Source organism: Duganella sp. GW821-FHT07F09 (assembly GCF_059418705.1).
On sequence record NZ_JBWKQJ010000004.1, the window covers coordinates 1 to 57,671 of the forward strand.

A 57,671-nucleotide genomic window follows, 5' to 3' on the forward strand; every position below is an offset into this window, starting at 1 on the left:
TTTAGGATTGAAAGTTAACAGGTACCCACTCTGTTTACAAGCAATATTTGAGGGGAAGGCTCAGGACCTGACCCCGGAGTAAAAATGAATCACACTGTTAATCTTTGGCCGCTGCTCGGCGTGGCCGTTATCATTCTTGGTTTCGCGCTGCGCGCGCATCCCGTGCTGGTGGTGATCGCCGCCTGCGCCGTCACCGGCCTGGCCGCGTCGATGGACGTCGAACATTTGCTGGCGGTGCTGGGCGCGGCCTTCATCAAGACCCGCAACCTGCCGCTGATCCTGCTGCTGCCGCTGGCGGCCATCGGTCTGCTGGAGCGCTACGGCTTGAAGGAGCATGCGCAGGCGTCCATCGCGCGCATCAAGTCGGCCACCACCGGGCGCCTGTTGATCGTCTATCTGGCGATCCGCGAAATCAGCGCCGCCTTCGGCCTGACCAGCATCGGCGGCCATCCGAACATGGTGCGCCCGCTGATCGCGCCGATGGCCGAGGGCGCGGCCGAGAACCGCTATCCGGTGCTGACCGACGCGCTGCGCCACCGCATCCGCGCCATGTCCGCCGCCACCGACAACGTCGGCCTGTTCTTCGGCGAGGACGTGTTCGTGGCCTTCGGCGCCATCGTGCTGATGCAAACCATCCTGCGCGGCGAGGGCATCGAGGTCGATCCGCTGCACATCGCGATGTGGGGCATTCCGACGGCGGTGACGGCCTTCATCATCCACTCGTGGCGGCTGCACCGGCTCGACGCCCACATCGCCCGCGCAATGATGGCGAGCGTGAAGGGCGGCCAGGCATGATTTCCGGCTCCCTGGTCAAACTCGACTTCTTCTATCTGGTGCTGGGCGCGATGCTGTTGATGATCGCGGTGATGGCGCTGCGCGACGCCCACAATCCCAAGCGCTATTCCAGCGCGCTGTTCTGGGCTTTGTACGCGGTGGTGTATCTGGCCGGCGACTGGCTGTCGCCGGTGGCGGCGGGCGCGCTGATGGTGGTGATGGCGCTGATCGCCGGTTTCGGCGGCGTCACGCTGGGACGCTACGGCGAGCGCTCGCCCGAGCAGCGCGGCGACAGCGCGCAGCGGCTGGGCCACAAGCTGCTGATTCCCGCGCTGATCATTCCAATCACGACGATGATCGGTTCGACCTTGCTGAAGGACGTAAAATTCGACGGCCTGTTCCTGCTCGATCCGAAGAACACGACCCTGGTCAGCCTCGGTTGCGGTTCGCTGTTCGCGGTCGCCACCGCGTGCTGGCTGACGCGCGCCACGCCGCTGCAGGCGATGCGCGAGTCGCGCCGGCTGGTCGATCATCTGGGCTGGGCGGTGGTGCTGCCGCACATGCTGGCGGTGCTCGGGCTGTTGTTCACGGAGGCGGGCATGGGCAAGGCCGTGGCGCACGTGGTCACGTCGTACATCAACATGGATGTGAAGCTGGTGGCGGTGACGGTGTACTGCATCGGCATGGCGCTGTTCACCATCATCATGGGCAACGGCTTCGCCGCCTTCCCGGTGATCGCCGGCGGCGTCGGCATCCCGGTGCTGGTCGGCGTGTACCACGCTAACCCTGCGGTAATGGCGGCCATCGGCATGTTCAGCGCCTATTGCGGCACCTTGATGACGCCGATGGCGGCCAACTTCAACATCGTTCCGGCGGCGTTGCTGGAGCTGCCCGACAAGAACGCCGTGGTCAAAATCCAGGTGGCGACGGCGCTGCCCTTATTGCTTGCTAATATTGCATTGCTGTATTTTCTGCTGAACATGTAAACGACAATCATTTGGGTTAGAGTAGCAGCCTGGTAGTTGAGTGTGGAGTCTAAGCGGATGAAAAAGATCATATTGTTGACGGGTTTCGAGCCCTTCAACCAGGAGACGATCAACCCCTCGTGGGAGGCGGTACGTGCCCTGCAGGGCTGGCATGAAGGCGATTTTGTCGTGCATGCGCGCCAGCTGCCGTGCGTGTTCGGACAGGCGAAGAAGGCGATGCACCAGGCGGTGGAGGAACTGCAGCCGAGCATCGTGATCGCGGTCGGCCAGGCCGGCGGCCGCGTCGACCTGTCGATCGAGCGCATCGCCATCAACATCGACGACGCGCCCATCGCGGACAACCAGATGCGCCAGATCGTCGACCAGCCCATCGTCACCGGCGGTCCCGCCGCTTACTTTTCCACGTTGCCGATCAAGGCGATCGTGCAGGCGCTGCGTGATGCCGGCCTGCCGTCGTCTGTGTCGCAAAGCGCCGGCACCTTTGTCTGCAACCACGTGTTCTACGGCTTGATGCACCAGGCCAGCGAGTGGGGCACGACGATGCGCGCCGGCTTTATCCACATTCCTTATCTGCCGCAGCAGGCGGCCCGCCATCCCGGCTCGGCCAGCATGCGACTCGACGACATGGTCGAGGGCCTGCGCATCGCCATCCGCACCACGCTCGCGCACACCGTCGATGTGCGCGAGGCGGGCGGCGTGACGCATTAGGCTTTCTTCTAAATCACGTAGGGCGGATTAGCGCGCAGCGCGTAATCGGCCAGGCGCCGCCGACGGCTCGTCGATGGCCGATTACGGCGTTCCGCCTAATCCGCCCTACGTGAATCCCGATCAATTTGGCTTCGATGGGTTAAGAATATTCAGGAACGCGCGCACCACCGGCGCGTCGTCCAGGGTGGTGTAGGTGATGTACAGATTGGCCGACGGCGGGTTGCTGCGGATCGGCAGGAACACCACTCCCGGCCAGCCTATGCGGCTGGTGGTCTCGGGCAGCAGCGCCACGCCCAGGCCCGCGCCCACCATCGCCAGCAAGGTTTGCGGCTCGGACGCCTCCTGGAAAATCGTCGGCTGGAAGCCGGCCTTCACACAGCACTGGATCAGATAGCGCGGGAACGACGACTTGTCCAGCGCCAGCGTCAGCATCGGTTCGTCGGCGATGTCCATCAACTCGATCGACTCCTGCTTGGCCAGCGGGTGGTGCTCGTTGATGGCCACGCACACGTCCTCGCGGAAGCACAGCTCCTGGCGCAGGTTGTCCTGCTTCAGATCGTCCTCGTCGAGCTTGGGCTCGCGCCAGAATCCGACGTCCACCTGTTTGGCGCGCAGCGCCTCGTACTGCAAGGTCGGCCCCAGTTCGTGCAGGGTCCACGTCACGCGCGGGAACTTGGTCTGGAACTCCTCCAGCAAACTGGGGATCGGCCCCCACATCGCCGAGCCGACGATGCCCACCCGCAGGCGTCCCACTTCGCCACGGTCGATCTGGCGGATGGTGTCGATCGTCATGCGCATCTTCGCCAGCAGCTCGGACGCTTCGCTCATGAGCGCCTTGCCGGCCACCGTCAGTTCGAAGGTGCGGGTGGTGCGGGCGAACAGCTTGACACCCAGCTCGCTCTCCAGTTTCATGATCTGCTGGCTCAGTGGCGGCTGCGAGATGTGCAGGCGTTCGGCGGCGCGGCTAAAGCTCTTTTCCTCGGCGACGGCCAGGAAGTACCTCAGTTGTTTCAGATCGATGGACATGGCGGGCCTGGTGTCGGTGGTCTCGGTTAGTGCGGCTGCATGGCGCAGGCCAGCGCGGCGCCGCAGCGGGCGTTGTTCTTCACCAGCGCGATGTTGGTGGCCAGGCTGCGGCCCTCGGTCAGCTGCTTGATGCGGCCAAGCAGGAACGGCGTGACGTTCTTGCCGGCGACGCCTTGCGCGTCCGCCTCGCCCAGCGCCTGGATGGTGATGGCGTCGATCTCGGCCTTCGGCATCGCCTCCGCTTCCGGCACCGGGTTGCTGACGACGATGCCGCCGGCGAGGCCCAGTTGCCACTTGGTCTGGATGAAGGCCGCCTGTTCGGCAGGTGTGTCCAGCTGGAAGTCGGCGTTGAAGCCGCTCTCGCGCGTGAAGAAGGCGGGGAAGCCGCGTTGGCCGACGCTGACCACCGGCACGCCATGCGTCTCCAGGTATTCCAGCGTCAGGCCGATGTCGAGGATCGATTTGACGCCGGCGCACACCACCGCCACCGAGGTGCGCGCCAGTTCCTGCAGGTCGGCCGAGATATCGAAGCTGGTTTCCGCGCCCCGGTGCACGCCGCCGATGCCGCCGGTGACGAACACCTGGATGCCCGCCAGCGCGGCGCAGATCATCGTCGCCGCGACGGTGGTGGCGCCCAGTTTCGATTGCGCCAGCACGTACGCCAGGTCGCGGCGGCTGACCTTCATCGCGTCGGGCGAGGTGCCCAGCAATTCGAGCTGCTCCTCCGACAGGCCGATGCAGATTTTGCCGCCCATGACGGCGATGGTGGCCGGCACCGCGCCGCCGTCGCGGATGATTTGTTCGACTTCGCGCGCCATCTGCACGTTTTGCGGATACGGCATGCCGTGCGAGATGATGGTCGATTCCAGCGCGACGATCGGTTTGCCGGCGGCGCGGGCGGCGGCCACTTCGGGCGAGAACAGGAGGAATTGGTGCATGGGTCAGTCCTTATGGGGGAAGAGGGGAGGCTCGAAGTCGGGAACATGCGCGGCGAAATACCCGGCGTGGCCAGGGGGAATCGGCGTCGGATAAAAATCCTGGATTTCGTCGAGGACGTCGGCGGCCAGCATGGGCGAGACGGTGTCGTGGCTTTCCAGCGTCATCGCGGCGACCTTCAGGCCTCGGCGGCAGGCCAGCGTCAGATCCTGGCTGCCCTGGTACAGCGACCAGCAGACGGCGGCCGAGAAGGCGTCGCCGGCGCCGGTGACGTCGACCACGTCCACCTCGTGCGCGGCCAGCCATGCCAGCTCGCCGTCGCGGGTGTGGAACACGCCCTCTCCGCCGCAGGTGACGATGATATCCCGGGCGCCGCGCGCCAGCACGGCGCGGCAGGCCAGGCGCACGTCGGCCTCGGTCGGCAGCGCGCGGTCGGCCAGCGTTTCGAGTTCGCCGCGATTAAGTATCAGCAGGCGCAGGCCGGTCAGGTCGGCCGGCAGGCGCGCCATCTTCGGCTGCGACACGGCCACCAGGATCAGGGGCACGTTGTCGGCGCGCGCGCTCTCGAGCAGCGCGCTGACGCTGGCGGCCGGCAGGTTCAGGTCCGCCACCGTCATCGACGCGGCGGCGCGCTGCGGCAGCCGGCTGCCCAGGAATTCTGGCGTCATGCGGTCGTACAGCGCCATGTCGGCCAGCGCCACCACCAGTTCGCCGCGCTCGTCGAGGATGGCGGTGTAGGTGCCGGTGGAGGTGTCGGCCAGGTTCAGCGAGCCGCGCATGTCGATGCCGGCGTTTTCCGCGTGGTCGCGCAGCGCGCGGCCGGCGCCGTCGTCGCCCAGGGCGGTCAGCAGCGCGGTCGGCAAATTCAGGCGCGCCAGGTTCTCGGCGATGTTGCGGGCCACACCGCCGTAGACTTCCTCGGCGGTGGCCGGGTTGGAGGTCCCCAGCTGCATGGCGGCGATGCTGCGCAGCTTGCGGTCCAGGTTGGCCGCGCCGATGCACAGCACGGGGCGCTTGTCGGGCAGCACATAGGCGCGGCCCAGCAGGCGGCGCTCGCGGATCAGGCTGGCGATGTGCCCGGCCACGGCCGAGCGCGACAGACGCAGGCCGACCGCCAGGTCCTGCTGGGAGATGAAGGGGTTGGCGCGGATCAGCTCGTAGAGCTGTTCTTTTTTTGAAATATCGTTCACGGTCGGCCTTAAAACATTTGTCCGATATAATAGACATTTGTTTGTTGGCGGTCAACAAGCCTGTGGCAGGCCTGGCCGGCTCAGTTCATCCGCATGAATAATACCGCCGATTTATAGGGTTTATGTATAAATGTGGAAGAAAAATGGTATTTGCCATACATATAGAGAATGATGCATAGTGTCAGTATCCGCAGTAAAACTTCAATCGGCCAGCCTTCGGCCCGCAGCGCGTCATCTATAAAAACAGAGGATAACCATGTCTAATAATTCCCCATTCCAGGCCGCCGAAATCATCCGCGCGCGCATTCCTGCGAACTTCAAGTCGCGCGTCGCCATGATCCTGGGTTCCGGCCTGGGCGTGCTGGCCGAGCAGATGACCGACGCGGTCACCATCAGCTTCAACGAACTGCCTGGCTTCCCGATCAGCACCGTGCACGGTCACGCCGGTGAACTGGTGATCGGCACCTTGTCCGGCGTGGCGGTGGTGTGCATGAAGGGCCGCGGCCACGTCTACGAGGGCTATGGCCTGGGCGTGATGACCAGCGCCGTGCGCACCATGAAGCTGCTGGGCTGCGAGATGCTGTTCGTGACCAACGCCGCCGGTTCGCTGCGCACCGAAGTCGACGCCGGCGCGCTGGTCGCGCTGACCGACCATATCAACTTCATGCCCGGCACGCCGATGATGGGTCCCAACGACGAGCGTTTCGGTCCGCGCTTCTTCAGCATGGCCAACGCCTACGACGCCGACCTGCGCGCGCTGCTGAAGGCTTCGGCCGAAGAGAAGAAGGTCACCTTGCACGAAGGGGTGTACATCGCCTACGCCGGCCCGAACTTCGAAACCCCGGCCGAAATCCGCGCCTTCAAGACGTTGGGCGCCGATGTCGTCGGCATGTCGGTGGTGCCGGAGGTGGTCTCGGCCCGTCACTGCGGCCTGAAAGTGGTGGGCGTGTCCGCCATCACCAACCTGGCCGAAGGCCTGTCGCCGTTCCCGCTGTCGCACGAGCAGACCCTGAAGTACGCGGCCATCGCCGCGACGTCGCTGATTGAAGTCATCCTCGGCTTCCTGGCCAACGTGGCCAAAACACCGCAGGCGTAAGAACCCGAAAGGGCGGCTAGTCCGCCCTTTTTTGCTTTTTGGAGCACACTATGAAACGCGCATTTATCCTGCTGCTGGACTCCTTCGGTCTGGGCGCCACGCCCGACGCAGCCAAATACAACGACGTCGGCGCCAACACCTTCGGCCACATCGCCGCCTGGGCCGCCAAGAGCGGCAAGCCGATGTCGCTGCCGACGATGGAAAAACTGGGCCTGGCCGCCGCCGCCCATGCCGCCAGCGGCGAATGGGCCGAGGGCTTCGCGCAGCGCGACGGTTTCACCGCCGCCTACGGAGCCGCGCGCGAGCGCTCGACCGGCAAGGACACGCAGTCCGGCCACTGGGAAATCGCCGGCGTGCCGGTGGAATTCGACTGGGGCTACTTCCCGAAGACGGTGCCATCGTTCCCGGCCGAGCTGACCAAAAAACTGCAGGAGCTGACCGGCGTGCCGGGCTTCCTGGGCGACTGTCATGCCTCCGGCACGGAGATCATCAACAAGCATGGCGATGAACATGTCGCCACCGGCAAGCCGATTATCTACACCTCGGCCGACTCGGTGCTGCAGATCGCCGCGCACGAGGAGTCGTTCGGCCTGGAGCGCCTGTACGAAGTGTGCGAGATCGCCTTCAAACTGGTCGAGCCGTACAACATCGGCCGCGTGATCGCGCGCCCGTTCACGGGCGCCAACGGCAACTACACCCGCACCACCAACCGCCACGACTACGCCGTCGCGCCGCCGGCGCCGACCCTGCTGGATCACGTGAAGAACGATGGCGGCGAAGTCATCGCCCTCGGCAAGATCAGCGACATCTTCGCCACCCAGGGCGTATCGCGCCTGGTCAAGGGCAAGGACAACATGGCGCTGTTCGACGCGCTGATGAAGGTGGAAAAGGAAGCAGGCGACAAGTCGCTGACGTTCGTGAACTTCGTCGACTTCGACCAGGCCTTCGGCCACCGCCGCGACGTCACCGGCTACTCGAACGCGCTGCACGAGATGGACGCCCGCCTGCCGGAGTTCATCGCCCAGCTGAAGGAGGGCGACCTGGTGGTCATCACCGCCGATCATGGCTGCGACCCGACCTGGCCGGGCTCCGACCACACCCGCGAGCACATTCCGATGATTTTCTTCGGTCCGGGCGTGAAGGCGCGGCAGCTACCGATTTCCGAAACCTTCTCCGACATCGGCCAAACCCTGGCCCACCACCTCGGCGTGAAACCACTTTCCCACGGAAGCAATCTGTTATGAGCGTAATTACTGATTTCAAGCGTAATGAAGCGGTCCCGCTGGACTTGGGCTGGATCAACCATATCCACGTCAACAAGAGCGCGGCCGACCGCCGCGCCGCCAGCCTGGCCAACCGCCGCACCGTCAAGAAGGAGTACCAGGCCGCGTGGCTGGTCAAGGCCATCGGCCTGATCGACCTGACCACCTTGTCCGGCGACGATACCCCGGGCCGCGTCGAGCGCTTGTGCATGAAGGCCATGCGGCCGCTGCGCGCGGACCTGGTCGAGGCCCTTGGCCTGCAGGACGTCAAGCTGGCCACCGGTGCCGTCTGCGTGTACCACGAGATGATCAAACCGGCGGTGCAGGTGCTGCAAGGCCGCTTGCCGATCGCCGCCGTGTCGACCGGCTTCCCGGCCGGGCTGACCAGCATGGAAACCAAGGTGCGCGAGATCGAATTGTCGGTCGCCGCAGGCGCCAGCGAGATCGATATCGTCATCACCCGCCAGCATGTGTTGACGGGTAACTGGCAGGCGCTGTACGACGAGATGGTGGCTTACCGCCAGGCTTGCGGCGAGGCGCACGTCAAGGCGATCCTGGCGACCGGTGAACTGGTCACGCTGGAAAACGTCGCCAAGGCGTCGTGGGTCTGCATGATGGCCGGCGCGGACTTCATCAAGACCTCGACCGGCAAGGAGCCGGTCAACGCGACGATTCCCGTCTCGCTGACGATGGTGCGCGCGATCCGCGACTATTACGAGCAGACCGGCTTCAAGATCGGCTACAAGCCCGCTGGCGGCGTCGGCACGGCCAAGGCCGCGCTGCAGTATCTGACGTTGATGAAGGAGGAGCTGGGCAACGAGTGGCTGGAGCCGCACCTGTTCCGCATCGGCGCATCCAGCCTGCTGACCGACATCGAGCGTCAGCTTGAGCATTACGTGACCGGGAATTACTCGGCCGCTCACCGCCACGCACAACCCTAATACGGACCACGTCATGCCATCTATTAAAGAGATCCTCAATACCATGGAATACGGCCCAGCACCCGAAAGCCAAAAAGAAGCGCAAGCGTGGCTGGAGCAGCACGGCCGCACCTTCGGTCTGTTCATCGACAACGCGTGGAGCGAGCCGGGTGAATTGTTCGCTTCGACCAATCCGGCGGACGCCGGCAAGCTGGCCGACCTGACGCAAGCCACCGGCGCCGACGTCGACCGCGCCGTCGAAGCGGCGCGCCGCGCGCAGCCGGGCTGGCAGGCCTTGGGTGGCCACGGCCGCGCCAAGGTGATGTACTCGCTGGCCCGTCTGCTGCAAAAGCACGCGCGCCTGTTCGCGGTGCTGGAGACGCTGGACAACGGCAAGACCATCCGCGAAACGCGCGATGTCGACCTGCCGCTGGCCGCGCGCCACTTCTACTATCACGCCGGCTGGGCGCAGTTGCAGGCCGAGGAATTCGCCGACTACCGCGCCGTCGGCGTGGTCGGCCAGATCGTGCCGTGGAATTTCCCGCTGCTGATGCTGTCGTGGAAAATCGCCCCGGCCATGGCCGCCGGTAACACCATCGTCTTCAAACCGGCCGAGTTCACGTCGCTGACGGCGATGCTGTTCGCCGAGATTTGCGTGCAGGCCGGCGTGCCTGCCGGCGTGGTCAACATCGTCACCGGCGATGGCCGCGTGGGCGAGGCGATCGTCAACCATGCGGGCATCGACAAAATCGCCTTCACCGGTTCGACCGAAGTGGGTCGCCTGATCCGCGTCGCCACCGCCGGCAGCGGCAAGAAGCTGTCGCTGGAATTGGGCGGCAAATCACCGTTCATCGTCTTCGACGACGCCGATCTGGACGCCGCCGTCGAAGGCCTGGTCGATTCGATCTGGTTCAACCAGGGGCAGGTTTGCTGCGCGGGTTCGCGCCTGCTGGTACAGGAATCGGTCCAGGATAAATTCCTCGGCAAGCTGCGTGCCCGTATGGACAAGCTGACCCTCGGTTCGCCGCTGGACAAGTCGATCGACATCGGCGCGCTGGTCGATCCGGTGCAGCAGCAACGTATCGCCGGCCTGGTGGAATCAGCCCGCGCCGAAGGTTGCGACGTGTACCAGCCCGCATGCGAGATTCCGGCCAACGGTTCGTGGTATCCGCCGACCCTGATCACCGGCGCGTCGACCTCCGCCGCCGTGGCGCAGGCCGAGATCTTCGGCCCGGTGCTGGTGGCGATGAGCTTCCGCACTCCGCCGGAAGCGGTGCAACTGGCGAACAACACCGTCTACGGCCTGGCCGCTTGCGTGTGGACCGAGAACATCTCGCTGGCGCTGGATGTCGCGCCGCAAATCAAGGCCGGTGTGGTGTGGATTAACACCGCCAACCAGTTCGACGCCGCTTGTGGCTTCGGCGGCTACCGCGAATCGGGCTTCGGCCGCGAGGGCGGCCGCGAAGGCATGTACGAGTACATGACCGCGCTGTCGGAGGATGCGCGTCCGGCCGCGCCGCTGGTCGAAGAGAAGCAGAAGGCCAAGGCCGCAGCGCCGGCCGCCGGCACATTCGCCATCGATCGCACCGCCAAGATGTACATCGGCGGCAAGCAGGCGCGCCCTGACGGCGCCTACAGCCGTCCGGTGCATGGCGCCGACGGCGCCTTCATCGCCGAAGTGGGCGAGGGCAGCCGCAAGGACATCCGCAACGCGGTGGAAGCGGCGCACAAGGCCGGGGGCTGGGCAAAGGCGACCTCGCACAACCGCGCGCAGGTGTTGTACTACATCGCAGAGAACCTGGCCGCGCGCGGCGAGGAGTTCGCCGCGCGTATCGCCGCGATGACCGGCACCAAGAACGCCGAGAAGGAAGTGCAGGCGTCCATCGAGCGGCTGTTCTACTACGCGGCATGGGCCGACAAGTACGACGGCTTGGCACACCAGCCGCCGATGCACGGCGTGACCGTGGCGTTGAACGAGCCGGTTGGCGTGATCGGCATCGTGTGCCCGAACGAGGCGCCTTTGTTGGGCTTCATCTCGCTGGTGGCGCCTGCCATCGCGCTGGGTAACCGCGTGGTTGTGGTGCCGTCGGAAGCGCATCCGCTGTCGGCCACCGATTTGTATCAAGTGCTCGATACGTCGGATCTGCCGGATGGCGTGATCAATATCGTCACCGGTTCGGCAGACGAGTTGGCGCGCACCTTGGCGACGCATTCGGATATCGACGCGGTGTGGCGTCACGACGGTTCGGCCGAGGGTTGCGCCGAGGTCGAGCGCCTGTCTGCCGGTTCGCTGAAGCGCACCTGGGTGGGCGGCGCCAAGGGGCGCGACTGGTATAGTACGGCCCAAAGCGGCGGTCGCGCGGTACTGGCGCACGCCTCGCAAGTCAAGAATGTTTGGATACCTTACGGCGTCTAATCGGGCCGGCGGCGGTGCATGCATGGCGGATTACGCTTCGCTAATCCGCCCTACGTGGATCCGTGGCCAGGCCACCGGCGGTTGATTAAAACGCGCATACACGTAGGGCGGATTAGGCGGAACGCCGTAATCCGCCATTTGCGAGCCGCCGACGTCCTTCTTAATACCCAATAATCAACGCGGAGAATCGCATGTTTTTACCTCAAGAGATCATACGCAAAAAGCGTGACGGCGGCGTCCTGAGCGCCGAAGAGATCCAGTTCTTCGTCGGTGGCATCACGAGCAATCGCGTGACCGAAGGCCAGATCGCGGCGCTGGCCATGGCCGTGTTCTTCAACGATATGACCATGGACGAACGCGTGGCCTTCACCCTGGCCATGCGCGACTCCGGCGAAGTGCTGGACTGGCGCTCGCTGGACCTGCCTGGCCCCGTGGTCGACAAGCATTCCACCGGTGGCGTCGGCGACGTCGTCTCGCTGCTGCTCGGCCCCATGATCGCCGCGTGCGGCGGCTTCGTGCCGATGATCTCCGGGCGTGGCCTGGGCCACACCGGCGGCACGCTCGACAAGTTCGATTCGATCCCAGGCTACACCACGGTGCCGGACAACACCCTGTTCCGCAAGGTCGTCAAGGAAGTCGGCGTCGCCATCATCGGCCAGACGTCGTCGCTGGCGCCGTCGGACAAGATCTTCTACGGCGTGCGCGATGTCACCGCAACCGTGGAATCGGTGGCGATGATCACCGGCTCCATCCTGTCGAAGAAGCTGTCGGCCGGCCTGGACGCGCTGGTCATGGACGTCAAGGCCGGTAGCGGCGCCTTCATGCCGACCTACGACAAGTCGGTCGAACTGGCCGACAGCATCGTCAAGGTCGGCAACGGCGCGGGCATGATGACCTCGGCCATCCTGACCGACATGAACGAATCGCTGGCGCCATACGCCGGCAACGCGCTGGAAGTACGCGGCGCGATGGATTACCTGACGGGCGTGTCGCGCCCGGCGCGCCTGCACGAAGTGACGATGGCGCTGTGCGCCGAGATGCTGGTGCTGGGCAAACTGGCCGCCAACGAAACGGAAGCGCGCGCCAAGCTGCAGGCTTGCCTGGACAACGGTTCGGCCGCCGAGCGCTTCGCGCGCATGGTGGTGGCGCTGGGCGGTCCGGCCGACTTGATGGAAAATCCGGACAAGCATCTGGAGAAGGCGCCGATCGTCATCCCGGCGCCGTCGCTGACATCCGGCTACGCGTCGACCACCGATTGCCGCGGCATCGGCCTGGCGGTGGTGAGCCTGGGCGGCGGACGTCGCCGCGCGGCGGATCCGATCGACTTCGCCGTCGGCCTGACCGAATTGGCCGGCCTGGGCGACAAGATCGAAGCCGGGCAGCCGCTGGCGATGGTGCACGCGCGCACCCGGGAAGCGGCGGAGCAGGCGGTGCGCGAGATCCAGGCGGCCTATCGGATCGGCGACGCCGCTCCAACGGCCAACCCTGTCGTCTATCGCACGATTCGTCCATAAGCGGAGACACAATGAACAAAAAAGAACTGATCGCCGAAGCCGCCGCCGCGCGGCTGAAGGCTTACACGCCGTACTCCAACTTCAAGGTCGGCGCCGCGCTGCTGACCAACGACGGCAAGGTTTTCCACGGCTGTAACGTGGAGAACGCCGCCTACGGTTTGTGCAACTGCGCCGAGCGCACCGCGTTCTTCAGCGCCTTCGCGCACGGCTACAAGCCGGGCGAATTCGACCAGCTGGTCGTCATCGGCGAGACCGACGGCCCGATCGCCCCGTGCGGCGCCTGCCGCCAGGTGATCCTGGAACTGGGCGGCGACGAGCTGCCGGTGCTGCTGACCAATCTGAAGGGCGACATCTTCGAGACCACGGCCGCCGCCCAGCTGCCGAACGGCTTCGGCCGCGCCGATCTGAAGAAGTAAGCGCTTTGGTTTTCAAGAAGACGATCGATGTGCAGGCGGCCGTCGCGATCGCGGCGGCCGAGGCCATCGCCGCCAAGACGCAAGGCACCTTCGGCGTCGGTGGCCTGATGCTGGACCAGCATGGCAACGTGCTGCAGTCGCTGCACAACAACGTCATCAAGCAGGGTTTGATTTTCGATCCCACCGCCCACGGCGAGCGCCAGTTGATAGACTGGTACTACGCCGAACGCGCCAAGGGCCGCGACCTGCCGCCGCCGCAGGACATCACCATCGTCACCTCGCTCGACCCGTGCTGCATGTGCAGCGGCGCGATACTGGCCGGCGGCTTCAATGTGGTGGTGGCCGCGCCGGACCGCGAAGCCGGCATCGACCACGACGTCAGCGCCGGCTTCGGCGCGCTGCCGGAGGCGCTGCGCGCGCAAGCCGCATCGACCTTCAGCTATCCGGCGATTTTGGGTTCCTCGCTGTACGCGCGGGCGGCCTCCGGCGCCACGCCCAAGTCCTTCTTCATCGGCAAGACCATCTCCGAACCGACGCAGGCCTTGTGCGCGCTGGTGTTCGAGGCGACGTCCGACGAGGTGATGGGCTTGTTCCAGACCGATCTGCCAGGGGAACAGCTGCTCGATCCCGCCACCCTGGCGCCCGATCACGCCATCGCGCGGGCCCTGAGGCAGGTCTATCCGGATGCGCTGGCCTACCGCTGCGCGCCGCTCATGCCCGACGCCGGCCTGGCGCCGTTCCTGCTACAGGCAATGGCGCGCGACCGCGAAAACGGTGGTGAAGGCGACGCCGTCGCGCTGCTCGATTCGTTCGGCAATCTGCTGCTTTGCATGCCGGGCAGGATGGCGCGATCTGGCATCCGCAGCGCCTTTATGGAGGCCACGCGCGCCTACGCGCAACTACGCTACAAACTGATGGCCGGCGCCACGCCGGAACGGCAGGAGGCGGTGCGCCGCTATCTGGGCCACCCGAAGGATGGTACCCTGGTTTTCGCCAGGGGGCCGGACGCCGGCGCGATCAGCTTCATGAATCTCGGTGCTTACGGCTCGACGATGGAGGGGCCGCTGCCGCCGAATAATCCAAGGCAGTTCCAGTATGTCGTGCCGTCCATCGCGCAGGCGGAGCTGGACGCCATCTGCGCGGCGATGCCGCCGTTGTACAGCGATATCATCCGCATCCGTCCCACACAAGTCGCCGACCAGGCGTTGATCGACGCCTTGACGCGGGGCTGAGAGCCGGCGCTCAACCCTGCGGGTCGTAGGTGCCGATGCTCCACACGTGGCCTTCGGGGTCGCGGCAGGTGAAGCCCCGGCCGCCGTAATCCTCATCTTTGATATCCAGCAGGATCTTGGCGCCGGCTTCCAGCGCGCGCCCGTACACCAGGTCGGCGTTGTTGACCACCAGGTAGGTGCTTTGCGTGACGAAGTGGCCGATTTCGGCGGGCTGCTTCATCAGCCTGCCGAATTCGGTGTCGAACACGGAACCGAGCATGATCATGCTGTTGCCGAACGCGAGCTGGGCATGGGCGATGGTGCCGTCGTCGTTGGGGACGACAAGTTGAGGTTCGAAGCCGAAGGTGTCGCACAGCCACTCGATGGCGGCGGGCGCATCCCGGTAGCGCATGCAGGGTACCACGGTGCAGAGGGTTTGCTTGGGTATGCTGGACATTGTTTGCTCCCTGTTCTGTCGATGGAACAGATTCGATCGGTTTTCCGCGCGGTCCGTTCGCCGTGCTGATGCGAACAGACCCGGAAAAGAAAGTATATATTGATAGCGCTCAGGGGGAAATCACAATTCCTCACATTTGCTGGAACAGGTGTGTGTTGCCCCGGCTGACTTCCAGCTGCTCGGAGAAGTTCCTCATCTTGACCATTTGCCGGCCGCGCAGGTCGCGCGTGACGCCCTCGATGGCGTCCACCCGCACCAGGGTCGAGCGGTGGATGCGCCAGAATTCGTCCGGGTCCAGCTCGTCGGCCAGCTCCTTGAGTGTCTTGCGTATCAACACCTCCGACTGCTCGGTCTGGACGCGCGTGTATTTTTCGTCGGCGCGGAAGAACAGCACCTCGCGCGTGCTGATCATGCGCAGGTTGGCGCCCACCACCGCCTGTATCCAGCGCAGGTATTGGGGCCTGGCCGGGTCGGGCCGGCCCGACCCGGCCTGGGCCGCCAGCAGCGCGCCCAGTTGACGCTCGATGTTGGAAGGCTGCCGGCCGATCAGCGTTTGCAGCCGCGCGCAGGTGGTCTTGAGCCGTTCGCCGCCGGCCGGCTTGAGCAGGTAGTCGAGCGCGCCCTGTTCGAAGGCCTCGATCGCATATTGGTCGTAGGCCGTCACGAACACCAGGTGGCAGCGGTTGAACAGCATGCGCGCCGCCTCGATGCCGGACAGGCCGGGCATGCGGATGTCGAGGAAGACGATGTCGGGCTGGTGCTGGCCGGCCAGCGCCACGGCCTCGATGCCGTTGGCCGCTTCGGCCACGATGTCCAGCCCCGGCCACGCTTCGCGCAGGCGGGCGCGCAGCTGTTCGCGCATCGGTTCCTCGTCGTCGGCGATCAGCGCGGTGGCGCGGCGCGGCGGCGCATTCGTTGAACAATTCGTGTGCGGATTCATTGGCAGGTTCATTTGGCTCCGTCGGAAAAAATATCGGGCGCGTACGGCACGCGGATGCTGGCGCGCGTGCCGCCCGTCAGCGGCGCCTCGATCACCAGCTGCGCGCGCTGGCCGTACAGGATGCGCAGGCGCTCGCGCACGTTCGCCAGCCCCAGGCCGTCGCCGGCGTGGACGTTGAAGCCGATGCCGTCATCGATGACGTCGACCTGCAGCATCTGGCCGTCGACGTTGGCGCGGATGTCGATGCGGCCGCCGTCGATCTTCGGCTCGAGGCCGTGCTTGATGGCGTTCTCGATCAGGATCTGCAGCATCATCACCGGGAAGGTGGCGCTGAGCATGTGGTCCGGCACGTCGACCGAGACGGCCAGCCGCGCGCGCATGCGCGCCTGCATGATGGCCAGGTAGGCGCGCGACATCTCGATCTGCCGTCCCAGCGTGCCGGCGCCCCTGGCGCGCATCTGGGGCAGGGTGGCGCGCAGGTAGTCGATCAGGTTCTGGTGGATGCGCGCCGCCTGCGGCGGATCGGTCTCGATCAGCTGGCCGATCAGCGCCAGCGTGTTGAACAAAAAGTGCGGCTCGACCTGCGCCTGCAGCGCGGCCATGCGCGCCTCCACCAGCCGCCGCTCCAGGCCTTCCTCGTCGGCGTGGCTGGTGGCGTCGCGCGCCTCCAGCTCGGCCTTGCGCTTGCCGCCGGCCAGCACCTTCAGGCCCAGCGACAGCAGGATGAAGCCGACCGTCTGCTTGGGCAGGCCGAACGGCGTCAGGCCGAGGATCAACAGCAGCAGCCAGATGATGATCAGCTTGCGCCATTCGACCTGCGCCAGCCAGTCGAAGAAGCGCCACCACAGGCTGGCGGCCGTTTCGCCGATTTCGCGCACGATGTCGAGCAGGCTTTTGGCGTTGTCGTAGCCGGCCTTGGCCAGCCGCGATTTTTTCATTGCAGGCGCTCCTTGCGGAGGCGATGGCGGCGCTTGGCCATGACGCAGCCGAGCACCGCGAGCTTGACCAGCATGAAGGCGGCGAACAGCACGATCGCCATCGGCAGGATGGCCAGGATCAGCGCCAGCGCCAGCGCCACGCCGAGCAGCGCGGACGGCGGCATGGCGCCGATCAGGCGGGCCGCGCGGCGCAGCATGTGCATGCAGGTGGCAAAGATCTCGTCGAGCAGGCTCGACAGGGAGTGGGTGGTCGGGGTGCGCATGCCGTGTCTCCAGTGGTGTGTTGCGATGTGATCACTGTAGCAAAAGCGCGGGGGCGCCGGTGGGGATTGCGATCAATTGCAGTTTGGGCGGGTTGACCGGCGCCACCCGGCGATAAGCTGTGGCCCGGCGGGCGGCACGCACGCTTGCGCGCCGCTGTTGCTGCGGGAGATCAAGCGTGGATCGCGCAACAACTCTTTGTTGTTGTATAAAATCAAAAACATATGTGTTAATGGCAATACTTCGTGATATACTGTGTGCAATTGAGTTGTTAATCGGTAATCTGCGTGCCGCCATAGCGGCATTATTCTTAATCTAAGGAAATTTAATGTCCCGTTATTTCGCACTGAGCACGCTGGCCATCGCCGCCATCTTCGCCGCTCCGGCACAGGCCGGTTCGCTGAACCAGCAAGAGATCTTTGACCAATTCAACGTCGTTACCTTGGGCAACATGAAGTCCAGCTCGCACGTCGACGGCCGCACCTATGTGACCGGCTCGATGCAGGGCAATGGCGCCGTGCTGGGCATGCACCCGGGTGATATGCGCGCGTCCAACTACGCGGCGGTGACCGTCAAGGGCGTGGGCGTCGCGGCTGGCCAGGCGGCCATGAGCGGCACCCAGGTGACCGACAAGGGCGCCGTCGTCTACGGCAATATCGACAATTCCATCGTCAACAACGGCAGCAGCGCGATCTACGGCAACTCGATCAACACCAGCTACAACGGCAACGGCAGCGTCTACGTCCAGGGCAGCACCAACGGCGGCAACGTCAACGTGACCAAGCTCAATTCGGTACCGGCGGGCAGCCTGCAGGAGACCAACTCGACCGCCGCGACGTCGACCGACATGGGCAAGGTGCTGACCGCTGTGTCCCAGCAAATGAAAACCTACAAGTCGACCGGCAGCAGCGTCGTCATCGATTCGGGCAAGGCCACCTTCAACGCCCAGGTCAACAGCCAGGGCGTGGCGGTGTTCGACCTGACCAGCATCGAAGGCACGCTGTTCAACCAGAACCTGGTGCACGAGTTCAGCTTCAATTTCAACGGCGCCACCTCGGTCTACATGAACAGCGGCATCACCTCGGCCGTGATCAACGATAACTTCCTGGGCGGCAGCGCGCGCGAAGCCGGCCAGAAGATCATCTGGAACTTCTACGACGCCACCGACCTGACCATCAACGCCGAGTTCGGCGGCTCGATCCTGGCTGTCAAGTCCAACCTGATCAACAACGCCAACATCGAAGGCGGCGTCTATGTCAACAACCTCGATTCGCGCGCAGAGATCCACATCAACAACTTCGCCGGCGCCGTGCCGGAACCGGAAACCTACGCCATGATGATGGCCGGCCTGGGCCTGCTGGGCTTCATGGCGCGCCGCCGCAAACAGGCTTAATCCGGGCGCCGGGGCCATACGGCCCCTTTTCTAAAAATCAACGATGTCTTCGGGATATCGTTGATTTTTTTTCGTCTCAATTAGAAGTGGAACTCTATGGATTACGTTTCCAGGAAGACAAGTTAAATTTTCCAAGTGGCAATTTAATGATATCCTTGAGGTAATATAAATTACTTTTGGGGAAATCCACATGACCTCTGTCTTAAAAACCGCCGCTGCCGCCGTGATGATCGCTGTGGCATCGATGGGTGGCGCGCACGCCGCAGTGCTCGACCTGACCCTGGGCAACGCCAATGTGTTCGCGTTCAACGATTTCAAGGCGCCGCAGGCCGACGTCGAGGGCGCCATCATGGCCGGCCGCGATGTCAGTTTGAGCAATTATTCGGTCAACGACAAGAACGTTGACGCGTATGGCGGCTATGCGCTGATCGTCGGCCGCAACTTCACGTTCACCAGCGGCGCCGTCACGAACGGCGACACCTACGTCGGCGGCACCAGCACGCTCAACCAGAGCGGCACCCTGGCCACGCCGGTCAAGGGCGGCGCCGCGCCGGTGAACATGACGGCGCTGGCGGCCAGCCTGACCAGGACCTCGCAAGCGCTGACGCAGGTCGCCACGACCGGCAGCGCTCAGCAGAAGTGGGGCGGGGTGTACATCTCGGGCACCAACAGCGCGGTGGAAGTGATCGACCTCGACGCCAGCTGGCTCAATTCGAGCAGCTACTACAACCTCAGCAACATGAAGGCCGGCGCCACCCTGATCGTCAACTTCAGCGGCAGCAGCGCGACCTTCTCGGGCGGCTACCAGGCGTTCGACGGCTACAACGTGCTGTTCAACTTTGCCGACGCCACCACGCTCAACATCGCCACCGGCTTCACCGCCAACGTGCTGGCGCCCAACGCCAGCGTGACCAACGGCAGCGGCGTCATCAACGGCAACGTGGTCGTCAACAACTGGAACTCGGGCGTGCAGATCAATGCCAACCACTATTTCGTGGCGACCGACATTCCGGGCCTGGCGAGCGCCGTGCCGGAGGCGGAAACCTACGCGATGATGCTGGCCGGCCTGGGGCTGGTCGGCGTTATCGCCCGTCGCCGCAAGGCGGCGCGGGGGTAAGCGCCGGCCGGTTCGCCGCGCAAGCCATCCACGGGGTGGCTTTTTTTTGGGCCGCGCTCAATGGTCGCCGCCGAAGACGGCGCCGGCGGCCCGCTCCGGATCGTCCAGCGCCTCCACTTCGGCGAACGCCAGCTCGGTCAGCATGCGCTCGCCCACGGCCCAGGTGCCGGCGCTCGCTTCCAGCAGCATCGAGGGTCCCGCGTTGTAGCCGTTGGTGTTGATCTCATAGCTGTAAAAGGCCGACGCCTTCCAGCTGTCCTGTTGTTGCAGCAGGCGCGTGATCTCGCCTTCCAGCTGCGCGCAGCGGCCGTCGTTGTCCGCGCCGTCGCCGAGGCCCGCCAGCCGCCGCATCGTCAACTCGCCGTGGTGCGCGGTGATCACTTCCGCGATCTCGGGACGCAGCTTGCTGCTGGCGCCAAAGGATTGGTTGCCGCGCGTGGCGCCGCCCCCGATCTGGTCGAGATACGCGTCCAGGCGGGCCTTGCCCAGCGGCCCGGTTTTGATATCGGCGCGCTTGCTCTCGGCGTAGGCGGCGAAGGAGGCCGGATCGACAAATTCGACCAGGCGCCGGATGAATTTGGGATTGAAGCCGTCGCGGTCCTCGACCATGCGCAGCGTGACGCTGCCGCCGGCCGGCGCCAGCGTCGCCGCCGCCCCCACCAGCGGCACGCCCGGCAAGCTGAGCGATTCCGGATGGCCGACGTGGCTGGAAAAATGGCCCATGCCGGCGGTGCCGCCGACCAGGGCCGCGCTGAGCGTGGTGCCCGACGAGCGCGCGCGCGAACGTTCGACGCCACGCAGCCAGCCGTTGGCGTCGACACGCTCGTTCTTGCCCGCCACCAGGCGGTCATGGCTGGCCGTCAGGGCCGGACCGAGGTGCAGGCTGGCGACCGACAGGCGCGCGGTCAGCGTGGCGTTGGCCGACAGCGTGTGGCTGCCGCGCCGCTGGTCGCGCCAGTCGACCGAGATGTCGGCGTCGCGGAAAAACCGGGTGCTGAAATGCTGCCAATGCGCTACGGCCCCGCCGTCGCCGGGTGCGGCCGCGCGCTCGAACAGGAAGTCGGTGACGGCCGCCGCCTGGCGCCGCCAGCTGTCGGTGGGCACGCCGGCGGCGTCGCGCTGCAGCTCGGAGCGGACGATGACGCCGCGCGACTCGCTGCGGTCGTGCGAATACGCGGCGCCGACGCCGGCGCCGGCGGCCAGGTGGGTGCCATGCACGCCGACCGCCGCGCCGGCGAACAGGCCCAGCGCCGCCCCGGTCGAGTGGCGCGTGTCGGTACCCATGTAGACCTCGCCCCCATAGGAAGACGAGCCGACTTCCACGAAGGCGTAGCGGCCGCGCTTGGCCTTGGCGCCGAAGCCGGGCGCCAGCCCGACCTCCACGCCTTTCGGGTTGAACGGGTGCTCGTTGAGCGTCATGTTGGCGTTCAAGCCGTACATGCCGCCATCGAAGTAGCGCACGTTGTTCCCCAGCGGCGTGTGGTCGATGACGTCGCGCAGGCGCTGGTGCAGGCCCGCGATGGCGCCGCCGTCATGCCGTGGCGCGGCGCGGACGGCGCGGCGCAGCATGACGGCGCGCCGGCGCCGCTCGCGCACGTCGGCCAGCACCGGGCCGGCCGCGCCCATGCGCGCCGCTTCGGCGGCCCAGCGTTCGAGCGTGCCGAGGTTGAGCACCTGGAGCTTGGCCAGCTCGCCCCGGTCCGGCCTCAGCGCCGGTTGCCGCGCGTCGTGCAAGGCGGCCATGGCGGCGGCCGCGCCGATGGACAGCCGGTCGGCGTCGCCCAGCGCGATCCGGTCCACCTGTTGGGACGCGCTGCCTTTCCAGTGGAGTAGCGCCTGTTCGCGCAAGCGCAAGGTGGCGCGCTGGGCTTGCGTGACGGGGCGGCCGAGCAGGGCGCGCTGATGGACCAGCAACTTGTCGATGGTGTCGTGCACCGCCTGACGGCATAGCGTGGCCTGCTGCGTCAGCAGCGGCAGCGTGGCGCCGCCGTCGCCTTGCGTCATGGCCGTCAACGGCGATTTGCGCAACCCGAACAGGCGGGCCGGATGCCAGGCCTGGCCCGGATGGGCGGCGCGCTGGCCGGCGCGCTTGGCCCAGGTGCCGAATTTGGCCAGACGCTCCCGCGTGTGCGCCAGCGGCGTGCCTTCGCCGTCGTGGCGAAAACCGCTGCGCCAGGCCACATAGTCGGCCACCTGGGCGGGGTCGCCGATGTCCGCCGCCGTGGCGTGGGGCGTGGCCCGCAGCTTGGCCGCGCACAGCAGCGCGCCGGTTGCCAGCGCGTCGCCGCTGCGCACCGGCCCAGGCCCTGTTCGCAGGCGGGCGGTCGTCAGGCGCCCGCGCGCGTGCAGCAATTGTGCCGAGGGCGTCGCCGTCCGGGCCTGCCCCTCCGCGCCGGCGGCCAGTTGGTGCGCGGCCTGCAGAAAGGTGCGCAAGCTTTCCTGCCACAGTTGGCGATCGTCCGGCGCGGCCGGGGCTCCCGCATCGCCGAGCAGGTGCAGCAGCGCGTCGAAACCGGTCGGTGTGTGGCTCAGCAGGCGGGCCGCGTGCCAGGCATGGCGCTGCGCCGGCGTGGCCGGAGCGGCCTGCCCGGCGCCGTCGTCCAGCGAGTAGCCATGGCGCAGGTGCTCGAGCGCGGCGTGCGCCTCGGCGGCGTTGGCGCCGGTGCCGGCCAGGGCCAGCGCGACGTGCCACGCGCCGGCGAGGTTTGATTTCGGCGCGCCATCTTCGCCCCCGGGCGCCGTGTCTAGCAACGCGCCGGAGAGGGCGGAGGTTGGCGCCGTGCCAGCGGTGGCCGCTCCGGGGAATAGCGCATCGACGGCGGTGGCGAACGCGCCCGCGTCGCAGAGCACGGAGGCGACATCGGCGGCCGGCGGTGTCGCCCGTGGGTATAGCTTTTGGGTCAGGCCGGCCGCCATCTCGTCGATGCGGCGCAGGGTGCGGGGGGCGCTGGCCGCCCTGTGGCCGGACCCGGAGCCCGGTTTCGGCGTCGCCGGCGGCTCGGCTTGGACCGGCATCGGCGCGATCTTGGTGCGCACATAGCCCGGCAGCGCCGTGACGCTGACGCCGGCGGGACGGACGAGCCGGCGCAGCCCGCGCAGCCGGCTGTCCGCGCCGGCACCCTTGGTGTTGCTGCTCTTGCTATGGGCCTGGGTGGGGGCGGCGTCCGGCGTCTCGCCGGCGTTGTCGGCGCGGTGGAATAATGTAGTCAGTCGCATGGAAAACCCTGTTGGCGCGCGCCGGGCGGAACGGCTAGGCGCTAAGGTGCCAACTATAAGGGCGCGGTCACGGGCGGCGGGCCGGCCGCGCGAAGCGATGTGGCGATGAACGAAGCGGCCGCGCCGCGCTCAGGGCGTGTCCGGTACGCGGATCGCCGCCAGCACCATGTCGACGATGACCGTCTCGGCGTCGTCGAAGTCTTTTTTTGTGAGCTGCTTGCGGTTCAACACCAGCGCCATTTGCGCCGAGAAGTCGGCGTAGGACTGCGTCATCGCCCAGATGGCGAACAGCAGGTGGGTGGCGTTGATCGGCGCGATCTTGCCGGCGCGGATCCATTTTTCAAACACCTCGATATCCTTGCGCAGCAGCGGCACCACGCGGCTCTGGATCTGCGCGCCGTACAGCTGCGCGCCGCTGATGACCTCCATCGCGTACACGCGCGAGGCCCACGGCTGCTCGCGCGAGAACTTCAGCTTGGCCTGCACGTAGGTGCGCAGCACTTCGCGCGGCTCCTGGTCCTCGGCGGCCAGGTTTTCCATGCGTTCGAGCCATTCGTCGAGCACCTCGTCGAGCACCCGCTGGTACAGCGACTGCTTGGTGGGGAAGTAGTACATCAGGTTCTGCTTCGACAGCCCGGCGTTTTCCGCCACCGTGGCGATCGACGTGCCTTCGTAGCCGCATTCGGCGAACACCCGCACCGCCTCGGCGGCGATTTCAGCTTCGAGCTTGTCGCGGTTCAGGACGCGCCGTTTGATCTTCGGCGGTGGCGCTGCGGTCAGTTTGGCTGTCGACATATGTGTCTCAGGAAGGTCAGTAATTGCGGGTGGTCGGTATAGGCCACGTTGAAGCGGAACCAGATCGTCTCCGGTTGGCGCAGCATGAAGAAATCGCACGGCGACAGCAGGATGCCGGCCTTGAGCGCCTGGTCGGCGATGACTTGGCCGTTCCAGTCTGCGCTCGGGGCCTGCTGCCAGCCGGCGCTGACGAACATGCCGCCGCGCGGCTTGGCCAAGGGCGTCATGCCGGCGCCGCGCAGGCTGTCGATGGTGCGCTCGCGGGCCGCCTCCAGCTGGGCGATCAATTTGTCGACCATGCGCTTGTAGGGCCGCGCGCTGATGGCGTGGTAGACGGCGCGCTCGTTGATTTCGGAGGTGGTCAACCCGGCCAGCATCTTGACCCGCACCAGCTCCGGCAGCAGCGAGGCCGAGGCGCAGATCGAGCCGACCCGCAGCACCGGCGACAAGGTCTTGGAGAAGCTGCCGACGCGGATCACGCGCCGCAGGCCGTCCATCGCCGCCAGTGAGGCTTCGCCGCGCGGCGCCAGCTCGCGGTAGATGTCGTCCTCCACCAGCCAGAAGTCGAATTGTTCCGCGAGGCCCAGCAGGCGGTGCGCCTGCGCCGCGCTGAGCGAGGTGCCGAGCGGGTTTTGCAGCACCGTGTTGACGAACATGAGTTTGGGCTGGGTGTGCGCCGCCTGCCTTGCCAGCGCCTCGAAGTCCAGCCCCTGGTCGCCGCGCGGGATGCCGACCGCCACGCAGCCGTGGTGGCGGATCAGCGACAGCAGGTTGCTGTAGCCCGGGTCCTCGACGAAGACGGTGTCGCCCGGCCGGGTGAGCGTGCGCAGGATCAGATCGAATGCGTGGGTGGCGCCGTGCGTGAGCAGGACCTGTTCCGGCTCGACAGGGAAAAGGTCCTCGGTCAGGCTGGCGGCAAGGTGCTGGCGCAGCGTCGGGAAGCCGAGCGGATGGCCGTAGCCGCGCAGCCGGTTGGCCGGGATGCGCATGGCGTGGCGCACGGCGTCGAGGATGGTGTCCTCGCCGTACCATTCTGGCGGCAGCCAGCCGGCGCCCACGGCCAGCGCGTCTGACATGCCGGAGTACAGGTGGGCGGTGAGGGCGTCGATGGCGGTCGGCGTGGCCTCGCCGGCCAGCGGCAGCAGCGCCGCCGGCAGGTCCTGGCGCGCCACGAAGTAGCCGGAGCCGCGCCGCGAGGACAGCAGCCCCAGGGTGACGAGGCGGTCGTAGGATTCCACAACTGTAAAGGTGCTGACGCCATTACACTTGGCGAATTGCCGCACGGACGGCATTTTGGTTCCGATGCGCAACTCCCGCGCGCCCACCATCGCGCTGATGGCTGAGACGATCTGGTCCACGAGGCTGCCTTTGCCGCTCCGCTCTATGGCGATGACGGGCCAGCCGGCCGCGCCGGGCGGCTCGGTGGCGGATTGATCGATCGCAGGATACGCTGGTTCCATCCTTGACTCCAAAGGCGGCATAAAGCAAAACTGTACTGTTTTTACTACCGGTACGGTTGGACCGTTTTGATATTTGTGTATCTGTGCCATAGTTGTAGCGCTGTCTATTATTGCATCATCATTTTGCCAACTGGTAAATTTTTTTACGGTTCGTCAAAAAATCCGCTTGGCGTCACAGGAGATATGCATGAACGAATCACGACCAGAATCGATGGCGTCCTTCTGGATGCCGTTCACGAACAACCGCGATTTCAAAGCCCATCCGCGCCTGCTGGTATCGGCCGAGGGCATGTACTACAAGGATGTCGACGGCAACAGCATCCTCGATGGCACGGCGGGCCTGTGGTGCGTCCCCTGCGGCCACGCGCAGCCGAAGATCGTCGCCGCCGTGCGCGAGATGGTCGGCCAGCTCGATTTCGCGCCGACCTTCCAGATGGGCCACCCGGCCGCCTTCGACCTGGCCGAAAAGCTGATGGACTACACCAACCACCGCTTCGGCCACGTCTTCTACACCAACTCCGGCTCCGAGGCGGTCGACACCGCGCTGAAGATGGCGCTGGCGTACCACAAGGCGCGCGGCGAGGCTTCGCGCACGCGCCTGATCGGGCGCGAACGCGGCTACCATGGCGTCGGCTTCGGCGGCATCTCGGTGGGCGGCATCGCGGGCAACCGCAAGCAGTACACCGTCATGCTGCCCGGCGTGGACCACCTGCCGCACACGCACAACCTGGAGAAGAACGCCTACACGCGCGGCGAGCCGGAATACGGCACCGAACTGGCCGATGAACTGGAGCGCATCGTCGCGCTGCACGACGCCTCGACCGTGGCCGCCGTCATCGTCGAACCGGTCGCCGGATCGACCGGCGTGCTGATACCGCCGAAGGGCTACCTGAAGCGCCTGCGCGAGCTGTGCACCAAGCACGGCATCCTGCTGATCTTCGACGAGGTGATCACCGGCTTCGGACGTTTGACGACGCCGTTCGCGTCCGATTACTTCGACGTCGAGCCGGACATGATGACCACCGCCAAAGGCCTGACCAACGGCGTCATTCCAATGGGCGCGGTGTTCAGCAAACAGCATATCCACGACGCCTTCATGGACGCGCCGGCGGGCATTGAGCTGTTCCACGGCTACACCTATTCGGGCCACCCGGTGGCTTGCGCCGCCTCGCTGGCGACCCTGGAGGTGTTCAAGGAGCAGAACATCCTGGAACACGCGGCCGGCATGGCCGAATATTGGGCCGACGCCGTGCACTCGCTCAAGGGACTGCCGCACGTGATCGACATCCGCACCATCGGCCTGATCGCCGGCATCGAGCTGGCGCCGATTCCCGGCAAGCCCGGGGTGCGCGCGTTCACCGCGTTCAAGCAGGCCTTCGCCGACGGCATCCTGATCCGCACGACGGGCGACACCATCGCCTTGTCGCCGCCGCTGGTGCTGGAGAAAAAACACATCGATGAATTGTTTGGGAAGCTGACCACGGTGCTGAAAAATCTGGAGTGAAACACGTAGGGCGGATTAGCGCAGCGTAATCCGCCATTGCGTGCGTTTCGACGGCTCACGCAATGGCGGATTACGGCGTTCCGCCTAATCCGCCCTACGTGTTTTCCGGTGTTTGCCGGTCCATATCCATAACGAGGAGACCATCATGCTGGTAGGCGTTCCAAAAGAAATCAAGAACCAGGAGTCCCGCGTTGGCCTTACCCCGGCCAGCGTGAAGGAACTCGTACTGCGCGGCCACCAAGTCCTTGTACAAAAGGACGCGGGCGCCGCCATCGGACTGACCGACGCGATGTATGAAGGCGCCGGCGCCGAAATCGTCGACAACGCGCCGGACATCTTCGCGCGCGCCGGCATGATCGTCAAAGTCAAGGAGCCGCAGCCGAACGAATGCGCGATGCTGCGCAAGGACCAGATCCTCTACACCTATCTGCACCTGGCCCCCGACGCCGAACAAACCAAGGCGCTGGTCGAATCGGGCGCGGTCTGCATCGCCTACGAAACCATCACCGGCGACAACGGCGGCCTGCCGCTGCTGGCGCCGATGAGCGAGGTGGCGGGGCGCATGTCGATCCAGGCCGGCGCCGCTCACCTGGAAAAATCCAAGGGCGGCATGGGCCTGTTGCTGGGCGGCGTGCCAGGCGTGGCGCCCGGCCACATCGCCATCATCGGCGCCGGGGTGGTCGGCACCAACGCCTTGCAGATGGCGGTCGGCATCGGCGCGCGCGTGACTGTGCTCGACAAGAACATCGACCGCCTGCGCCAGCTCGATCTGGTGTACGGCAACCGCATCTCGACGATGTTCTCCAGCGCCCATTCCATAGAACAGGCGGTGCTGGACGCGGACCTGGTCATCGGCGGCGTGCTGGTGCCCGGCGCGGCCGCGCCCAAGCTGGTCACGCGCAATATGATCTCGCGCATGAAGCCCGGCGCGGTGGTGGTGGATGTCGCCATCGACCAGGGCGGATGCTTCGAAACCTCGCGCGCCACCACACACCAGGATCCGACCTTCGTGGTCGACGACGTGGTGCACTACTGCGTGGCCAACATGCCCGGCGCGGTGGCCCGCACATCGACCTTCGCACTGAATAACGCAACCATCATCCACGCGCTGGCGCTGGCCGACAAAGGCTGGCAGAAGGCGCTGAAGGCCAATGTCCATCTGAAGAACGGCTTGAACGTATGCCAGGGCCACGTCACCTATGCAGCGGTGGCGCACGCCCTGGGCTATCCCTATGTAGACGCGGACGGCCTGCTGGGCTGACCATATGACGATATAACGAAAGAAGAACACCATGAGCAACCTTGACACCATCACCCACTTCATCAACGGCGCCAAAGTCGATACCCAAAGCGGCCGCTATGCGGACGTCTTCAATCCGGCGCTGGGCGAACCGGTGGCGCGCGTTGCGCTTGGCACTGTCGAAGAAGTCGACGTCGCCGTGCGCGCGGCGGAAGCGGCTTTCCCCGCCTGGTCGGCGACGCCACCGCTGACGCGCGCGCGTGTTTTGTTCAAGTATCTCCAGCTGTGCCAGCAGCACGTCGACGAGTTCGCGGCGATGCTGACGCGTGAACACGGCAAGACCTTCGCCGACGCGCAGGGCGAGGTCGCGCGCGGCATCGAGATGGTGGAATTCGCGGTCGGCATTCCGCAAATGCTGAAGGGCGAGTTCACCGATCAGATTTCGCGCGGTATCGACGCCTGGTCGATGCGCCAGGCGCTGGGTGTGGTGGCCGGCATCACGCCGTTCAACTTCCCTGTGATGGTGCCGATGTGGATGTTCCCGGTCGCCATCGCCTGCGGTAACACCTTTATCCTCAAGCCTTCCGAGCGCGATCCTTCGCCGTCGCTGCTGCACGCCAAGCTGCTGAAAGAGGCGGGCCTGCCGGACGGTGTGTTCAACGTCGTTCAGGGCGACAAGGTGACGGTCGATGCGCTGCTCGATCATCCGGTGGTGCAGGCGCTGAGCTTTGTCGGCTCCACGCCGATCGCCGAATACATCTACGCACGCGGCTGCGCGGCGGGCAAGCGTGTGCAGGCTTTGGGCGGCGCCAAGAACCATATGGTGGTGATGCCGGATGCCGATATGGAGATGACCGTTGATGCATTGATGGGCGCCGCATACGGTTCGGCCGGCGAGCGTTGCATGGCGATTTCGGTGGTCGTCGCCGTCGGCGACGCGGGCGATAAAATCATCGACGCACTGGCAAAGCGCACGGCCGCACTGAAAGTGCGCGACGGTATGGAGCACGACGCCGAAATGGGGCCTGTCGTTTCAAGCGCGGCCAAGCAGCGCATAGAGCGCTTGATCGGCGAGGGCGTGGAGCAGGGCGCCAAACTCGTGGTCGATGGACGCAACCACATCGTGCCGGGGCGCGAGAACGGCTTCTTCATCGGCGGTACTTTGTTCGACCACGTCACGCCCGATATGACGATCTACAAGGAGGAGATTTTCGGCCCCGTGCTGTGCATGCTGCGCTCTCCCGATGTGGGCAGCGCCGTGGAGCTGATCAACCGCAACGAGTACGGCAACGGCGTGGCGATCTACACGCGCGACGGCGGCGTGGCGCGCGAGTTCGTGCGCCAGATCCAGGTCGGAATGGTGGGCGTGAACGTGCCGCTGCCGGTGCCGATGGCGTTCAACAGTTTCGGCGGCTGGAAGCGCAGCCTGTTCGGCGATCATCACGCCTATGGTCCCGAAGGCGTGCGCTTTTACACGCGCCATAAAGCGGTCATGCAGCGCTGGCCGAACACCGCCAGCGCTGGCGCGGAATTTGCATTCCCTCAGATGAAGTAGTCGGACGAATTCGTCGTCCGGGGTGTTTGATACTACCGAGCCATTAGCCAGGAAAATGAATGATGATCGAATCCCTGAAATACATGCCGCATCCGAAGGAAGCCAATGCGGCGTTGGCGGAACACTTTACCGATCTCGCGCCGGCGCTCAACGCGCGCAAGGCCGCGATTGAAAGTTCGCGCTGCCTTTACTGTTACGACGCGCCATGCACGCGCATCTGCCCATCGGACATCGACGTCGCAAGTTTCATCCGCAATATCCACGACGGTAATGTCAACGGCGCGGCGGTAGGTATCCTCAAGCAGAACATTTTGGGCGGCAGTTGCGCGCGCGTTTGTCCGACCGAGATCCTGTGCGAGGACGCCTGCGTGCGCAATCACGATGCCGAGGGCCAGCCGGTGAAAATCGGCCTGCTGCAGCGCTACGCCATCGACAACATGTCGCTCGACGAGCATCCGTTCAAACGCTTTCCGTCGACCGGCAAGAAGATCGCCGTGGTCGGCGCCGGTCCGGCGGGCCTGTCGTGCGCGCACCGGCTGGCGATGCTGGGCAACGACGTGGTGATCTACGAGGCCCGCGAGAAATCGGGCGGCCTCAATGAATACGGCATCGCCAAGTACAAGCTGACCGATAACTTCGCGCAGAAGGAAGTGGACTTCCTGCTGGCGATAGGCGGCATCGAAATCCGGCACGGACAGACCCTGGGAGCCAACGTGCAGTTGAAGGATCTGCACGCGCAGTACGACGCGGTGTTCCTCGGCCTTGGCCTTGGCGCCAGCAAGCAGCTTGGATTGACCGGCGAGGATGCCCCCGGCCTGCTCGCGGCCGTCGACTACATCGCCGCGCTGCGCCAGGCGGACGATTTGAGCCAGCTGCCGTTGCCATCGCGCGCCATCGTCATCGGCGCCGGCAATACGGCCATCGACATGGCGGTGCAAATCCAGCGCCTCGGCGCGGAGGAGGTCACGCTGGTGTACCGGCGCGGCTTCGAGGCGATGAGCGCCACCGAACACGAACAGCACATCGCCAAGGAAAACCAGGTGCGCATGCGCACCTGGGCGCAACCGCAGCAGGTTCTGCTGGACGAGGCGGGCCGCGTGCGCGGCATGCGCTTCGAGAAAACCGCCATGGTCGACGGCCGCTTCGGCGGCACCGGTGAGACCTTCGAGATCGCGGCCGACGCGATCTTCAAGGCCATCGGCCAGAGCATGGACGAAACGAGCATCAGCGATCCACTGGCGAAGACGCTGAAACGCGACGGTGACAAAATCCATGTCGACGATCAGTTCCGCACCGTGCTGCCGGGTATCTACGCCGGTGGCGACTGTGTGGCGCCGGGCCAGGATCTGACCGTTCAGGCGGTCCAGCATGGCAAGCTGGCGGCGCACGCGATTCACGAAGATCTCAAATCAATGACCGAAGCATCGAAAGTGGAGGCTGCATAATGGCTGACCTGAGCATAGAATTCTGCGGCATCAAGTCGATCAATCCATTCTGGCTGGCCTCCGCGCCGCCGACCGACAAAGCCTACAACGTGGTGCGCGCCTTCGAGGCGGGATGGGGCGGCGTGGTGTGGAAGACGCTGGGTGAGGACCCTGCCGCCGTCAACGTCTCGTCGCGCTACTCGGCACACTACGGAAAGAACCGCGAGGTCCTCGGCTTCAACAACATCGAGTTGATCACCGACCGTTCGCTGGAGATCAACCTGCGCGAGATCACGCAGGTGAAAAAGGATTGGCCCGACCGCGTGATCATCGTCTCGCTGATGCTGCCGTGCGAGGAGAAGCTGTGGGCCGATATCCTGCCCTTGGTCGAGGCCACCGGCGCCGACGGCATCGAACTGAATTTCGGCTGCCCGCACGGCATGCCGGAGCGTGGCATGGGCGCGGCGGTGGGCCAGGTTCCCGAATATGTCGAGATGGTCACGCGCTGGTGCAAGACGCACAGCAAGCTGCCGGTGATCGTCAAGCTGACGCCCAACATCACCGACGTGCGCGCACCGGCACGCGCCGCCAAGGCGGGTGGCGCCGACGCCGTCTCGCTGATCAACACCATCAACTCGATCACGCACCTCGATCTGGACCAGATGGTGGCGTTCCCCATCGTCGGCGGCGCCAGCACGCACGGCGGCTACTGCGGCTCGGCCGTCAAACCGATCGCGCTGAACATGGTGGCCGAGATCGCGCGCGATCCCGCCACCAAGGGCTTGCCGATCTCCGGCATCGGCGGCATCGGCAACTGGCGCGACGCGGCGGAATTCATGGCGCTCGGTTCCGGTTGCGTGCAAGTCTGCACGGCCGCCATGCTGCACGGCTTCCGCATCGTCGAGGAGATGAAGGACGGCCTGTCGCGCTGGATGGACGAGAAGGGCTACACGAGCGTCAGCCAATTCGTCGGCAAGGCTGTGCCCAACACCACCGACTGGAAATACCTGAACATGAACTATCAGGTCATCGCGCAGATCAACCAGGACGACTGCATCAAGTGCGGCCGCTGCTACGTGGCGTGCGAGGATACGTCGCACCAGTCGATCGCGCAGCTGATCGATGCCGCCGGCGTGCGCACCTATGAGGTGATCAAGGAGGAATGCGTCGGCTGCAACCTGTGCGAGATCACCTGCCCGGTGCAGGGCTGCATCACGATGGTGCCGCAGGAGACCGGCAAGCCGTACATGAACTGGACGCAGGACCCGCGCAACCCGCGCGCGGAAAACGTGAAGGTGCCGGAGACTGTATAGGAACGGATCTTGCAACGGAAGATGCACGATTGTTTGATCAACCCTTGGAGAACGCCCCGTGAGCAAAGAACTCTCTGGCAGCACGCAACTCTGGAACGAAGACCTGGCGCCGACCACCGAAGCGCAGCGCACCTGGCGCTGGTATCACTTCGCGGCGCTGTGGGTCGGCATGGTGATGTGCATTCCGGCGTACACGCTGTCGGCGAGTTTGATCGAAGGAGGCATGTCGGGTTACCAGGCCGTGCTGACGGTGTTCATCGCCAACGCCATCGTTTTACTACCGATGCTGTTGATCGGCCACGCCGGCACCAAGTACGGCATCCCGTACGCCGTGCTGGCGCGAGCCTCCTTCGGCACCTCCGGCGCACGTCTGCCGGCGCTGATGCGTGCCATCGTCGCCTGCGGCTGGTACGGCATCCAGACCTGGTTCGGCGGCTCGATGATCTACACGCTGCTCGGCGTGATGATGGGTGGCGAAATCGGCGGCGCCAAACTCGGCTTCCTCGGCATCAATGGCGCGCAGCTGCTTTGCTTCCTGGCTTTCTGGGCCATCCAGTTCTGGTACATCGTGCACGGCATGGACGCGATCCGCAAGCTCGAGACCTACACCGCGCCGCTGAAGATCGCAATCTGCTTCGTGCTGCTGGCATGGGTGCACAACAAGGCCGGCGGCTTCGGCGACCTGCTGTCGGCGCCATCGCAATTTGTCGCTGGCGGCAAGAAGGAAGGTCAGTTCTGGTCCGTGTTCTGGCCTTCGCTGACGGCGATGGTCGGCTTCTGGGCCACCTTGGCGCTGAACATCCCCGACTTCACCCGCTTCGCCAAATCGCAACGCGATCAGGTCATCGGCCAGTCGGTCGGCTTGCCGGTGCCTATGGGGCTGTTGGCGGCGATGGCGGTGATCGTGACCTCGGCCACCGTCGTCCTGTATGGCAAAGCGATCTGGGACCCGGTCGATCTGGCGAGCCGCATGACCGGCATCGCGGTGCTGGTGGCGTTGCTGATCCTGCTGATCGACACCGTCTCCGTCAATTTGGCGGCCAATCTGGTCGGGCCGGCGTATGATTTCTCTGCGCTCTCGCCAAAAAAGATTTCCTACAAGACCGGCGGCTACATCACCGCCGGTATCGCCATCCTCATGATGCCGTGGAAAATACTCGAATCGACGCAGGGTTACGTCTTCACCTGGTTGATCGGCTATTCGGCGCTGCTGGGCCCCATCGCCGGCATCCTGATCATCGATTACTACATGGTGCGCAAGACCGAACTGCATGTGGCCGAGCTGTATCGGGAGGACGGCGTCTACTCGTATGGCAACGGCTGGAACATGGCCGCGCTGGTGGCCTTCGCGGTGGGCGTGGCGCCGAACATCCCCGGCTTCCTCAACGCCGCGTTCCCGGCCTCGTTCCCCGACGTGGGGGAGGGTTTCAAAACGATTTATACCTACGCATGGTTCGTCGGAATCGTGATCTCCGCAATCGTGTATGGGGTTATGATGAAGGGGAAGACGATACCCGCGGTGAGGGCGCCCGCCCACCCCTAAGATTCACAGGATTCAGGAGATGTAAATGACTACTATCATCCGCGGCGGTACCGTCGTCAACGCCGACCGCGCCTTTCGTGCCGATGTGCTCTGCTATGGCGACAAGATCGTCGCCGTAGGCGAAAATCTGGAAGCTCCGGCATCGGCGCGCGTGATCGACGCCACCGGCCAGTATGTGATGCCCGGCGGGATAGACCCGCACACCCATATGAACCTGCCCTTCATGGGCACCGTCACCCAGGATGACTTTTATACCGGTACGGCCGCCGGCCTGGCCGGCGGCACCACCACCATCATCGACTTCGTGATTCCGGCTCCCGGTCAGAACCTGATCGAGGCCTATCACCAGTGGCGCGAGTGGGCGCGGAAGTCCGCCGGCGACTATACCTTCCACGTGGCGATCACGTGGTGGGACGAGACCGTGCACCGCGATATGGAAATCCTGGTGCGCGACCATGGCGTCAACAGCTTCAAGCACTTCATGGCGTACAAGAACGCCATCATGGCCGACGACGAAACGCTGGTGAAGAGCTTCCGCCGCTCGCTGGAGCTCGGCGCCATTCCGACCGTGCACGCGGAAAACGGCGAACTGGTTTACCAGTTACAGCAGGATTTGCTGAAGAAGGGCTTGACCGGACCGAGTTCGCATCCGCTGTCGCGCCCTCCGGCGGTGGAGGCGGAAGCGGCCAACCGCGCCATCGCCATCGCCAATGTGCTCAACACGCCGGTCTACATCGTGCACGTGTCGTGCTCCGAATCGCTGGAGGCCATCACGCGCGCCCGCGCCAACGGCCAGCGGGTGTATGGCGAGGCGCTGGCCGGCCATCTGATCATCGACGACAGCGTCTATCAAAGCGACGATCTGGAATACGCGGCGGCCCACGTCATGAGCCCACCGTTCCGCAGCAAGCAGCACCAGGCCGCGTTGTGGCATGGTCTGCAAGGCGGCAACCTGCACACCACGGCGACCGACCACTGCACCTTCTGCGCCGCGCAAAAGGCTGCCGGCAAGGACGACTTCACCAAGATTCCGAACGGCTGCGGTGGCGTCGAGGACCGCATGTCGGTGATCTGGGACGCTGGCGTTAACAGCGGCATGCTGACGCCATCGGAATTCGTCAAGGTCACGTCGACCAACGCCGCGCAGATTTTCAATATGTACCCGCGCAAAGGGCTGATCGCGGTCGGTTCCGATGCCGATATTGTCGTCTGGGACCCGGAAGCCACCCGTACGATTTCGTCGCTGACCCAGTTCGCCAAGGGCGGCTTCAATGTCTTCGAGGGCCGTACCGTGCGCGGCATCCCCAGCACCACGCTGGCCGCCGGTAACGTCGTGTTCCATCGTGGCGTGCTGATGGCGGTGGAAGGCGCCGGCCGCCACATCGATCGTCCCGCGTTCAAAGCCACGTCGGCGCGTTAATCAACACAGGAGCAGGGTTATGAGTGAAATGCGCATCAATGGCGACCGTCTGTGGGCGGCGCTGATGGAACTGGCCCAGATCGGCGCCACGCCGAAAGGTGGCGTCAAACGCCTGGCGTTGACGGACCTGGACAAGCAGGGACGCGACCTGGTGGTCGGCTGGGCAAAGGATGCCGGCATGTCGATCACGATCGACCAGATCGGCAACGTCTTCATGCGCCGCGACGGCACCAACAACGCGCTGCCGCCGATTATGACCGGCAGCCATATCGATACCCAGCCCACCGGCGGTAAGTTCGACGGCAATTACGGCGTGCTGGCCGGCCTCGAGGTGGTGCGCACGCTGAACGATTTGAAGATCAAGACCGAGGCGCCGATCGAAGTCGCCTTCTGGACCAACGAGGAAGGCTCGCGCTTCGTCCCGGTGATGATGGGTTCCGGCGTGTTCTGCGGCGCCTTCAGCCTGGAGACGGCCTACGCGGCCAAGGACACCGAGGGCAAGACGGTGGGCGAGGAACTGGCGCGCATCGGTTACAAGGGCGAGCAGGTGCCGGGCCAGCATCCGATCGGCGCCTACTTCGAGACCCATATCGAACAAGGCCCGGTGCTGGAGGATGCCGACAAGGTGATCGGCGTTGTGCCTGCGGTGATGGGTCTTTCGTGGTACGACTGCGTGGTCAGCGGCATGGAGGCGCACGCGGGCCCGACGCCGATGGGGTTGCGCAAGGACGCGCTCCAGGTATCGACCCGCATCATGCAGGAAGTGGTGGCCATCGCCAACCGCTATCCGCCGTACGGTCGCGGCACCGTCGGCATGGTGCAGGTGTTCCCGAACAGCCGCAACGTGATTCCGGGCGAAGTCAAATTCAGCATCGACCTGCGCAACGTGAACGACGAACTGCTCAACACCATGCACGAGGAGATGCTGGCCTTTATCGACAAGACCCGCGCCGAAAGCGGCTTGGCGATTTCGATCGAGCGCGTGTCCTACTACCCGCCATGCCCGTTCCATCCGGACTGTGTGGACGCGGTGCGCAACGCCACCGCCAAGCTGGGATATTCGACGATGGACGTGGTCTCGGGCGCCGGCCACGATGCGATCTACGCGGCGCGCCTGGCGCCGTCGGGCATGATCTTCGTGCCGTGCAAGGACGGCATCAGCCACAACGAGATCGAGGACGCCAAGTCCGAGCATCTGGAAGCCGGCTGCAACGTGCTGCTGCACGCCATGCTGGAACGCGCCCGGATCGTCTAGGCGGTCGCGAACACGGGGATGGTATGCTTTTGTTTTTGCACAGGCTTCCTCCCCGATGTACACAGACCCACAGCAAGCCTACCTCGATGGCAACCGGCGCATGGCCGTCGGCGACGCGCTCGGTGCCGAAGAGTGCTTTTGGCAGGCGATAGCGCTGCAGCCGGAGCACGCGGGCGCGCGCGCCAATCTCGGTTATCTGAAGGAGCTGCGCGGGGACTTGCTGGAGGCCGAGTTCCACTATCTGCATGCCATCGCGCTGCTGCCCGATAACGCCCAGCTCTATCAAAATCTCGGCATACTGCTACAGAAGGCCAAACGCTTCGACGAGTCGGAGGTGGCGTCGCGCATGGCGCTCGATATCGCGCCGGAGTCGCCCTCCGCATGGAGCCAATTGGGCGTGCTGCTCGCGTGCGTGAAGCGCGAACAGGAGGCCGAGGCATGTTACCGGCGCGCGCTTGAGCTGGACGAGGACTATCCGAAGGCGCAGTTCAATCTCGCCTACATCCTGCTGCGGCAAGGCCGGTTCGCCGAGGGTTGGCCGTTGCTGGAGTCGCGCTGGCACTTCGACAGTCTCGCGCAGCCGTTCAATTGCCCGCCGTGGGAGGGGGAGCCGCTGTCAGGCAAGGCGGTGGTGATCGTGTCCGAGGCGGGGCAGGGGGACATGATCCATTTCAGCCGCTATGCCGCCAGGTTGAAGAATGCGGGGGCCGCGCGCGTCGCGGTAGCATGCCCTCCGGCGCTGCGTCGCCTGATGGCGGGGCTGGAGGGTGTCGATGAAGTCTACGTCCAGCAGGGCGCGGTGCCCGGCAGCGGTTGGGATTTCTGGACGCATCCAATGCGCCTGCCGGCGTTGTTCGGCACCGATCTATCCAATATTCCGTCTACGCCGTATATCGATCCCGATCCTGAATTGGTGCGGTACTGGGATGGCATGCTGCCTCAAAAAGGAATGCGGGTTGGACTGGCGTGGAAAGGCAATCCGCAATTCGAGAACGATGGCGAACGATCGTTGCCTTCATTGCATACGCTATCGCCGCTGGCGGATATCCCTCACGACGGAACTCTGTATTTCGTCAGCCTGCAAAAGGGGGAGAGCGAGGCGGAAGCATTGACGCCGCCAGCCGGCATGACACTGCAAGCGATCGCGCCGCGTCTCCAGGATTTTGCCGATACGGCCGGCGTCATCGCCAATCTGGATCTGGTGATCAGTGTCGACACGGCGGTGGCGCATCTGGCGGGAGCACTGGGCAAGCCGTGCTGGCTACTGCTGCCGGATCATCGCTGCGACTGGCGCTGGCTGACGGAACGGAGCGACACGCCATGGTATCCGTCGATGCGGTTGTTCCGGCAGCCGCAAGGCGGCGGCTGGGCCACCGTGATCGCCGAAGTGGCATTGGAACTACGGCGCACGCTCCATTCTGAAACACGTAGGGCGGATTAGCGCGAAGCGCGTAATCGGCCATGCACGCGTCGCCGACGACCCCACCATGGCCGATTACGGCGTTCCGCCTAATCCGCCCTACGTGGAACGGTAGCTGCGCAAGAAGTCCAACAACACCTGCGCCGCGATATCGGCATCGTCGGCCGTCATCGTTTCCAGCGGATTATGGCTGATGCCACCATTGCCGCAGCGCGTGAACAGCATCGCCACATCGGTGATCGCCGCCATCGCCATCGCATCGTGCCCGGCGCCGGACAGCAAATCGAAACGCGGCAAACCAGCGCGCTCGATCGCCGCCCCCAACTGGTCCATTAATCGCTGCGCGCACGGCGCCGCCGCAGCGTCGACTATCCGCTGCAAGCTGAATTCCACCTGACGCCGCGCGCAGATCTCCGCGATACCGTCCAACACATCCTTGACGGCCGCCTGCCGCACCGCATCGTCGGCCGCGCGGATGTCCAGCGACAGCTTGCACGCACCTGGCACCACGTTGACCGAACCACCCGGCACCTGCAACTGCCCGACCGTTCCAACCAACGCCACACCTTGTCCGCAACGCCGCTCCACCAGCAGCACGATCTCCGCCGCCGCAGCGGCAGCGTCCTTACGCATCGTCATCGGCGTGGTACCGGCGTGGCTAGCGAGGCCGGTCAACTCGACCAGATAGCGCGAGCTGCCGGCGATGGCCGTCACCACACCCAGCGCCAAGTCGCGCTCCAGCAGCACCGGCCCCTGCTCGATATGCACCTCGACAAAACCAAGCAACTGCGATGGGTCGCGTGCGATCGCGGGAATGCGCGACACGTCATGGCCGGCCGCCAGCAGCGCGTCGCGCATGGCGATGCCATCGGCGTCGGTCTGGTCCAGCAGCGACAGGTCGAAGCGGCCCGTCACCGCGTTACTGCCCAGGAAGGTACTCTTGAAGCGCACACCTTCCTCCTCGGCGAAACCGACGATCTCGAAGTGGTACGGCAGCTTCTCGCCGCGCTGGTGCAGATGGCGCACGATGGCGATGGGCAGCAGGATGCCGAGACGTCCGTCGTATTTACCGCCATTGCGCACCGTGTCGTAGTGCGACCCGGTCATCAGCGTTTTCGCGCCCGGAACGTCCGAGCGGTAGACACCGACGACATTGCCGACGTTGTCGATATGCGCCTCCATGCCGGCTTCGCGCATCCACTCCGCCAGTTGCGCGGCGGTGCGGCGGTGGGCCGGCGTCATGTAGGCGCAGGTCAGGTCGAAGTCGGCGTCACCGCTGTTGTCCGCGTCGCTCCAGGCGCCGATGACTTCCGACCATTGCATGATGGCAGGGCCGAAGTCCAGCGTCACTCCCAGCAGGTCGTTCAGGCGGATCTCCGCGATGCGTTTAATCTGGCGCAGGCACTCGGCGATTTCGTCGGCGCGCTGGTTCTTCAAGCGACGCGTGAAGGTGGCGATGACGTGGCGCCGGGTCAGCCCCTGTCCGTCCGGGCCTTTGACCGCCAGGATGAACGGGAAGCCGAATTTGGCGTTGTAGTCGGCGTTGAGCCGGTGCAGCGTGGCGAATTCCTCGGCGCTGCACAGGTGCAGCCCGGATTTTGCCTGTTCGCTGGTCGATTCGGCCGTCAACTGGCCGGCGACGGCCGCTTTGCCGGCCAGCTCCGGGTGTTCGCGGATCAAACCGAGTTGCTCGTCCAGGGTGGCGGCGCTGACCACGTCCTGTAACGCAAGCTTGAGCGCCGTGGCGTTGGCGAACGGGCGTTGCGCCGCCGCCCGCTGCGGTATCCAGGGGGAGTGCTCGTAGATGCCGCGCAGATGTTCGACGAAGGTGGCGGCGTCGCAGCTGTTTAAATCGGAGAGTGTGGTCATGGCGTGGAATCCGGTATCGAACCCTTATCATAACCTCGTCGGCGCTCGCGCGATATACGCGGTATGCCGTAAGATGTATATCGTACGGCGTACCTCGCGCGGCTTACTTCTGGATCAGCGCCTTGGCGGCGGCGGCGACCTGCTCGCGCAGCCATTTGTGCTCGGGCGCCTGGTGCACGCGTTCGTGCCACAGCTGGTAGAAGCGCATCGCCGGGAATTTGACCGGCACCGTATAGGTTTTCAGCGGCATTTGTTTTTCGTAGTAGCGGACGAACTGGCGGCCGGTGGTCAGCACCAGGTCCGTCTGGGTCAGCATATAGGGAATCAGGCCGAAATAGGCCGATTCGACGACGACGTTGCGCTGCAGGTCCTGGCGCTCCAGATAGTCGTCGATGACGCCGTGGTAGCCGGGCAGGATCTGGGTCGGCGCCACGTGGGGCAGGGCCAGGTACTCGCTGAGCGTCATGGCGTCGCTGGCGGTGCGCAGCGCGTACGGGCAGTCGGCGCGCATCACGCAGATGATCGGATCCTCGAACAGTTTGGACATGTGCAGGTGCTCGGGCGGCTCGTCCCAGTTGGCGATGACCAGATCCATGTCGCCGTCGGACAGCAGGCGCACGTAGTCGACGCCCGGTCCCAGGCTGTGGATCTTGACGCGGCTGTTGGGCGAACCCCGACGCAGCAGCGCCACCAGGTTGGGCAGGAACTGGCTGTCCAGGTAGTCCGGCGCGGCGACGTGGAAGGTGCGCGCCTCCTCCTGCGGGACGAAGGGGGACTTCTTGAGGAACAGGTTTTCGGTCTCGTCGAGGATGCGCTTGGCCGGGATCAGCAGGCTCTCGCCGTGCTGGGTGGGCACCATGCCGCGCGCGCCCCGCACCAGCAGCGGATCGCCGGTCAGCTCGCGCAGCTTGCGCAGCGAGGCGGAAATCGAGGGCTGCGGTTGATTCAGTTTGAGCGCGACGCGGGAGACGTTTTTCTCCACCAGCAGCAGGTAGAGGATACGGATCAGGTGGAGGTCCAGATGTTGCGGCAGGGCGGCCATGAATACGCGCTTGAATTGAGGGTTATACGGAAATGGATATGTTTAATATACTCTAATCTTCATGTGGCAGGTATCAAATCCGTTTATCTTCTGTAAATTAGCCACATCCTTGACCGGAAAGAATCCATGGAATTATTCGCCTATCTGATCCCGTACGGCCTTGAGTGGCTGAACCTGATCGTCCGCTGGCTGCACGTCATCACCGGCATCGCCTGGATCGGCGCCTCGTTCTACTTCGTCTGGCTGGATAACTCGATCCGCCCGCCCGCGCCAGGTTCGGAGCTGGCGAAGAAGGGCGTCTCCGGCGAACTGTGGGCGGTGCACGGCGGCGGCTTCTATAACCCGCAAAAATACCTGGTCGCCCCGGCGGAGCTGCCGAAGGAGCTGCACTGGTTTAAATGGGAAGCCTATTCCACCTGGCTGTCCGGTATCGCGCTGCTGACCATCGCCTACTACTTCAACGCCCAGGCGATGATGATCGACAAATCCGTGGCCGACATCAGCAGCCTGCAGGCGATCGGCATCGGCGTCGGCACCCTGGTCGTCGGCTGGACGGTCTACGACCTGCTGTGCCGCTCCCCGCTGGGCAAGCATGACCTGTGGTTCGGCATCGTGGTGTTTGTGCTGATCGTGGCGGCGGCCTATGGCCTCACGCATGTGCTGAGCGGGCGCGCCGCCTATATCCACGTCGGCGCGCTGATAGGCACCATCATGGTCGGCAATGTGCTGATGCTGATCATCCCGGGTCAGCGCAAGATGGTCGAGGCCATGTCGGCCGGCCGCATGCCGGACCCCGTCCACGGACAGAAGGCCAAGCAGCGCAGCGTCCACAATAACTACTTCACGTTGCCGGTGCTGTTTATCATGATCAGTAACCACTACGCGATGACTTATCGTCACGATCACGCGTGGCTGGTGCTGGCCTTTATCATGGCGGCGGGCGTCTTCATTCGCCACTTCTTCAATCTGCGCCACAAGGGACGCGTCGAGTGGCGCTATCCGGCGATCGGCGTCGCGTTGCTGGCGGCAGTGGCAGTGGCCATCGCGCCGCCTCGCCCGGTGGCGGTGGCGCCGGCGGCCGATCCGGCGGCGGAATTCGCCAGAGTGAAGGCCATCATCGAGCATCGCTGCGCGTCCTGCCACGCCGAACGGCCGACGCAACCCGGCTTCGCGGCGGCGCCTTTGGGGGTAATGCTTGAGAACGAGGCCGAAATCCATCAAAATGCCGAGAAAATCTACAAGCAGACGGTCCAGCTCAAAGCCATGCCGTTGGCGAACCTGACTCAAATGACCGATGCCGAACGGGCGCAAATCGCCGCCTGGTACGAAGCCGGCGCAAAATAAAGGAAGCGACTATGAGCGGCACCAAGGAACAACTGGCCAAATGGATCGATGACCACTTTGACGAGGAGGTCGGCGTTTTGCAGCAGTTGTTGCGCGTGCCAACCGACACCCCGCCCGGCAACAACGCGCCGCACGCGGAGATGGTGGCCGATCTGGTCAAGGCCTACGGCTGGAGCGCCGAGAAGCACGCGGTGCCGCAACAGGTGGTGCGCGATTACGGCATGGAGACGATCACCAACCTGATCGTGCGCCGTCCGTACCAGGCCGGCGGACCGACGGTGGCGCTGAACGCCCACGGCGACGTGGTCCCGCCGGGCGACAACTGGACCTATCCTCCCTACGGCGGCGTGGTGGAAAACGGCTTTATCTACGGGCGCGCCGCCGCCGTCTCCAAGTGCGACTTCGCCACCTACATCTTCGCCACCCGCGCGCTGGAAGCGCTGGGCGTGCCGCTAAAGGGCGGGCTGGAACTGCATTTCACCTATGACGAGGAATTCGGCGGCCTGCTCGGCCCCGGATGGCTGCTGGAGCAAAAGCTGACCAAGCCCGATTACGTCATCGCGGCGGGCTTCAGCTACAACATCGTCACCGCCCACAACGCCTGCCTGCAACTGGAGATCACCGTCAACGGCAAATCGGGCCACGGCGCGATGCCGGAAACGGGCCACGACGCGCTGCAGGCGGCGACGAAAATCCTCAACGCCATCTACGACCAGCTACCGGAGCTGAAGAAGATCAAGTCCAAGGTCGCCGGCATCGACTCGCCGACCATGCTGGTGGGCCGCATCGACGGCGGCACCAACACCAACGTCGTTCCGGGCAAGGTGGTGCTGAAGATGGACCGCCGCATGATTCCGGAAGAGGAGCCGGCGGAGGTCGAGGCGCAGGTGCGCGCGATGATCGAAAACGCCGTGCGCGGCATCCCCGGCATCAGCCTGGAGATCAAGCGCCTGCTGCTGTCGCACGCGCTGCGCGAGCAGCCGGGAACGGAAAAACTGGTCGCCAGCCTGCAGCAAAACGCCCAGACCTACATCGGCGAGCTGATTCCGGCGCAGGGCACGCCGCTGTACGCGGACGCGCGTCTGTACGGCGAGCACGGTATCCCGGCGGTGTTGTACGGCGCCGGCCCGCGCACCGTGCCGGAATCGAACGCCAAGAAGGCCGACGAACGCCTCAACCTCGAGGACCTGCGCAAGGCCACCAAGGTGGTCGCCGCAACCCTGTTAGACTTCCTGGGTTGATAAGGGAGATTTGTCATGTTTGAAAAGAAGTTGATGGCGGGTTGGGGCGATATGGACTTCAACAGCCATATGCGCAATACGGCGTTCATGGACAAGGCGGGCGATGTCCGTATGCTGTTCTTGTCGGAGCATGGCTTTCCGATGAGTGAACTGATGCGCCTTAAAATCGGCCCGGTGGTGATGAAGGACGAAATCGCCTACTTCAAGGAGGTCATGCTGCTCGACGAGATCACGGTGACCCTGGGCGTGGCCGGACTGGCGCCGGACGGCAGCCGCTGGCAGTTGCGCAGCGACGTGATACGCCCGGACGGCAAGCTCGCGGCGCGCATCACCAGCACCGGCGGGTGGCTCGACCTGAACGCCCGCAAGCTGATCGCGCCGCCGGCCGCCTTGCTGGCGACCTGGCAGATACTGGCCCGCACGGACGACTTCCAGGAACTCAATTCCAGCATCAAATAAAGAGCGACAAAGACGGGGTCAGGTCCACCATTTCTACACGAGCTGGACGCTAAGGCTCCCTACAGCCGGGACCGTGTAGAAATGGTGGACCTGACCCCGGAGTTGGGGCGTGGCGTAGCGCACGGCTGCTGCAATCAAGATTGCCGTATGATATGGAAATTATTGTTCATACGGCTAGCCTGTGCTTCGATACGAGTTGATCAGTTGCCATGATTGCGGGGTGCTGCACCAGTACCGCCCCGTGCGGCCGCGCGAAAAGGCGCGCTGCGTGCGCTGTGCCTCCGTTCTCTATCGCGGCATCCATTCGGACCCAAACCGCATGGCCGCCATCACCCTCGGCGCCATCGTCACCTTCCTGATCGCGCAGTTTTTCCCCATCGTCGAGCTGCAAATCGGCGGCTATAGCACCAGCGCGACCTTGCTGGGCGCCATCCGCGTGCTTTGGCACGAGCAGATGCAGCTGGTGGCGGCGGTGGTGTTCCTGTTTACGATGCTGCTGCCGGCGGTGGAGCTGGGGGCGCTGTTTTATGTGACGATGGCGCTGCGCGCCGGCCGCCGTCCTCCCGGCTTCGATCATCTGCTGCGCGCCATCGGCGCGGCGCGGCGCTGGGGCATGACCGAGGTGCTGATGATCGGTATCCTGATCACCATCGTCAAGATGACCAGTCTCGCGCAGGTTTTGCTGCAACCCGGCTTGTTCGCCTTCGGCGCGCTGACCCTGATGCTGGCCATCGTGGTCTCCTTCGATCCCAAACACCTGTGGAATATCGGCGAGCATCTGCCGGGTCCCGGCGGTCCGCGACCGTCGCAACGTCAATTCCAGTACAAGGCGGTGCCCGGTGGCGCCCATCTCGAGGCATGCCATAGCTGCGGCCTGGTGGCGTCGGTGCCGCGTAGCGCGCGCCATCAGCGCTGCGAGCGTTGCGGCGCGGCGCTGCACCGGCGCCGCCCCGACAGCGTCGGCCGCACCTGGGCTTTTCTGCTGGCGGCCACCATCCTGTATATCCCGGCCATGCTGCTGCCGGTGATGTACACCGATTCGCTGTTCGGCAAGGAGGACGATACGATCATCAGTGGCGTCATGCTGTTCTGGAACAGCGGCTCGCAGGCGCTGGCGATCATCATTTTCGTCGCCAGTATCGTGGTGCCGGTGCTGAAACTGGCCGCGCTGTCGCTGCTGGCGCTGACCGCGCAGACCCGCTCGCGCTGGCGCCCGCAGCAACGCACGGTGCTGTACCGGATCGTGGAGTTCGTCGGCCGCTGGTCGATGCTCGATATTTTTGTCATCACGCTGACGGTGGCGCTGGTGCGCTTCCAGACGCTGGCGGTGATCACCGCCGGACCCGGCGCGCTGGCTTTTTGCGCGGTGGTGGTGCTGACGATGCTGGCGTCGATGCAGTTCGACCCGCGCCTGATATGGGATGCAACCGATTCAAATGGAGAACAACATGCCTGAAAACGAAGGCGGCCAGCCGCCCCTGCACGAGCCACATGTGGAGAAGGCCAGCCGCTGGCTGCCCTCGCTGGTGTGGCTGATTCCCCTGCTGGCGGCGTTGATCGGCGCCGGCCTGGTGGTCAAGTCCTTCATCGACCGGGGTCCCACCGTGACAGTGAGTTTCCGCAGCGGCGACGGCCTGGAACCCGGCAAGACCAAGGTCAAGTTCAAGGACGTGGACATCGGCCTGGTGCGCTCGATTTCGCTGGCGCGCGATCTGACCAAGGTGCTGGTCACCATCGACATGAGCAAGGAGGCGTCGCGCTTCACCGCCATCGATACCCGCTACTGGGTGGTGCGCCCGCGCATCGGCGCCAGCGGTGTCTCCGGACTCAATACCCTGCTGTCAGGCTCCTACATCGGCGTCGACGCCGGCAAGTCGGAGGAGACCAAGAGCGAATTCACCGGCCTTGAGCAGGCGCCGCAAGTGGCGTTCGACGAGAAGGGCAGTTATTTCACGCTGCACGGCGAAACCCTCGGTTCGATCGACGTCGGCTCGCCGATCTTCTATCGCCGCATCCCCGTCGGGCAGGTGGCCGCCTACGACCTGGAGACGAAGGGGCGCGGCATCAACATGAAGGTGTTCGTCAAGTCGCCCTACGACCAGTACGTCGGCAAGGGTACGCGCTGGTGGCATGCCAGCGGTGTCGACGTGCGGCTCGATTCCAACGGTTTCAAGGTCAACACGCAGTCGCTGGCGGCCCTGCTGGTCGGCGGCATCGCCTTCGAAAGCATGAACGGCCAGAAGCCCGCCACTGCCGCGCCGACCGGCAGCGAATTCCTGCTGGCGGCCGACCAGGCCAGCGCGCTGCGCGAACCCGATGGCGCGCCGATCACCACGGTGCTGTACTTCGACCAGTCGCTGCGCGGGCTGTCGCAGGGCGCCACCGTCGATTTCCGCGGCATCGTGCTGGGCGAGGTGCGCTCGGTGGGCGTGGAGTTCGATCCGGTCAAGAAGTCGTTCCGCATGCCGGTGACGGTGGACATGTATCCGGCCCGCCTGGGCCGCGCCTTCCAGAAGACCGTCGACGAGGATCAGCGCAACAGCGCCGGCTCGCAGGTGCTGGAGCGGATGGTGGCGCGCGGCCTGCGCGGCCAGCTGCGCACCGGCAATCTGCTGACCGGCCAGTTGTATGTGGCGCTGGACTTCTTCCCGAACGCGGCGCCGGTCAAACTGGACCTGAGCAAGGAAACGGTGGAGCTGCCGACGGTTCCGAACAGCCTGGACGAACTGCAAACGCAGCTCGCCAGCATCGCGCGCAAGCTGGATAAGGTGCCGTTCGACGAGATCGGCGTGAATCTGCGCGATACGCTGAAGAGCGCCAATGTCCTGCTCAAGCAGCTCGATGCGCAGGTGGTGCCGGAGATGAAGGACACCCTGGGCGCGGCGCGCAAGACCTTCGCCACCGCCGACCAGATATTGCAGAAGGATTCGCCGGTGCAGTCCGATTTGCGCGAGGCCTTGCAGCAGCTGACGCAGACGATGCAATCGCTGAACGCCTTGTCCGACTATCTGGAACGCCATCCGGAATCGCTATTGCGCGGCAAAGGCAGCAAGCAGGATAAACTGGGAGAGAAGAAATGACGCAGATGATCAATCGACGCACCCGTCTGACTCGGTCGGCCCTGGCGATATCGACGGCGGCGCTCGCGCTTGCGTTGGCCGGCTGCGCCAGCACGCCGCCCGAGCATTTCTACAGTCTCAGTAACGGCATGGGCGTGGCGCAGAAGGCCGACACCCCGGTCCCCGGCTACTATATCGAAGTGCCGGCGGTGACGGTGCCGCAGCAGGTCGCGCGCAACCAGATGGTGGTCACGACCGGCGCCGGCAGCATCGATCTGCTGGAGTACGACCGCTGGGCGTCGCCGCCGGCCGCGGAGATCGGCCAGGCGCTGTCGCTGGCGATTTCCGGCGAGCTGGGTACCATCGACGTGTTCCGCACGCCGTCGCCGGACGGTACACCGGTCTACCGCATCAGCACCAATGTGCAGCGCTTCGAATCGGCGCCCGGCAAGTACGCGCTGATCGACGCCGTGTGGAGCGTGCGGCTGGTGGGCGGCGCCAAGGTGCTCACCTGCCGCAGCGTCGCCAACGAGGAAGTCGGCGCAGGCAACGACGCGCTGGTGGCGGGCCACCGCCGTGCCGTCGTTCGCATCGGCGCAGATATCTCCAAGGCCGTGCGCGCGCTGGCCGCCGGCGGCAACGCGCGCTGTTGAAAGCACTCCTGAACTAGGAATCTGAAAATATATGGGACAAATCTACCTGGTACGTAGCGGACAAGCGTCCTTCGGCAGCGCCAACTACGATCAACTGTCGGAAACGGGCTACGAGCAGGCGCGCCTGCTGGGAAAGTGGTTCGCCCAAGGCGGGCAGCCGTTCCACCGGATGATCACCGGCGGCATGGCGCGGCACCACCAGACCGCCGACGCCTGCCTGGCGCAGATCGCGAAGTCGCAGCTGGAAGGCGCCGACTGTCTTAACGACGGGGGCTTTGCCGAATTCGATCATCACGAGGTGATGTTGCGGCACTGCCCTGAGTTTGCCGATCCCGCCACCTTCCAGCAGTTGCTGTCCCGCTCAGACGACCCGCAACGCGCGGCGGAGCAACTGTTCAGGGGCGCCATGCAGCGCTGGATGACGGGCTGGCACGACGACCAATACGCCGAAGCCTGGCCGGATTTCCGCCGGCGTGTGGTGTCCGCGCTGGAACGGCTCGATCAGCCGGACAGCAAGCGGACCACCATCGTCTTCACCTCCAGCGGCGTGATCGCGACGGTGATGCAGCATGTGTTGGGGTTCCAGGATTTTCAGGTGATGGAGATGACCTGGAAGCTGGCCAATTGCGCCGTCAGCCGTCTGCTGCACCGCCCCGGCGAATTCGGACTTAGTTACCTGAACAATTATTCGCACCTCGAGCAACCGGGCCAGGCCAACATGGTTACCTATCGCTGACGTCAATGCCACGACGCCGGTCGACAGTCAGTCGGCTGGTCTTTGTTTTCGCGAAACCAGCACGTCGCCCGGCGTCGGCCGGCCGCTGTCCTCGTCGAGCGGCAGACTCATACAAAGGCGCACTCCCGTCTCGTCTTCGTCCCAGACATTGCCATGCAACTCTTTGCCCGAGCCCGCCGGTGAGCACATCGGCATGTTCCCGCTCGGTGGCCGGCCGGTGTTGGCCTCGATGCGTGCCCGCACAATGACTTCGCCCGCATCCTCGTCCGGCTCTTCGACGTGGGTGATGACCAGCTTGAGTGGCTCGTTCCGCAGCAAGCCGCGCAGCGCCATCGGCAGGTCTTCGCGGGCCGGGGTGGGGCGGTCTTCGTCATCCTCGGGTATCCAGTAATCCATGCCCACTTTGCGCAGCGGGTAGGCGCAACCTTCCACCCTGCCGTCCCAATCGAGGGAGTCGGCGACGTCGGTCAGGTCTTCCACGCGAATCAGCATCGGATATTCGCCTCCGCAGAGATAGAACATCTGGTCCGAGGCCACGTCCCGGTGGCTGTCGTCGTCCTTGTCGATATCGACGGCGATGAGCGGGTCTCCCTCGTCGGACAACTGCCTGCTGTAGGTACCGTTGTACAACCGTGGCGGTGTCGATTGCTGGTCACGCGGGTGTGTGGTCCAGCAAATCAACGCGCACTTGCTATCGGGCGCGAGGACCAACACCTGATAGCTGCAAAGGTAGGCGTTGAAGTAGAAGCCCGTCACCGCGCCAGGCCGGGCGCCCGCGATGGCACGTTCGAGCGTCTGGATCTCGTCGCTGAACGCCTTGGGCAAGGCTTCCCCCAACGTGCCCGGCGACGGATAGTCGAAGCTCGCTTCCGCCTGCATCGACTCGAATAGTTCGCGATACATTACTTGCGCATCGGCCCGGGTGTAACGCGTGAGTATGCCGCTCAGCGACTGATCCAGTTGATACACCTGGCCGGTTTCCAGCGTGCCGGCGGTTTCCGCCGCGTGCTGGAGCGGCTCGTTGGGTATCAGGTCGTCGAGCCACTCTTCATTGGTGAAGTCCTCGTTAAAGCATTCCACGAAATCCCAGCTCAAGACAGTGGCGTCCCGCTCGAACACGTCGAGGGCAGAAATATCCTCGTCGGTATCGGTCAGCTTGCGGTAGTAAAGCAGCGTGCCGAAAGGCGTCATCAGCACCGGAATCCGTCTTGCCTCGTCCTGCCCGGGATTTACCCAAAGGTCGAACGTCGCCTGCCAGGTGTCGGGGTTCAGCAGCCACAGTGCCCGTTCGCCGTAATAGCCCAGGCCATGTACACGCCACAGTTCCAGCAAGGCCGCCGGAAGCAGATTTTCATAACGCTCGATCAAGGCCGGATCGGCAGGACGGTTGGCGGTGTAAGGGAGGTTGGCGTCGACGAACGCCTGCAATGCGATGGGTGTGGACACGGGACGTTCCTCGGAGGGGCGATGCCCGCCATCTTGCCTGATTAGCCATAAAAAGGCCACACGCTTGCACGCGCCGGGCTGCGGTGGGGATTTGCCGTGGGCTGTATGAGCATACAGTATAATTAAGTATGCCTACTCCCGCAGATCCACCTTCACAGCAAGGATTTATCCTGACCCGCCATTGGCGCGACGCGCCCAATGGGACGGAGATCGAGTTTTGGCTGGCGACCGACGACGGCCCCAGGAAAATCCGCCTGACGATGCAGACCTCGGTGGCTTTCGCCGAGGCGCGGGAGCGTTCGGCCATCGAGGCGCTGCTGGACAAGACGGACGGCATCGAGCTGCGCGAGCTTAAGCTCAAGACCTTCGATCAGGAGCCTGTCCTCGGCGTCTACTCGTCCCGCTACAAGCAGCTGACTGCGCTGGAGCGCACGCTGCGCGACCATGGCATCAAGATGTACGAGGCCGATATCCGCCCGCCCGAGCGCTATCTGATGGAGCGCTTCATCACCGCCGGCGTGCAGGTGGAGGGCGGCCGCGTCGAAGGCACGACCATCCGCGACTGCAAACTCAAGCCCGCTCCCGAGTACCGTCCCAAGCTCAAGATGGTGTCGCTCGATATCGAAACCAGCGCCTACGAGGACCTGTATTCGATCGCGCTCGAAGGCTGCGGCCAGCGCCAGGTGTACATGCTAGGCGCGCCGCCCGCCGAGGCGCCGGACGGGATCGACTTCGACCTGGAATACTGCGCCACGCCGCGCCAGTTGATCGAAAGACTCAACGCCTGGATGGCGCGCCACGATCCCGATGTGCTGGTGGGCTGGAACGTGGTGCAGTTCGACCTGCGCGTGCTGCAGAAGAACGCCGACAAGCATAAGATCGCGCTGACCCTCGGCCGCGATGGCAAGACCATCGAATGGCGCGAGCATCCAGGCAAGCAGGGGTACATGTTCGCGCCGGTGGTCGGCCGCGTCGTCCTCGATGGCATCGACGCGCTCAAGGCGGCGTCGTGGATGTTCCCGTCCTTCAGCCTGGAGAACGTCTCGCAGGCGATGCTGGGCGAGGGCAAGGACATCGGCGACGTCTACGACAAGATGGCGGAGATCGAGCGCCGCTTCCAGGAGGACAAGCCGGCGCTGGCCCACTACAACCTGAAGGACTGCGAACTGGTCACGCGCATTTTCGACAAGGCCAACCTGCTGGCCTTCATGATCGAACGCGCGACGGTGACGGGTTTGCAGGCGGATCATCTGGGCGGATCGATCGCCGCCTTCGGCCACCACTATTTGCCGCGCATGCACCGCGAAGGCTATGTGGCGCCGAACGTGGGCGACATCTCGGGCGGCGCCTCGCCGGGCGGCTTCGTCATGGATTCCAAACCCGGCCTGTACGACTCCGTGGTGGTGCTGGACTATAAAAGCCTGTACCCGTCGATCATCCGCACCTTCCTGGTCGATCCGGTCGGCCTGATCGAGGGCGAGATCGCCGAAGATCCGGCGACGATTGTGGAAGGCGTCAACGGCACCGTGTTCTCGCGCGAGAAACACTGCCTGCCCGAAATCACCACGCAAATCTGGAAGCAGCGCGACGCCGCCAAGCGCGCCAAAAACGAGCCGCTGTCGCAGGCGCTCAAGCTGCTGATGAATTCCTTCTGCGGAGTGCTGGGAGCGACCGACTGCCGGTTCTTCAATCCGCGCCTGGTCTCCTCGGTCACCCTGCGCGGACACCAGATGATGAAGCAGACCCGCGAACTGGTCGAGGTGGAGGGCTACGACGTCATCTACGGCGACACCGATTCGATCTTCATCTGGCTCAAAAAAGAGTACAAGAACGCCGACGCGCTGGAAATCGGCCAGCAGCTGGCCAACAAGATCAACGCGTGGTGGCACGCCATGTTGAAGGACAAGCATGGCCTGGAATGCCACCTCGAGATCGAATTCGACACCCACTTCCAGAAGTTTTTCATGCCGACGATACGCGGCACGGAAACGGGCAGCAAGAAGCGCTACGCCGGCCTGACGGTCAATGCCAAGGGCGAGGAAGAGGTGATCTATCGCGGCCTCGAAGTGGCGCGCAGCGACTGGACGCCGTTGGCGCAGCAGTTCCAGAAGGGGCTGTTCATGCGCATCTTCAAGGACGAACCGTACCAGGACTTCGTGCGCGACTATGCGCGCAAGACGGTGGAGGGCGATTTCGACGAGCTGCTGGTCTACCGCAAAAGGCTGCGCCACCGGCTGGACGAATACAAGGTCAACGTGCCGCCGCAGGTGCGGGCGGCGCGCCTGGCCGATGAATACAACCAGTCGCACCGCCGTCCGCTGCGGTACCAGAACGGCGGCTGGATCAGCTACGTGATGACCACCGGCGGCCCGGAGCCGCTGGAGGCGTTGCGCTCGAATATCGATTACGATCATTATCTGACCAAGCAATTGCAGCCGATCGCCGATTCGATCCTGCTGCCGATGAAGGACAGTTTTTTCAGCCTGACCACCTCACAAGCCAGTCTTTTTTAAAGGGAGCGACCATGAACGATTTCAAGAAGCTGCACGACGGTAGCAAACTGCTGCACCTGCCCAACGCCTGGGATGCGGGCAGCGCGCGTTTGTTCGAGAGCCTTGGCGCGCCGGCCATCGCCACCACCAGCGCCGGCGTGGCCTGGGCCGCCGGTTACGCCGATGGCGACAACATGCCGGCCGACGTGGCCATCGCCGTCGCCATCAACATGGCGCGCGTGCTGACGGTGCCGTTGTCGGTCGACCTGGAAAACGGCTACTCGGATGATGCCGACGTCGTCGCGAAAAATGCGATGAAGTTGGCCGACGCCGGCGTGGCGGGCATCAATCTAGAGGATGGCGGCGGCACGCCGGAAGCGCTGGCCGCGAAGATCGTCGCGATCAAGAAGGCGGTTGCCGCAGCGGGCAAGGGACTCTTCATCAACACCCGTACCGACGTTTATCTGAGGGGCTTGGCGCCTGAGGGGGAGCGGGTGGCCGAGGTGTTGAAGCGCGCCGCGCTCTACAAGGCCGCTGGCGCCGATGGGCTGTTCGTGCCGGGTATTTGCAAGGTCGATGAAATCAAGGCCGTTGTCGCAGGCGCCGGCTTGCCGGTGAATGTGATGGACTGGCCGGGCGTGCCGTCCGCCGACGAATTGCATAAGCTGGGCGTGCGTCGCTTGAGCGCCGGTTCCGGCATACCGCAGGCATTGTGGGCCGTTGCCGCCGATATGGCGAAGGGTTTTCTGGCCACCGGCAGCGCCGGTCCGTTGATGGACAAGGCGATGCCGTACGGTGAGTTGCAGGCGTTGTTTGTCAAATCGTGATTCGGGACCGGCGGGGTATGAGCCGCCGTCACGCATGCATGGCGGATTACGCTTCGCTAATCCGCCCTACGTGTATCCGCGTGATGCGGAGTGTGAGTCACCTTGGCGACACGTAGGGCGGATTAGGCGGAACGCCGTAATCCGCCATCTGTGAGCCGCCGCTGGCGTATCGCGAATTACACCGCTTTCGCCCGGTTATCGAAGCTGTACGCGCCGGCGCCGAAGGCCACCACTTGCAGCAAACCACCGGCCATCGCGAAGTTCTTCAACAGATGGATCATTTGATTCTGGTCGCCCACCGCGTTGTGGAAGGCCAGGCCGGTGACGATCGAGAACACCGCCAGCCCCGCCGCCACAAGGCGCGTCTTGACACCCAGGACCAGCAGCAGGCCGCCGCCCAGTTCAACGCCGATGGCTATCGCCAGTGCCAGTGGCGCGAAAGGCAAACCGGTCGAGGCGATGTAACCCATCGTCGCGGCGGGCGCGGCCAGCTTGCCGATGCCGCTGAGGATGAAGATCGCCGCCAGCAGTACGCGGCCGATGACAGGGATGACCGAGGTATTCGGATTGATGGTGTTCATGGTATTTCCTTTCCAGGTTCAATTTAAATGAGTTAGTTTTTACAGCGCTGCTTACATCAATTTCGCGGAGCGCAGCTGCGCGCCGATACGTTGGATTTCGCTTTCGCCTTTGGCCAGCGCGGCCTCGCTGGTGTGCACCGAGTAGCGGCCGGTCACCAGGTCGTGCGGGTGCTTCACGGCCGAACCGAGGACGAATTCGGTGGCGCCTTCGGCGACGAAATCGATCGCCTCGTTCCCTTCGGCGAACACCGCCACCTCCCTGCCGATCGTGGTGCGGCCGGTGCGCAGCGCGCCGCTGGCGACCGACACCCAGGCCACGTCATGGCCGACGGGCGGCGTGTAGGTCCAGCGCTCGCCGTCGCTCAATTTCACATGCAGATAATTGATCGAGGCGCGTGGCCGGATGGCGCTGACGGCGCCGCCGTAACTGCCGATGATCACGCGCGCCGGACCGACGCTTTGCACTTGCTCAGGCGCTAGGTACCGGCTGTGCGCCGGGCCGTTTTCATCTTCGGCCGGCAGCGCGAGCCACAGCTGGAAACCGGTCACGCTGCCGCCGGCGACCGGGCCACCGTCGTGCCAGACGCCGCCGCCGGCGTTCATCCATTCGACACCGCCCGCCCCCAGTTGGCCTTCGCTGCCGGTGGTTTCGCGGTACCGGATGGCACCATCCATGACGACGGTGACGGTGGCGATGCCCGAGTGCGGATGCATCCCCATCATGTGGCCGTTCGTGGCCTCCATATGGAACAGATCGAGGAAGACGAAAGGCTTGATCAGCTGGCCGACATCGCCAGGGCTGACCAGGCGGGTGATGCCGCCACGGCTGTGACCGGCAGTGCGGTGCGTCAGATTGCGTTGAGTTGGCTGGTTCATGTACGACTCCTTGTTTTGTTTGCGGCACATGTTTGTCAGTGCATGGGATGAATCATAGATAGCGTCGATCCATCTGAGAAGCCTATATAATTAGATGTATAGTATCCAAGGAATAGATATATGCTTGATGCGATGTCGCTGGACCAGTTGCGCACCTTTATCGCCGCAGCGGAGGAGGGGAGTTTTTCGGCCGCCGGCCGCAAGCTGCGCCGCGCGCAGTCGGTGGTGAGCACCACATTGGCCAATCTGGAGCAGCAGATCGGCTTCCCGCTGTTCGAGCGCCCCGGGCGCTATCCGCAATTGACGGAGGCGGGCAGGGCGCTGCTGTCGCAGGCGCGGCAGGCGGTCGACAGCATGGATGCCTTCAAGGCCCGGGCGCGCACCCTGGCCGAGGGGCTGGAACCGGAACTGGTGGTGGCGGTGGATGTGATGTTTCCGATAGCGACGCTGACGGCCGCCGTGCAGGCGTTTCACCAAGCCTTTCCCGGCACGCCGTTGCGCTTGTACGTGGAAGCTTTGGGTGCCGTGCTGCAGCCTCTGCTGGACGGCAACTGCAAGGTGGCGGTCATCGGCAGCTTGCCGGATATCCCGGACGGCTGCGCATCGGAATTTTTGCTCAGCGTGGCGGCGGTGGGCGTGGTCGCCCCCAGTCATCCGCTGGCGGCGTTGCCAACGCCGATACCGCGCGCGGCCGCCGCCGAACATGTGCAGCTGGTGCTGACGGACCGCTCCAGTCTGACGGCGGGCCGCAACTTCGGAGTCATGTCGTCCAAGACCTGGCGCCTTGGCGACCTGGGCGCCAAGCACGCCTTCCTGCGGGCGGGACTTGGCTGGGGCTATATGCCGCTGCACATGGTGGAGGAGGAACTGCGCGACGGCAAGCTGGTCGAGATCCGCCTGGAGGGCCAGCCCGCCATCGGGTCGGGCTTCTCCATGCACGCGCTGCACATGAAGGAATTCCCGCCCGGTCCCGCCGGCCGATGGTTCGTCAACCAGCTGAAGCTGTAGCAGCCGCCGTTAGAACATGCTGGCCGTCGGGCGCACGATGATCTCGCTCACGTCGACGTCGGCCGGCTGGTCGATGGCGAACTGGATCGCGCGGGCGATCGCCTCCGGCTTGATCGAGATCTGGCGGAAGGCGCGCATTTCCTCGCGGCCGCTGGCGTCGGAAATCGAATCGGCCAGTTCGGATTCCACCACGCCCGGCGACACCACCGTTACGCGGATGTCGCCGCCCACCTCCTGCCGCAATCCCTCGGAAATCGCCGCCACGGCGAACTTGGTGGCGCAGTAGACGGCCGCCGTCGGGCTCACCGTGTAGGCGCCGATCGACGCCAGATTGATGATCTGGCCGCTGCGCTGTTTCTGCATCAGCGGCAAGGTTGCCGCGATGCCGTGCAACACGCCGCGAATATTCACGTCGATCATCCGGTTCCACTCGTCGATCTTGAGCGCCTCCAGTTTCGACAGCGGCATCACGCCCGCGTTGTTGATGATCACATCGACACGGCCGTGACGGTCGACGGCGGCGTCGACGAAGCGCTGCATGCTTTCCTGGCTGGTGACGTCGAGCGTGTAGACGCTGGCCGAGCCGCCCGCCGCGCCAATCTCGACGGCCAGCGCTTCCAGACGCTCGGTGCGGCGCGCGCCCAGCACCACGTGCATGCCCTGGGCCGCCAGATGCTTGGCGGTGGCTTCGCCGATGCCGCTGCTGGCGCCGGTGATGAGGACGATTTTTTTCGATGCGTTGTGGATTGCGTTGTTCATTTTCTGCTCCTTGTGGTTGAAGTACGATGGAGCAAGTATGCGGAAATAGACGTGCCGCGAAAATATCGGATCGTCCGTCTACCTTGCCTGATCCTCCAAAACAGCCGCGCGGCGGCCTCGCACACGCTTGTAGCGAAATAGAAACATTCCCAACGACAGGCCAGCGGCGACTACACACGCGGTTTTTAGTTTTTCCAAACGGACAAATTTGCTCTTCAGGGTCAATACTTCCTCATAGGGAATTTGCTACTTTTAATCGTCTTCTGAAACTTTTTGTTACAGTTTCTTGTCGGAATGTCACATATTTCCACAGAAACTTGGTTACATTTTCCTTACAAAATAGTTTCATGCAAGCTTTGACAGTCCAGGTCGCCAGACACAGAATCGGCCTCACACCCACTTAAGAAAACATTAATTCTGATGTGCTCCGAACCCGGCGTCCGGCCAACCGCCAGACGTCGGAAAAGCGGGTGTGGTGTTAGCGCTATCTCTCTAACTGTCTGATAAAAAGGAAGACTCATGACTTTGAATAAAGCAATGATGGCATTGACGTTATCGCTGGCCGGCGGCTTGGCGATGGCCGCGCCAAGCTCCTCGTTCGTCGATTTTTCCAACGGCGCGCAAGGGTGGGAAGGCATGCAGCCGCTGAATGGCGTGGGCGGTTCCGGCATCAACCCCAACCTGGGCAACGGGGCGCCGGCCTTGCATACCGTGATGGAGAACTTCGGTATCGGCTTCAGCAACAGCACCAACCAATCCTACCTGGGGGACTACGGCAAACTCGGTAGTGTCACCATCGGCTTGGATGTCATCGCCAACTCGATCCGCTTCTTCGGCCAGGAAGTATCGCGCAACATGGTGGTCGAACTGCGCGACTATGGCAACACCCCGCAGGGCATGCCGTACACCAGCGTTTGGTACGATCTGGGCACCATCGACTACACCAAGGGCTGGCAGCACCTTTCTGTAACTATCGGTGATACGACCTCGACCGCTCTGCCGACCGGCTGGGGCGGTTACGGCTCGTCCGATGACGCCGCCGGCCCCGGCCTGCCACCAGGCCGCAGCTTCGCCGACGTGCTGTCCAGCGTCGACGAGCTGGTGTTCACCACCTACGTTCCCGGCTATATGTACGGCTTCGCGGACTTCGACGTCGCGGTCGACAATATCTCGGTCAGCGCCGTGCCGGAGCCATCGACCTACGCCATGATGCTTGGCGGCTTGGGCATGGTGGGCTGGATGAAGCGCCGCAAGTCGCGCGCGGCCTCGTCGGCGAAAGCGACCTAAGCGCCGAAGTTTAGTTGATTGAATCGGAGAGTGGGGCCCCGCTTTCCGATTGCACGATTCTACAAACATCGTTCAGGCGCGTCGCTGCGCGTCATCCGTGACAGATGAAATTTTCAGTCATGACATAATCGCTGGATCCTCTACTACCGAAGGGCACGGCGTGAGCAAACTCTTTTCCTCCTTTAAGATCGGGCCGCTGGAGCTGCCCAACCGCATCGTCATCGCACCGATGTGCCAGTATTCGGCGGAGCAGGGCAGTGCCACCGACTGGCATCTGATTCACTTG

At 64.5% G+C, this 57,671-nt stretch carries 49 protein-coding genes (1 of these 49 running past the window's edge); 33 read left to right on the forward strand and 16 right to left on the reverse strand.

The window, feature by feature from the left end; all coding sequences use genetic code 11:
* The first annotated feature begins 84 nt into the window (after window positions 1-84).
* The 3 genes from AC07P1_RS11570 to pcp are packed head-to-tail and all read left to right on the forward strand — an operon-like array spanning window position 85 to window position 2,468.
* Complete coding sequence (locus AC07P1_RS11570) at window positions 85-795, forward strand: DUF969 domain-containing protein (protein WP_494695956.1); 711 nt, start codon at window positions 85-87, stop codon at window positions 793-795.
* Window positions 792-1,760: a DUF979 domain-containing protein gene (locus AC07P1_RS11575; RefSeq protein ID WP_494695957.1), complete on the forward strand. Its 969-nt coding sequence runs from the start codon at window positions 792-794 to the stop codon at window positions 1,758-1,760. The genes AC07P1_RS11570 and AC07P1_RS11575 overlap by 4 nt, the downstream gene beginning before the upstream one ends.
* 57 nt (window positions 1,761-1,817) lie before the next feature.
* A complete protein-coding gene (gene pcp, locus AC07P1_RS11580; protein WP_494695958.1) occupies window positions 1,818-2,468 on the forward strand; it encodes a pyroglutamyl-peptidase I in 651 nt (216 codons plus the stop codon).
* A gap of 120 nt (window positions 2,469-2,588) precedes the next feature.
* Here the strand turns inward: pcp and AC07P1_RS11585 are convergent, their stop codons facing one another.
* From AC07P1_RS11585 to AC07P1_RS11595, 3 genes are read right to left on the reverse strand one after another with little or no spacing between them, the layout of a single operon-like run.
* On the reverse strand, window positions 2,589-3,494 hold the full coding sequence (locus tag AC07P1_RS11585; RefSeq protein ID WP_315212036.1) for a LysR family transcriptional regulator: 906 nt from the start codon (window positions 3,492-3,494) through the stop codon (window positions 2,589-2,591).
* A 26-nt stretch (window positions 3,495-3,520) separates the two neighbouring features.
* Entirely contained in the window at window positions 3,521-4,432 is a 912-nt protein-coding gene (locus AC07P1_RS11590) for a pseudouridine-5'-phosphate glycosidase (RefSeq protein ID WP_494695959.1), read from the reverse strand.
* Between the two features lie 3 nt (window positions 4,433-4,435).
* A complete protein-coding gene (locus AC07P1_RS11595; protein ID WP_494695960.1) occupies window positions 4,436-5,620 on the reverse strand; it encodes a carbohydrate kinase in 1,185 nt (394 codons plus the stop codon).
* 256 nt (window positions 5,621-5,876) lie between these two features.
* Here AC07P1_RS11595 and xapA point away from each other — a divergent pair, with 256 nt between their 5' ends.
* The 7 genes from xapA (at window position 5,877) to AC07P1_RS11630 (ending at window position 14,476) form a co-directional block, all read left to right on the forward strand.
* The gene (gene xapA, locus AC07P1_RS11600) at window positions 5,877-6,716 is read left to right on the forward strand and encodes a xanthosine phosphorylase (RefSeq protein ID WP_494695961.1); all 840 of its coding nucleotides are present in this window, start codon (window positions 5,877-5,879) and stop codon (window positions 6,714-6,716) included.
* Between the two features lie 50 nt (window positions 6,717-6,766).
* Window positions 6,767-7,960, forward strand: coding sequence for a phosphopentomutase (locus tag AC07P1_RS11605; RefSeq protein WP_494695962.1), 1,194 nt, complete (start codon window positions 6,767-6,769; stop codon window positions 7,958-7,960).
* Window positions 7,957-8,919: a deoxyribose-phosphate aldolase gene (gene deoC / locus AC07P1_RS11610; RefSeq protein ID WP_494695963.1), complete on the forward strand. Its 963-nt coding sequence runs from the start codon at window positions 7,957-7,959 to the stop codon at window positions 8,917-8,919. Before AC07P1_RS11605 ends, deoC begins: the two co-directional genes overlap by 4 nt.
* A 13-nt stretch (window positions 8,920-8,932) precedes the next feature.
* Window positions 8,933-11,314 carry an aldehyde dehydrogenase family protein gene (locus AC07P1_RS11615; protein WP_494695964.1) on the forward strand — a complete coding sequence of 794 codons (2,382 nt, stop codon included), beginning with the start codon at window positions 8,933-8,935 and terminating at the stop codon, window positions 11,312-11,314.
* A gap of 191 nt (window positions 11,315-11,505) precedes the next feature.
* Entirely contained in the window at window positions 11,506-12,828 is a 1,323-nt protein-coding gene (gene deoA / locus AC07P1_RS11620; protein WP_494695965.1) for a thymidine phosphorylase, read from the forward strand.
* 11 nt (window positions 12,829-12,839) lie between these two features.
* Entirely contained in the window at window positions 12,840-13,244 is a 405-nt protein-coding gene (locus AC07P1_RS11625; RefSeq protein WP_494695966.1) for a cytidine deaminase, read from the forward strand.
* Window positions 13,245-13,249: 5 nt separating this feature from the next.
* The gene (locus AC07P1_RS11630) at window positions 13,250-14,476 is read left to right on the forward strand and encodes a nucleoside deaminase (protein ID WP_494695967.1); all 1,227 of its coding nucleotides are present in this window, start codon (window positions 13,250-13,252) and stop codon (window positions 14,474-14,476) included.
* A gap of 10 nt (window positions 14,477-14,486) precedes the next feature.
* Here the strand turns inward: AC07P1_RS11630 and AC07P1_RS11635 are convergent, their stop codons facing one another.
* The 4 genes from AC07P1_RS11635 to AC07P1_RS11650 all read right to left on the reverse strand — a co-directional run bounded on the left by AC07P1_RS11635 (window position 14,487) and on the right by AC07P1_RS11650 (window position 17,053).
* Window positions 14,487-14,912 carry a VOC family protein gene (locus AC07P1_RS11635; protein ID WP_494695968.1) on the reverse strand — a complete coding sequence of 142 codons (426 nt, stop codon included), beginning with the start codon at window positions 14,910-14,912 and terminating at the stop codon, window positions 14,487-14,489.
* Between the two features lie 130 nt (window positions 14,913-15,042).
* Complete coding sequence (locus AC07P1_RS11640; protein ID WP_494695969.1) at window positions 15,043-15,864, reverse strand: LytR/AlgR family response regulator transcription factor; 822 nt, start codon at window positions 15,862-15,864, stop codon at window positions 15,043-15,045.
* On the reverse strand, window positions 15,861-16,790 hold the full coding sequence (locus AC07P1_RS11645; RefSeq protein WP_494695970.1) for a sensor histidine kinase: 930 nt from the start codon (window positions 16,788-16,790) through the stop codon (window positions 15,861-15,863). The genes AC07P1_RS11640 and AC07P1_RS11645 overlap by 4 nt, the downstream gene beginning before the upstream one ends.
* Window positions 16,787-17,053, reverse strand: coding sequence for a hypothetical protein (locus AC07P1_RS11650; RefSeq protein WP_494695971.1), 267 nt, complete (start codon window positions 17,051-17,053; stop codon window positions 16,787-16,789). Before AC07P1_RS11650 ends, AC07P1_RS11645 begins: the two co-directional genes overlap by 4 nt.
* Before the next feature lie 326 nt (window positions 17,054-17,379).
* On the opposite strand from AC07P1_RS11650, the gene AC07P1_RS11655 reads away from it, so the two are divergent.
* Together AC07P1_RS11655 and AC07P1_RS11660 are read left to right on the forward strand one after the other, a co-directional pair.
* Window positions 17,380-18,444 carry a collagen-binding domain-containing protein gene (locus AC07P1_RS11655; protein WP_494695972.1) on the forward strand — a complete coding sequence of 355 codons (1,065 nt, stop codon included), beginning with the start codon at window positions 17,380-17,382 and terminating at the stop codon, window positions 18,442-18,444.
* A gap of 190 nt (window positions 18,445-18,634) precedes the next feature.
* Complete coding sequence (locus AC07P1_RS11660; RefSeq protein WP_494695973.1) at window positions 18,635-19,561, forward strand: choice-of-anchor A family protein; 927 nt, start codon at window positions 18,635-18,637, stop codon at window positions 19,559-19,561.
* A 57-nt stretch (window positions 19,562-19,618) separates the two neighbouring features.
* Here the strand turns inward: AC07P1_RS11660 and AC07P1_RS11665 are convergent, their stop codons facing one another.
* From AC07P1_RS11665 to AC07P1_RS11675, 3 genes are all read right to left on the reverse strand, one after another.
* Window positions 19,619-22,777, reverse strand: a complete 3,159-nt coding sequence (locus tag AC07P1_RS11665; RefSeq protein WP_494695974.1) for a hypothetical protein — start codon at window positions 22,775-22,777, stop codon at window positions 19,619-19,621.
* Between the two features lie 129 nt (window positions 22,778-22,906).
* Complete coding sequence (locus AC07P1_RS11670; protein ID WP_494695975.1) at window positions 22,907-23,572, reverse strand: TetR family transcriptional regulator C-terminal domain-containing protein; 666 nt, start codon at window positions 23,570-23,572, stop codon at window positions 22,907-22,909.
* Complete coding sequence (locus tag AC07P1_RS11675; RefSeq protein WP_494695976.1) at window positions 23,554-25,032, reverse strand: aminotransferase-like domain-containing protein; 1,479 nt, start codon at window positions 25,030-25,032, stop codon at window positions 23,554-23,556. Before AC07P1_RS11675 ends, AC07P1_RS11670 begins: the two co-directional genes overlap by 19 nt.
* A gap of 187 nt (window positions 25,033-25,219) precedes the next feature.
* Here AC07P1_RS11675 and aptA point away from each other — a divergent pair, with 187 nt between their 5' ends.
* The 9 genes from aptA (at window position 25,220) to AC07P1_RS11720 (ending at window position 37,727) form a co-directional block, all read left to right on the forward strand.
* The gene (gene aptA / locus AC07P1_RS11680) at window positions 25,220-26,536 is read left to right on the forward strand and encodes an omega-aminotransferase AptA (protein WP_494695977.1); all 1,317 of its coding nucleotides are present in this window, start codon (window positions 25,220-25,222) and stop codon (window positions 26,534-26,536) included.
* A 145-nt stretch (window positions 26,537-26,681) separates the two neighbouring features.
* Window positions 26,682-27,797: an alanine dehydrogenase gene (ald, locus tag AC07P1_RS11685; RefSeq protein WP_494695978.1), complete on the forward strand. Its 1,116-nt coding sequence runs from the start codon at window positions 26,682-26,684 to the stop codon at window positions 27,795-27,797.
* Between the two features lie 31 nt (window positions 27,798-27,828).
* Window positions 27,829-29,331 carry a CoA-acylating methylmalonate-semialdehyde dehydrogenase gene (locus AC07P1_RS11690; RefSeq protein WP_494695979.1) on the forward strand — a complete coding sequence of 501 codons (1,503 nt, stop codon included), beginning with the start codon at window positions 27,829-27,831 and terminating at the stop codon, window positions 29,329-29,331.
* A gap of 59 nt (window positions 29,332-29,390) precedes the next feature.
* Window positions 29,391-30,776: an NAD(P)-dependent oxidoreductase gene (locus tag AC07P1_RS11695; protein WP_494695980.1), complete on the forward strand. Its 1,386-nt coding sequence runs from the start codon at window positions 29,391-29,393 to the stop codon at window positions 30,774-30,776.
* Entirely contained in the window at window positions 30,776-32,068 is a 1,293-nt protein-coding gene (gene preA / locus AC07P1_RS11700) for an NAD-dependent dihydropyrimidine dehydrogenase subunit PreA (RefSeq protein ID WP_315211993.1), read from the forward strand. The genes AC07P1_RS11695 and preA overlap by 1 nt, the downstream gene beginning before the upstream one ends.
* A gap of 58 nt (window positions 32,069-32,126) precedes the next feature.
* Window positions 32,127-33,611 (forward strand): NCS1 family nucleobase:cation symporter-1, encoded by a 1,485-nt coding sequence (locus AC07P1_RS11705; RefSeq protein ID WP_494695981.1) that lies wholly within the window; start codon window positions 32,127-32,129, stop codon window positions 33,609-33,611.
* A 25-nt stretch (window positions 33,612-33,636) separates the two neighbouring features.
* On the forward strand, window positions 33,637-35,031 hold the full coding sequence (hydA, locus tag AC07P1_RS11710) for a dihydropyrimidinase (protein ID WP_494695982.1): 1,395 nt from the start codon (window positions 33,637-33,639) through the stop codon (window positions 35,029-35,031).
* A 19-nt stretch (window positions 35,032-35,050) separates the two neighbouring features.
* On the forward strand, window positions 35,051-36,286 hold the full coding sequence (locus AC07P1_RS11715) for a Zn-dependent hydrolase (protein WP_494695983.1): 1,236 nt from the start codon (window positions 35,051-35,053) through the stop codon (window positions 36,284-36,286).
* A 55-nt stretch (window positions 36,287-36,341) separates the two neighbouring features.
* Window positions 36,342-37,727: a tetratricopeptide repeat protein gene (locus tag AC07P1_RS11720; RefSeq protein WP_494695984.1), complete on the forward strand. Its 1,386-nt coding sequence runs from the start codon at window positions 36,342-36,344 to the stop codon at window positions 37,725-37,727.
* Between the two features lie 78 nt (window positions 37,728-37,805).
* Here the strand turns inward: AC07P1_RS11720 and AC07P1_RS11725 are convergent, their stop codons facing one another.
* Both AC07P1_RS11725 and AC07P1_RS11730 read right to left on the reverse strand, forming a co-directional pair.
* Window positions 37,806-39,575 (reverse strand): allantoate amidohydrolase, encoded by a 1,770-nt coding sequence (locus AC07P1_RS11725; RefSeq protein WP_494695985.1) that lies wholly within the window; start codon window positions 39,573-39,575, stop codon window positions 37,806-37,808.
* A gap of 103 nt (window positions 39,576-39,678) precedes the next feature.
* On the reverse strand, window positions 39,679-40,617 hold the full coding sequence (locus AC07P1_RS11730) for a LysR substrate-binding domain-containing protein (RefSeq protein ID WP_494695986.1): 939 nt from the start codon (window positions 40,615-40,617) through the stop codon (window positions 39,679-39,681).
* A gap of 126 nt (window positions 40,618-40,743) precedes the next feature.
* Between AC07P1_RS11730 and AC07P1_RS11735 the strand changes: the two genes are divergently transcribed.
* From AC07P1_RS11735 to AC07P1_RS11765, 7 genes are all read left to right on the forward strand, one after another.
* On the forward strand, window positions 40,744-41,961 hold the full coding sequence (locus AC07P1_RS11735; RefSeq protein ID WP_494695987.1) for a urate hydroxylase PuuD: 1,218 nt from the start codon (window positions 40,744-40,746) through the stop codon (window positions 41,959-41,961).
* Between the two features lie 11 nt (window positions 41,962-41,972).
* Window positions 41,973-43,202 (forward strand): ArgE/DapE family deacylase, encoded by a 1,230-nt coding sequence (locus AC07P1_RS11740; protein ID WP_494695988.1) that lies wholly within the window; start codon window positions 41,973-41,975, stop codon window positions 43,200-43,202.
* A 15-nt stretch (window positions 43,203-43,217) separates the two neighbouring features.
* The gene (locus tag AC07P1_RS11745) at window positions 43,218-43,661 is read left to right on the forward strand and encodes a thioesterase family protein (RefSeq protein WP_363501879.1); all 444 of its coding nucleotides are present in this window, start codon (window positions 43,218-43,220) and stop codon (window positions 43,659-43,661) included.
* A gap of 181 nt (window positions 43,662-43,842) precedes the next feature.
* On the forward strand, window positions 43,843-45,117 hold the full coding sequence (locus AC07P1_RS11750) for a paraquat-inducible protein A (protein WP_494695989.1): 1,275 nt from the start codon (window positions 43,843-43,845) through the stop codon (window positions 45,115-45,117).
* Complete coding sequence (locus AC07P1_RS11755; RefSeq protein ID WP_494695990.1) at window positions 45,110-46,741, forward strand: PqiB family protein; 1,632 nt, start codon at window positions 45,110-45,112, stop codon at window positions 46,739-46,741. The genes AC07P1_RS11750 and AC07P1_RS11755 overlap by 8 nt, the downstream gene beginning before the upstream one ends.
* Window positions 46,738-47,373, forward strand: coding sequence for a PqiC family protein (locus AC07P1_RS11760; RefSeq protein WP_494695991.1), 636 nt, complete (start codon window positions 46,738-46,740; stop codon window positions 47,371-47,373). The genes AC07P1_RS11755 and AC07P1_RS11760 overlap by 4 nt, the downstream gene beginning before the upstream one ends.
* A 31-nt stretch (window positions 47,374-47,404) precedes the next feature.
* Window positions 47,405-48,109 (forward strand): histidine phosphatase family protein, encoded by a 705-nt coding sequence (locus AC07P1_RS11765; RefSeq protein ID WP_494695992.1) that lies wholly within the window; start codon window positions 47,405-47,407, stop codon window positions 48,107-48,109.
* A 27-nt stretch (window positions 48,110-48,136) separates the two neighbouring features.
* Here AC07P1_RS11765 and AC07P1_RS11770 read toward each other — a convergent pair whose 3' ends face one another.
* Window positions 48,137-49,555, reverse strand: coding sequence for a GAD-like domain-containing protein (locus AC07P1_RS11770; RefSeq protein WP_494695993.1), 1,419 nt, complete (start codon window positions 49,553-49,555; stop codon window positions 48,137-48,139).
* A gap of 128 nt (window positions 49,556-49,683) precedes the next feature.
* Between AC07P1_RS11770 and AC07P1_RS11775 the strand changes: the two genes are divergently transcribed.
* Both AC07P1_RS11775 and AC07P1_RS11780 read left to right on the forward strand, forming a co-directional pair.
* Window positions 49,684-52,068 (forward strand): DNA polymerase II, encoded by a 2,385-nt coding sequence (locus tag AC07P1_RS11775; RefSeq protein ID WP_494695994.1) that lies wholly within the window; start codon window positions 49,684-49,686, stop codon window positions 52,066-52,068.
* An 11-nt stretch (window positions 52,069-52,079) separates the two neighbouring features.
* On the forward strand, window positions 52,080-52,874 hold the full coding sequence (locus AC07P1_RS11780) for an isocitrate lyase/PEP mutase family protein (RefSeq protein ID WP_494695995.1): 795 nt from the start codon (window positions 52,080-52,082) through the stop codon (window positions 52,872-52,874).
* A 176-nt stretch (window positions 52,875-53,050) separates the two neighbouring features.
* Here the strand turns inward: AC07P1_RS11780 and AC07P1_RS11785 are convergent, their stop codons facing one another.
* Both AC07P1_RS11785 and AC07P1_RS11790 read right to left on the reverse strand, forming a co-directional pair.
* Window positions 53,051-53,455: a DoxX family protein gene (locus AC07P1_RS11785; protein WP_494695996.1), complete on the reverse strand. Its 405-nt coding sequence runs from the start codon at window positions 53,453-53,455 to the stop codon at window positions 53,051-53,053.
* A gap of 51 nt (window positions 53,456-53,506) precedes the next feature.
* Entirely contained in the window at window positions 53,507-54,331 is an 825-nt protein-coding gene (locus AC07P1_RS11790) for a pirin family protein (RefSeq protein ID WP_494695997.1), read from the reverse strand.
* Between the two features lie 120 nt (window positions 54,332-54,451).
* On the opposite strand from AC07P1_RS11790, the gene AC07P1_RS11795 reads away from it, so the two are divergent.
* Window positions 54,452-55,339, forward strand: a complete 888-nt coding sequence (locus AC07P1_RS11795; RefSeq protein WP_494695998.1) for a LysR family transcriptional regulator — start codon at window positions 54,452-54,454, stop codon at window positions 55,337-55,339.
* A 9-nt stretch (window positions 55,340-55,348) separates the two neighbouring features.
* Here the strand turns inward: AC07P1_RS11795 and AC07P1_RS11800 are convergent, their stop codons facing one another.
* Entirely contained in the window at window positions 55,349-56,098 is a 750-nt protein-coding gene (locus AC07P1_RS11800) for an SDR family oxidoreductase (RefSeq protein ID WP_494695999.1), read from the reverse strand.
* A gap of 519 nt (window positions 56,099-56,617) precedes the next feature.
* Between AC07P1_RS11800 and AC07P1_RS11805 the strand changes: the two genes are divergently transcribed.
* Window positions 56,618-57,385 (forward strand): PEPxxWA-CTERM sorting domain-containing protein, encoded by a 768-nt coding sequence (locus tag AC07P1_RS11805; RefSeq protein ID WP_494696000.1) that lies wholly within the window; start codon window positions 56,618-56,620, stop codon window positions 57,383-57,385.
* Window positions 57,386-57,545: 160 nt separating this feature from the next.
* Window positions 57,546-57,671, forward strand: partial view of an NADH:flavin oxidoreductase/NADH oxidase gene (locus AC07P1_RS11810; RefSeq protein ID WP_494696001.1) — the start only. Its footprint extends 975 nt past the window's final position; only the first 126 of its 1,101 coding nucleotides appear in the window; it begins with the start codon at window positions 57,546-57,548; its stop codon lies beyond the right edge, outside the window.

Coding starts and splice junctions, on each gene's coding strand:
- pcp (WP_494695958.1), top strand. CDS start 1,818: ATGAAAAAGATCATATTGTTGACGGGTTTCGAGCCCTTCAACCAGGAG.
- AC07P1_RS11795 (WP_494695998.1), top strand. CDS start 54,452: ATGCTTGATGCGATGTCGCTGGACCAGTTGCGCACCTTTATCGCCGCA.
- AC07P1_RS11735 (WP_494695987.1), top strand. CDS start 40,744: ATGGAATTATTCGCCTATCTGATCCCGTACGGCCTTGAGTGGCTGAAC.
- AC07P1_RS11730 (WP_494695986.1), bottom strand. CDS start 40,617: ATGGCCGCCCTGCCGCAACATCTGGACCTCCACCTGATCCGTATCCTC.
- AC07P1_RS11790 (WP_494695997.1), bottom strand. CDS start 54,331: ATGAACCAGCCAACTCAACGCAATCTGACGCACCGCACTGCCGGTCAC.
- AC07P1_RS11585 (WP_315212036.1), bottom strand. CDS start 3,494: ATGTCCATCGATCTGAAACAACTGAGGTACTTCCTGGCCGTCGCCGAG.
- AC07P1_RS11650 (WP_494695971.1), bottom strand. CDS start 17,053: ATGCGCACCCCGACCACCCACTCCCTGTCGAGCCTGCTCGACGAGATC.
- ald (WP_494695978.1), top strand. CDS start 26,682: ATGCTGGTAGGCGTTCCAAAAGAAATCAAGAACCAGGAGTCCCGCGTT.
- AC07P1_RS11625 (WP_494695966.1), top strand. CDS start 12,840: ATGAACAAAAAAGAACTGATCGCCGAAGCCGCCGCCGCGCGGCTGAAG.
- AC07P1_RS11695 (WP_494695980.1), top strand. CDS start 29,391: ATGATGATCGAATCCCTGAAATACATGCCGCATCCGAAGGAAGCCAAT.
- AC07P1_RS11740 (WP_494695988.1), top strand. CDS start 41,973: ATGAGCGGCACCAAGGAACAACTGGCCAAATGGATCGATGACCACTTT.
- AC07P1_RS11645 (WP_494695970.1), bottom strand. CDS start 16,790: ATGAAAAAATCGCGGCTGGCCAAGGCCGGCTACGACAACGCCAAAAGC.
- AC07P1_RS11775 (WP_494695994.1), top strand. CDS start 49,684: ATGCCTACTCCCGCAGATCCACCTTCACAGCAAGGATTTATCCTGACC.
- deoA (WP_494695965.1), top strand. CDS start 11,506: ATGTTTTTACCTCAAGAGATCATACGCAAAAAGCGTGACGGCGGCGTC.
- AC07P1_RS11570 (WP_494695956.1), top strand. CDS start 85: ATGAATCACACTGTTAATCTTTGGCCGCTGCTCGGCGTGGCCGTTATC.
- AC07P1_RS11765 (WP_494695992.1), top strand. CDS start 47,405: ATGGGACAAATCTACCTGGTACGTAGCGGACAAGCGTCCTTCGGCAGC.
- deoC (WP_494695963.1), top strand. CDS start 7,957: ATGAGCGTAATTACTGATTTCAAGCGTAATGAAGCGGTCCCGCTGGAC.
- AC07P1_RS11690 (WP_494695979.1), top strand. CDS start 27,829: ATGAGCAACCTTGACACCATCACCCACTTCATCAACGGCGCCAAAGTC.
- AC07P1_RS11640 (WP_494695969.1), bottom strand. CDS start 15,864: ATGAACCTGCCAATGAATCCGCACACGAATTGTTCAACGAATGCGCCG.
- hydA (WP_494695982.1), top strand. CDS start 33,637: ATGACTACTATCATCCGCGGCGGTACCGTCGTCAACGCCGACCGCGCC.
- AC07P1_RS11635 (WP_494695968.1), bottom strand. CDS start 14,912: ATGTCCAGCATACCCAAGCAAACCCTCTGCACCGTGGTACCCTGCATG.
- AC07P1_RS11605 (WP_494695962.1), top strand. CDS start 6,767: ATGAAACGCGCATTTATCCTGCTGCTGGACTCCTTCGGTCTGGGCGCC.
- AC07P1_RS11785 (WP_494695996.1), bottom strand. CDS start 53,455: ATGAACACCATCAATCCGAATACCTCGGTCATCCCTGTCATCGGCCGC.
- AC07P1_RS11660 (WP_494695973.1), top strand. CDS start 18,635: ATGACCTCTGTCTTAAAAACCGCCGCTGCCGCCGTGATGATCGCTGTG.
- preA (WP_315211993.1), top strand. CDS start 30,776: ATGGCTGACCTGAGCATAGAATTCTGCGGCATCAAGTCGATCAATCCA.
- xapA (WP_494695961.1), top strand. CDS start 5,877: ATGTCTAATAATTCCCCATTCCAGGCCGCCGAAATCATCCGCGCGCGC.
- AC07P1_RS11720 (WP_494695984.1), top strand. CDS start 36,342: ATGTACACAGACCCACAGCAAGCCTACCTCGATGGCAACCGGCGCATG.
- AC07P1_RS11615 (WP_494695964.1), top strand. CDS start 8,933: ATGCCATCTATTAAAGAGATCCTCAATACCATGGAATACGGCCCAGCA.
- aptA (WP_494695977.1), top strand. CDS start 25,220: ATGAACGAATCACGACCAGAATCGATGGCGTCCTTCTGGATGCCGTTC.
- AC07P1_RS11725 (WP_494695985.1), bottom strand. CDS start 39,575: ATGACCACACTCTCCGATTTAAACAGCTGCGACGCCGCCACCTTCGTC.
- AC07P1_RS11655 (WP_494695972.1), top strand. CDS start 17,380: ATGTCCCGTTATTTCGCACTGAGCACGCTGGCCATCGCCGCCATCTTC.
- AC07P1_RS11760 (WP_494695991.1), top strand. CDS start 46,738: ATGACGCAGATGATCAATCGACGCACCCGTCTGACTCGGTCGGCCCTG.
- AC07P1_RS11755 (WP_494695990.1), top strand. CDS start 45,110: ATGCCTGAAAACGAAGGCGGCCAGCCGCCCCTGCACGAGCCACATGTG.
- AC07P1_RS11575 (WP_494695957.1), top strand. CDS start 792: ATGATTTCCGGCTCCCTGGTCAAACTCGACTTCTTCTATCTGGTGCTG.
- AC07P1_RS11805 (WP_494696000.1), top strand. CDS start 56,618: ATGACTTTGAATAAAGCAATGATGGCATTGACGTTATCGCTGGCCGGC.
- AC07P1_RS11780 (WP_494695995.1), top strand. CDS start 52,080: ATGAACGATTTCAAGAAGCTGCACGACGGTAGCAAACTGCTGCACCTG.
- AC07P1_RS11800 (WP_494695999.1), bottom strand. CDS start 56,098: ATGAACAACGCAATCCACAACGCATCGAAAAAAATCGTCCTCATCACC.
- AC07P1_RS11665 (WP_494695974.1), bottom strand. CDS start 22,777: ATGCGACTGACTACATTATTCCACCGCGCCGACAACGCCGGCGAGACG.
- AC07P1_RS11715 (WP_494695983.1), top strand. CDS start 35,051: ATGAGTGAAATGCGCATCAATGGCGACCGTCTGTGGGCGGCGCTGATG.
- AC07P1_RS11590 (WP_494695959.1), bottom strand. CDS start 4,432: ATGCACCAATTCCTCCTGTTCTCGCCCGAAGTGGCCGCCGCCCGCGCC.
- AC07P1_RS11675 (WP_494695976.1), bottom strand. CDS start 25,032: ATGGAACCAGCGTATCCTGCGATCGATCAATCCGCCACCGAGCCGCCC.
- AC07P1_RS11670 (WP_494695975.1), bottom strand. CDS start 23,572: ATGTCGACAGCCAAACTGACCGCAGCGCCACCGCCGAAGATCAAACGG.
- AC07P1_RS11745 (WP_363501879.1), top strand. CDS start 43,218: ATGTTTGAAAAGAAGTTGATGGCGGGTTGGGGCGATATGGACTTCAAC.